Genomic DNA, 57671 nt, shown 5'->3' with positions numbered 1-57671 from the left:
CTGCTGACCAAGATCTACATCTTTTTGAGTTTCCACGGTAATTTGAGTCGCGGTGCGAGTGTTTTCATCAACTGCGTTTACTGATGCTACAAGCTGATCAATAGCAGTAACCACTTGGTACGTTTTTTGTTGTTGAGAATTTAAGCTGAACTCCACACTTGAGGTTTCAGATTTCACCTCATGACTAGCCAATACAACATTATCACTTAATTGCTGGACGTCATGGATCAAAGTTCGAATACTGGCTAGCATCTTGTTGAATGACAACGCGATTTGATAAAACTCATCTTTAGCATCAATTGCTATATCCTCGCTCAAATCACCGCGAGCCATTTGTTCAGTCATTGATTTAATAACTGATACATTCTGCGAAATGGCACAGTATGCCGAGAAGAAAAAGTAAAAGCTTATTGCTATAACGCCTAATATCACTGCGACAACCCAATACATTTGTTGCTGTTGTGATTGTAATTTCGACGACAATTTGATTTCTAGTAATTGCTTAGTTTCATTCGTCAAATGCGCTAGAACTTGCTGCTGATTACTGCTTAATTGAGAAAATTGAGCCAAACTAGTTTCAAAACTATCTGGCTCTACTATTTTTTTATTAATTGTGTTGATGAGTTTCTCTGTATTGCTTTCAACACTACGCACACTTTGTTGCCATGTTGCATCGTCTGCATAATATTCTTCGACTCTATTAGCACTCTTTTTAAATATGAGAAGCAATTCTTTCAAGCGATTATTCGTTGCCACCAGCTGTGTGTAGCTTTGTGGGGTAAATCTTCCCTCTTTCAGGATGCTCAAGGCTTGAGTGCTACTTCTTGAGCTGAATTCACTGACCACAAGTTGCTTAGATAAATAAAACTCCGTGAGATAATAGATTGCAGGATCAGAGTCTAATGACAGCCCACTTTCTTCGGCAACGCTCCCTTTTACTTCACTGGTTACATCCGCTAATTGCTCGAGAGTTTTGGGCGTGAAATTTTTAGATAACGATAAGCTGCGTAATGCAGAAAATTGAGTCGAAGATCTTGGAAACAAGGCAGAATTATTTGACCAAAATGCTAATTGATTAGACAAATCAGTTGAGCTTACTTGGCCGTTTCTTACTTCCATTACCTTAAAAGCAAAATCATTAAAAAGGTCAATAATATGTTTGCCTTCAAGCTTACGCTCACTGATTTTCAAGTTTTCAGTTTGAAATTGGATGTAGCCATAAGCTCCGAAAATTAAAGGCAACAAGGTCACCGAAGCTAACAGCATAAACTTCTTTTTAAACGCTAATCGATTAAAGAGCTTTATCCCTAAAGACAGCAGTCCTGACATCTACCTATTACCTCTATTTTTATTCTACTCATTCCAGCCTTCTTCCTATAAAACTAAGAGAGAAAGCAGTTACAAGACCTTTAAAAACTGGAACTTATTTCACTTTATATCGGCAATAGTTAACAAAATATTAGTGTTTTGATAAAAATTAGCGAAATCACATATAACCAAACGGTATATAAATTAAATTTATTAGGCGATTTTAATATGCTTTACTTATCAAAAATCATACGGAAATAATCTTGAATGATCATTGGAAGCCAAACTAGTCTAAAAGGAATTATGCAACAGCTTGAGCTTGTATCAACTACTGACTCTACGGTATTGATACTAGGTGAGACAGGTACAGGCAAAGAAGTTATTGCACGACATATACATCAACAATCGTCACGTCAGCAACAGCCCTTTATCAGAGTTAACTGCGGTGCAATCTCGTCAGAATTGATTGACTCTGAGTTATTTGGCCATGAAAAGGGCAGCTTTACTGGTGCAACAAGCCAAAAGCGAGGCTGGTTTGAACAAGCTGATGGCGGTACACTATTTTTGGATGAAGTTGCGGAACTAAGCCTAGCGGCACAAGTTAGGTTATTAAGAGTCATCCAAGAAGGCTCTCTTAGACGTGTTGGCAGTGAACAAGAAATAAAGGTAGATGTTCGTGTGATTGCTGCAACCCATAAAAATTTAGCCGAAGAAGTTCAACACAAACGTTTTCGTGAGGACTTATTATTTAGACTTAATGTATTTCCAGTTAATCTCCCCCCATTGAGGCAGAGACTTGAAGACATTTCAGCTTTATCGGAGTACTTTGCAACCACAGCTGCGAGTGTATTATCCCTACCAATTTGTAGACCAACTCAACAGCAAATTCAATATCTTCAACAGCACTCATGGCCGGGTAACGTTCGTGAGTTGCAAGGGGTAATAGAAAGAGCTGCGATTTTAGGCCGAGGACAAAAACTGGCAATTGAAAGTGCACTATTTATAAAGAATAGTGACATCAGATTAATAGAACCTGAAGAAACGAGCTTTGCAGAGAACATTGGAGAAGTTCAGCATCAGGCATCATTTGCCAAATTAGATGAAGTGATCATTCAACATATCAATCAAGCCCTTAGGAAAAGTTACGGCCGCGTTGAAGGCCCTTTCGGGGCAGCAAAGCTCTTAGGAATTAACCCAAGTACTTTGCGTTCTAAGATCAGAAAGTATGGGATTAACCCAGCGCCTGCGACAAATCTGCGATAAGATCTTCTGGCGCTTCCACCCCAATGCTCAAACGTATCAAAGAGTCTGAAATTCCTGCTTCTTGTCGTAATTCAGGTGATACCGCTGCATGAGTGGTGGTTGCAGGGTGACACGCTAAGCTTTCTAAATCTCCTAAGCTCACCGCTTGGGTAAATAACTGAAGATTATCTAAAGTCTTTTGACAGGCAGATTCACCACCAACCAATTCAAAACTCACTAAACCACCAAAGTGACCTACCGATTGGGATGCAATTTGATGATAAGGGCTAGATTTCAAACCTGAGTAATGGACTTTTTCAACTTTAGGATGACTTTCTAAAAACTCAGCGACTTTCATAGCACCTTGTTGATGAGCCTCCATTCGTAAAGGCAAGGTCCTTAAACCTCGTGATAACAAATATGCATCTTGAGGACTAATCGACGCACCAAGATGTTTTAGTCCGATAGTTCTTACTTGATCCATTAATGCGTTTGCACCAGCAACAACTCCAGCAATGATGTCCCCATGACCACTCAAATATTTAGTCGCACTGTGCATCACCAAATCCATTCCATGCTCCAATGGACGGAAAAAATACGGTGAATATAAGGTATTGTCACAAACCGTAATCGCCCCAACCTTTTCAGCCGCTTTTTTTACCTTACGAAAATCATTTATAGCTAATGTTGGGTTTGAAATTGGCTCAAATAAAATAATTTTGGTTTGCGAGTGAATTCGTTCAAGCAAATCATCATCACTAAAGTAGCGATGAACGTTGACGCCAAAGCGAGTTAGTGTTTGGCTAAGCATTGCTGAGCTCCCACCGTATACAGGTTCTACGACAGCGATATGGTCGTCTTGATGACACAAGGCGATAAAAATACTGCTTAGTGCTGCCATGCCGCTGGATACAACCAAAGCCTGCTCTGCACCCTCGATTTGTGCCAGCGTTTGTTCAAGGGCGCTTACAGTAGGGTTCGCCATTCTGCTATAAATAAACCCTTGCTCATCCCCGGAAAATCGAGCTTTTCCTGATTCAAAGTTAGGATACTGGTATGTACTACTTTGATAGATAGGAATATTTAACGCTCCGTGTTGATCTTCAACTTTGTATGAGTGCAATACTTTCGTTTTAAATTTCATTGTTATTCTTTTCACTTTTATGAGTAATACCGTTCGTACCAATTAACTATGTCTTAGTTAAAGCCTTAACTTTGCAACTACATCGTTGCAATTCCTCACCATAGCTAAGGCTATGATTCGTCATTGCGCCTTGTATTTCCTTCGCTAATGCTTCCCTATAACACAGTTAATTGATGTGAACGGTATAATGTAATTCCGCAACATCAGGATGAGAGCGTAATCTCCCCTTCAAAATGTTCTCTCCCACTTGATAAAAAAGTGGATTGTTAGGATCGCTATCAGGACCATGCGCTTGCTTTTTGAGGTGTTCAGGTAGACTTAATAAAGGCACATTTGTATCCAGCTTGGGCCATAAAAAGAATGCACAAGAATAACGGTCTTTGTCTGACTGAGGACTGACTACACGATGAACCGTTGCTTTTAAATAGCCGTCCGATGCCAGCTCTAATAACTCGCCAATATTCACAATTAGCGTACCCGGCTTTGGTGGAACCGCTAACCACCCCTCATCCGTTTCAACTTCTAACCCAGACATTTCGTCTTGAATCAGCAATGTCAGAAAACCAGAATCTTTATGCGCCCCAACGCCTTGGTTCGAGCCATGTGGCTGTTTAGGATAGCGGATCAGTTTGGTATGTTGGTGAGGAAGTTCAGATAAACCAGCATCAAAAACATTGGGATTTTGATCTAATGATTCAGCAAAGGCTTTTAACAACAAAACAGATAATTCCGTCATTTTATCTTGAAAGGCTAGTAGTTGTTGTTTCATGCGGGGCAAGCCAGCAGGCCATTGATTACTACCACGCATCTTCAACCAAATTGGAGACTTACCGTGTACATAAGGTGTCGGCTCCTCTCTCATGAAATCAAATTGTTCCCGTTTATCTTGCTCACCTAGGGTCAACTCACTCCCCACTTTTGAATAACCACGAAAATGAGGAGAGTGCTTCATTTCAATGCTGAGCTTTTCTTCCGCGGGCAATGCAAAAAAAGAATGCATTAATTCAAACGTATTCTTTTGAATTGAGGTATCTAAGCCGTGATCATCCAGATAGAAAAAACCAACCTCTTTACTGGTTTCTCTTAGTGTTTTGAGAAAAGCTTGCTTTTGCTTTCCACCTGCCAAATATTGGCTAAAAGTGAGCGTTGGAAGTGGCTTCATTAACTAACCTCAGTTTATTTACTACTGGAGTATATAAGGCGAAAAGCGTGCCAAAAGTTAATACATTGATATTGAAAATGTTTTCAAAAAAAATATTTAAAGCCGCCAAATCAGGAAGATAAACCGTTATATTTAGCGGTTTTTATTTGAAAAAAGAATTACAGATTTATTTTTATGATATTTAGAACTGCTAACTTTCTAGGGTCCACTCTTGAAAAATATGACAATGTCTTGAACTTAACTGATGTTTTTTTAAGCGTCAACTGTAATAGAATGATAAAGTAACAAAATTGATACCTCTGAAACGCCTTTTCAGAGGGAAATTGAAGCAATAAATATATACCGTACTAAACACGTTATTGGACGAATCCGTGCTAGCTTTCAGGTTAAACTAGCACTTAAAACTACCTTCAGGATTACTTAAGAAATTAAGTTTCTTTTCTTGGTTTTGCTACTGATAGGTACATCCCCGCGATTATCATTCCAAGGCCTGTTACTTGGTATAAAAATAGCTTCGAACTGGTATCAACACCATCAATCAAGATACTCGTGATCATTTGTCCACTTAAAATAAGTAACACTGCTTTGACTGCGCCAACTTTGTGAAAAACAAAGCTATTAATTGCTACATATAACGCACCTATAGCACCGCCAAGATAAATCGAAAAGTCTGCATCAAGATTTAATTCAGTTGGAAAACCAAAAAATAGAAAAATCAGCACAGATAATAGGGCAAAGCCAACGAAATGATTCATTGTCGAGGCGACAAATGCATTTTTCTTCACGCTCAACATACCATTTAATGTTCTGGCCAAAGCGATTAAAGCACCATTTAATAGACCCAGAAGTATCATGGTCATAACGTATCTCCTGAAGCTAGGATAATTAACAAGCTGCCACCAGTGATTAAGAGTAAACTGGCAAAATCTCTTAGACCTATTTTCTTTTTACTTAGTCCAAATAATCCAAAACCATCACTGACTAAGCTGAAAATTATTTGCCCTATAATAGCGAGAGCTAGTGTACCTGAAAGACCTAGATAACTATTTACGGTATAACCAGCAAGTAACACCGTGAATGCACCGGGTATACCACCGAGATAGGCAATAAATGGGGCTTTTTCCATACTTGTCGCACTATTCGATTTTCGTTGAATGAATAGCATCAGTATCAATGCCGTAAAACCACCAACCCCATGAGCAAACCAAGATGCTTCAATTGGTGAATAGGTGAATGCAAGTTGGCTGTTAAAGAAGATCATGAGAGCTAATAGCCCGCCAGCCCCGAGAGTTAAAATTGAAAACCTTAACTGATTACTTTCCATATAAAATACTCTGATAACTACTTGTTGGAGGCGTATTGTAAATAAATTGATTGACGAATAAAGCTCAATTAAGGAAACTTATAGTTGAGAATAAGTTAACAATAAAATAAATGAATAACCTATCTGCTATCCCCATTTTTGTCACCGTTGTAAAACGAGGATCATTTTCAAAGGCTGCAGTTGAATTAAAAATCACAACTTCGGCGGTTAGCAAACGTATTAACCAATTAGAACAAAACCTAGATGCTAGGCTTTTTAATCGAACGACTCGCAGTTTAACTTTGACAGAAATGGGAGAAGTTTATTTTGAATTTGCAAACAAGGCATTCAACCTTACTCAGCAAGGTTCCGAAGCTCTTCAAAATCTGAAACAAAAACCAACAGGAAAATTAAGAATAAATGCACCCATGTCATTTGGGCGGCTTCACCTAGCCAAAGTCATGCCCGAGTTTTTAAATCAACAACCAGATATAGAGGTGGAGTTATCGCTTGATGACAGGATGACCGATTACGTTGATGAAGGTATTGATGTTGGTATCAGGATTGGAAATTTACCCGATAACTCGTTAATTGCTCAGCGTCTTGCACCTTGCAATAGTGTTTTATGTGCTTCTCCAGAGTATGTAAAAAAGTGTGGGTTACCAAGGACGCCAAGTGAATTAGAAAATCATAATTGCTTATTTTATTCTTATTTTCGTGCTGGGTTTGAATGGACATTTATGAAAGACAAAGAAGTATACTCAGTAAAGCCTACAGGCACTTATCAGGTCAATAATAGCGAGGCATTGAAAGAAGCGTTGCTTCAAGATGTAGGTATTGGAAATATGCCACTTTTTATCATCGAAAATGAATTGAAGAACGGTAGCTTGGTATCAGTATTAGATGAATATAGCTTGCCAAAACATACTATTAACGTAGTTTATCCCAACCGTGAACATCTACCTCTTAAAGTGGTCGCATTCATAGAGTTTTTGAAAACAAAATTTAAAACAGATACTCCTGACTGGGGTTAATTTAGCTTATCCAAACTCATACTGAGGCAAAGGCAATCTAGAATGATTCTTTATTACTCTACAACACCAACCTTGAAATAGTCCTTTTCAATCCATAGGTTAACAGCACTTACAAACTTTCCATTTATAAACAACATAGGCACTTTTGCTCGTTCCCAAGGTGGTACTTTAAGCTCCTGCCATAACTTTTTTAATGCTCTTGATTTGTGCCGGAAATGAGGGTGACATTGGGTACTACCAGCTAAGTTGAAGCGAATACTGAGAGGTGCCGATTCAGATAGTTGAACCTGATTCAAAATTTCAGATAATTGCAACACGCGGCCATCAGCTAAGGCTACTTGATAATCTTTCTCGGCTAACTCTGCCTGAGTACCTAGAACTATCGATTGAGGCAATTTGTTATCTAGCTGCGCTGAAGCAAAAGCAAAGACTTGTCCTTGATATCGGCGAATAGTCAAACCAGAGACATTCAGTTCAACACTTGCATCTGATTTTGCATTTAACACTTGGTCAAGAATCTCATCCAGTTGAACTCTGGAAGGAATTGGCAACTTTATAAAAGCAATAAACGCTCGAAAAATCTGGCGCTGCCAAGGCCTCGATAGTTCATTAAACCCGGCTAAGGTTAATACTTTTTCGGCATAAGGAGAGTCAGCTAAATACGAAGTGAGCTTTTCCCCTACCACTTCATCTAACAGAGCCTGTTGCTCTCCACACAGTTCAGCTGTTCTACTTCCAGTTGTCGCTATTGATGTCCAACGTTTTTTTAAAGCTGGGATAATGTTTAAGCGAAGAAAATTACGATCAAAACTGTCGTCTTGATTACTGTCATCTTCAATATGGGAAATTTTGTGTTGCTGAGCCAACTCTTGAATCGCTGATTTACTTAAATTTAGTAGAGGGCGATATTGAATGACTTCTTTCTCGATAACTTGAACAGGGGCCATTCCCGATAATCCCTTTGGCCCTTGTCCACGTTTAAGCGCAAGTAATAAGGTTTCTAGCTGATCATCTTGATGGTGAGCTGTTAGCAATATGTCGCCAGAATGCATTTCTTCTAATAAAGCTTGGTATCGTGCTTTTCTCGCCTCAGCCTCTAAACTCAAACGCGAACCTTGCTTTACCTTTACAGATTTAGCAACAAAAGGAAGCTGATATTGTATTGCCCGTTGCTCACAATGTTTCTGCCAGTCATCTGCAAAACAGCTTAAGCCATGATTTATGTAGACCAATTTTACCGATAACTGCGGCTGACTCTGTTTGAGCTGACTTAACAAAAACGCCAGTACTTCAGAGTCGACACCGCCACTGTAGCCTAAAACAAGTGATCTATTCTCTAACCCAGAAAAAGACTGTAATGTTTGCCAAACTTCTTCAATATAAGTTTTCAAGGCCATTAAAACATCATCCTGACTTTATCGGGCCCTATCATGGTTTGCAGTGACAGTAACAACTCGTCTGTGGGATTTATACGCCAGTTTTCACCCAAGGTTAATTGCCCTTTTGCCTCTGGCAAATGATAGTTAATGACAATCGGCACCTTACCATTCTCCCGCCATGGCGAGAGTGTTTCTTGAAACGATTCAAGTAAAGAATTTGAAATCTCTTCACCTGCCATGTCAATTTCTACCGCTTTTGCATAGTGACTTCTGGCATCACTGATATCGACAACATTACGAGCGGTCATGCGATTACCACCAGAGAAATCATCAACACTGACTTCACCTTCACAGATGAGCACACGGTCTTTTTCAATCAAGTGCTGAAACTTTTCAAAGGCATCGGTGAAAAACATGACTTCCAAGCGACCACTTTTATCATCCAAGGTCACTAAGCCCATTTTTGAGCCACGCTTGGTCATCATCACTCGACTGGCGATCACAAGACCTGCAATCTTCACGGTTTTGCCTCGCCCAGTTGGATGAGTGTCTTTCAATCGACCATTGGTATAGTACTTAAGCTCTTTTAGGTACTGATTGATTGGGTGACCAGTCAAATACAAACCTAACGTATCTCGCTCACCTTCTAGCCAAATTTTATCTGGCCACGGCGTACAATCAACAAACTGCTGTTTAACGTCATCAGGTTCGGTATTAAGTAAACCAAACATATCACCTTGACCGATAGCCGCCGCTTTAGAATGTTGATCAGCGGCCTTTATCGCTTCTGGCAACGTTTCCATCATAGACGCACGATGCGGGCCTAAATTATCTAACGCGCCTGCACAAATCAGTTTTTCAATGACACGGCGATTAAGTTTCTTCAAGTCAATACGAGCACAAAAATCGAATAAATCTTTAAATGGGCCACCTTGCTCACGCGCTTCGATGATGGACTCTACAGGTCCCTCACCCACACCTTTAATGGCACCAATGCCATAAACAATGTTTTGTTCATCATCGACCGTAAACTTGTATAAGCCTTTATTCACATCAGGTGGAAGTAATGGCAGTCCCATGCGTTCACATTCATCCACCAGAGTAACCACTTTATCTGTGTTATCCATATCAGCCGACATTACCGCCGCCATAAACTCTGATGGATAATGAGTTTTTAACCACAAGGTTTGATAAGAAACCAAAGCGTAAGCCGCTGAGTGAGACTTGTTAAATCCATAACCAGCAAATTTTTCCACCAAATCAAAGATTTTCATGGAAAGTTCACCATCTACACCATTATTGATAGCCCCTTCTTTAAAGGTACCGCGCTGCTTTGCCATTTCTTCTGGCTTTTTCTTACCCATTGCACGACGCAACATATCTGCGCCACCTAGGGTATAACCTGCTAGCACCTGCGCGATCTGCATCACTTGCTCTTGGTACAGAATAATGCCGTAAGTTGGTTCTAGAATCGGTTTTAACGATTCATGCTGCCATTGTTGATCGGGGTAAGAAACTTCTTCACGACCATGCTTACGTTCAATAAAGTTATCTACCATGCCCGATTGCAAAGGGCCGGGACGGAACAAGGCTACTAATGCGATCATATCTTCAAAGCAGTCTGGTTGTAGCCGCTTGATCAGATCTTTCATACCGCGGGATTCCAACTGGAATACAGCTGTGGTTTCGTAACGTTGAAGAAGCTTAAATGACTTGGGATCATCAAGAGGGATAGCATCAATATTAACGGGTTCTAACCCATTTTTAGCTTGGCGACGATTCACCATTTCCAATGCCCAATCGACAATGGTTAAGGTTCTTAACCCCAAGAAGTCAAACTTAACCAGCCCAGCAGTTTCAACGTCATTCTTATCAAATTGAGTAACGGGGTTTTTACCCTCAGAATCACAATAAAGAGGTGCGAAATCAGTAATGGTTGTTGGTGAAATAACCACACCACCCGCATGTTTACCCGCATTTCGGGTCACACCTTCAAGCTTGCGACACATATCAATAAGATCGCGTACTTCTTCATCGGCATCATAAGCTTCAGGCAAGCCAGGCTCTACTTCAAAGGCTTTTGCTAACGTCATCCCAGGCTCTGCTGGAACCATTTTTGATATTCGGTCAACGAAACCATACGGATGACCTAGAACACGACCTACATCTCGAATTACCGCTTTAGCCGCCATGGTTCCGAAAGTGATGATCTGCGAAACCGCATCACGACCGTAAAGCTCAGCAACGTGATCAATTACTTCATCTCGTCTATCCATGCAAAAGTCGATATCGAAATCCGGCATAGATACACGTTCAGGGTTCAAGAAACGTTCGAACAGCAAGTCAAATTCAAGAGGGTCAAGGTCAGTAATTTTTAACGCATAAGCCACTAAAGAGCCCGCACCAGAACCTCGACCGGGACCGACTGGAATGCCATGATCTTTCCCCCATTGAATGAATTCCATAACGATAAGGAAGTAACCAGGGAATCCCATTTGGTTTACAACTTTTAGCTCAATATCCAAACGTTCATCGTACTCTTTTCGCTTTTCTTTTCGCTCTTCTTCATCAGGGAATAAAAACTGAAGCCGCTCCTCAAGTCCTTCTTCTGATTTGGCAACTAAGAAGTCTTCAATCGACATATCGCCTGTTGGGAAGTTTGGAAGAAAGTACTCACCAAGACGAACTGTGACATTACAACGCTTGGCAATTTCTACAGAATTTTGAAGCGCTTCTGGAATATCGGCAAACAGCTCACACATTTCATCTTCGGTGCGAAGATATTGCTGCTCACTGTATTTTTTAGGACGTCTTGTATCAGCTAAGGTATAACCGTCATGGATAGCAACTCTGATTTCGTGGGAATCAAAATCATCTTTTTCAAGAAATACCACTTGGTTAGTCGCCACAACAGGTAAATCGACTTGTAATCCAAGCTCAACTGCCATATGCAAATAACGCTCTTCGTCTGGACGACCCGTTCTTAACAGTTCTAGGTAATAACGATTATGAAAATGAGTACGATAAAACTCTATCAACGCTTCAACTTGAGCTTGATTACCTTTAAGCAGAGCTTGACCAACGTCGCCATCTTTACCACCTGATAACAAAATAATACCAGCGTTATATTTCACTAGCCATTCTTGATCTATGACTGTCTTTCCTTTGAACTCTCCACGTAAATAGGCTTGACTGATCAATTGAGTCAGATTCTGGTAACCATCGTTATCCATCGCCAACACTGTAACAGCACATAACTCATCAATATCAGGCACTTGCATCCAAAAATCAGCACCGATTATTGGCTTTATGCCAGCACCATGACAACCGCCATAGAACTTAACTAACCCACACAAGTTGTTTTGGTCTGTTAATGCAATGGCTGGCATTTCCAGCTCATCAGCACGAGCTAGAATAGGTTTAACCTTAGCTACACCATCTGACATTGAAAAATCACTGTGGACACGAAGGTGAACGAAACGAGGCTCTGGCATATATTAATTTCTTATATAGATATAACTTTTAAAAATAATTGAGTGTCAGTTTTATGACATTCGTTGATCTAAGTCACAACAAAAGCGGTTATTGAGAACAATGACTTAGAAAAGAGTTTTCATTCTAAAGTTTTAATTTAGCAGCTATTAACATTTTTATCTTTCTTACTTTTTAACAAACTTAGAGTTTTTACTATTAATTTTTTGATTGCTTATCAATAGCTTACCTGTTTAAATCTTTGTAAATCATTTGAGGGGAAGGCTATGATTTATACTAATTTAACGTGTTTAAACTGTGGCACGCAACAAACAATGTTCAGAGCAAAAAGAAAGCTTCTTGAAAAGCTAATTCATTACAATCAATATCGAGTAGTGTGCAGTTGTTGCAAAGCTCATCACCATATTAATCGTAGCAGCAGAACGTTAACGCTGATTAAGCCTACAGAACAAACTAAGCAATCAATTCCCGCACAGGTTTAAAGCTTCTTCTATGCTCTGGCAACACTCCATGGACGGACAAGGCTTCCATGTGTGCTTTTGTTGGATACCCTTTATGAGCGGCAAATCCATACTCTGGATGCTTTTTGTCTAACTCAAACATTTCTCGGTCGCGAACGACTTTTGCTACGATAGAAGCCGCACTAATTGCTTCAATCAAACCATCGCCTTTTACTATAGCATGCCCTACCATCGGTAATTCAGGCACTCTATTACCATCAATCAACACAGTATCAGGGGTTATTGATAACCCAACTACAGCTCGCTGCATAGCTACCATGGTTGCTTGAAGAATATTGATTTCATCTATCTCTTGAGGCGAAGCTCGACCAACACTTACGGCTAAGGATTTATCCAAGATTTGCTCATAAAGCGCATCACGCTTTTTTTCAGAGAGCTTTTTAGAATCATGTAAGCCTTCGATTGGATTCTTAGGATCGAGTATCACTGCTGCAGTAACGACATCACCCACAAGAGGTCCACGTCCTACTTCGTCAACACCAGCATGTAGACCCTGAGTAAGTTCAAGAAGTTGCTCTTCGGTAATACCTTTAAATACAGTCATTAGATTAGCGCCTCTACAGCATCAGCAGCTCTTTCACTGGCATTACAAGCAATGGACTTATGAATTTCTGTGAACTTATGTTTTAAAGGTGCAAAGTCGCCATCCAATTGTACTGATACCGCTTCAGCAATTTTTTCAGGAGTACAGTCACTTTGGATTAACTCTTTAACCACTTCTTCTGCTGCCAATAAATTAGGTAAAGAATAGTGTTCAATCTGCATCATTCGCTTAGCGATTTTGTAGGTGATAGGGCTGACTCGATAGGCTACAACCATGGGACGTTTCACCAGCATCGCTTCTAAGGTCGCAGTACCAGATGCCAGTAGAATACAGTCTGCCGCCGCCATTACGGTACGAGACTGCCCTTCAACAAGATTAATCTCTAAATCGGGAGCAAATTGCTTTAAAGCATCGATATATTGCTGTTTGCGTTTGTCGTTTACCAAAGGAGTTACAAACTTTAAATCCGGATACTTTTGCTTAAGTAATGCTGCCGCTCTAACAAAAGGCTCAGCTAGCTGCTTAAGCTCCCCTCCTCGGCTTCCAGGTAAAATAGCTAAATATTCAGATTCTGGTTCGAGTCCAAGTTCGGCTCTGGCAGCTAATTTATCGCTTTCAAGAGGAATATCATCGGCTAACGTATGACCCACAAAAGTACATGGCACTTGATGCTTGTCATAAAACGCTTTTTCAAAAGGCAATAAAGAAAGCACCATATCAGTCGCTTTATCAATTTTGAAGATACGCTTAGGACGCCACGCCCACACTGACGGACTAACATAATGAATGGTTTTAATGTCTCGTTGCTTTAACTTTAACTCAAGACCGATATTAAAATCTGGCGCATCAATACCGATAAAACAATCAGGCTGAATTGCTGTAATTTCTTTAATCAATTCACGTCGAACTTTGAGTAAGCGAGGTAAACGTGAGAGCACTTCAACCAGTCCCATTACCGCTAACTCTTCCATAGCAAACAAAGACTCAAAACCAAGAGCTTCCATTCTTGGGCCACCTATACCGACAAAACGGGCATTGGGGTACCGTTGCTGCAGGGATTTAACTAAACCTTCCCCAAGAATATCACCTGAAACCTCACCGACAACAATGGCAAAGGTTGGAGCTTTTTTTTGCGTCATAAATCCATTCTTAACCTAGAAAAAGTGGTTGATGACGTTCATATACGCAGAAAAAATTGTCAGTAGCAAGGCTTGGATTGAAATAGGTAGCTTTCCTACCTATGAAATCTATAACGAAGCTAATGACGATTTTAGCAAGTATATGAATATTTAATATTCAACCAACTCATAAAACCGTAACTTGTTATTTTATATTTAAATATATCAACCAGTTAAATTGAAATTTCGTTCAACTGCTTTTTTTAGGTTCATATAAAAAGGCCTCAAAAGAGGCCTTAATAAGTAAACATTAAACCTTAGCGTATAATGCCACGACTTGAGTTTAAGACAAAATCAATTAAATGCTTCACCTCTGCGCAGTCTTCTGCATCTTGTTGTAAAGATTCAATTGCTTCTTCTACCGTTAAGTTATTACGGTAAAAGGCTTTGTATGCTTGCATTACAGCTTGCTGGCTTTCTTTAGAAAAACCGCGACGTTTTAAGCCTTCACGGTTCAAGCCTCTTGGAATAGCCGGAGAACCAGATGCCATTACAAATGGCGGAACGTCTTGCAAAATCAAGGATGCCCCAGCAGTAAATGCATGAGCGCCAATATGCACAAATTGGTGTACTCCAGTCATACCACCAAGAATTGCCCAATCACCGACATGAACATGTCCTGCAATCATAGCATTACTAGCAAGAATAACGTTGTCTCCAACGACACAGTCGTGAGCGATGTGAACATTGTTCATAAACAAGTTATTAGAACCAATAAGAGTTTCACTATTGTCCTGAACGGTTCCACGGTGAATACTCACAAACTCACGGATGATATTGTTATCACCAATAATCAAACGAGTATCTTCACCTGCAAACTTTTTGTCTTGACAACCCTCACCTACTGATGCAAATTGGAAAATACGATTGCCTTTACCAATGACAGTAGGGCCTTTAACCACAACATGAGAGCTTAACCATGTATCGTCGCCGATTTCGACACCTTCGCCAATATAGCTCCATGGTCCTATGGTGACATTTTTTCCAATTTTTGCATCTGGATGAACGAACGCTAACTTATCAATCACAATTAGATCTCTCTGCGGGCACACATAATTTCAGCTGAACACGCCAACTCGCCATCCACTCTAGCTTCTGCTTGGAAAACGCCAATCCCACGACGCTCTTTAATCATTTTAACGTGATAATTAATTTGATCTCCTGGTTCGACAATACGCTTAAAGCGAACTTTGTCTATACCAGCAAAGTAAAAAAGTACATTATCACCAGGAGGTTCATCGCTCATTGTTTTGAACGCTAATAAACCACAAGCTTGTGCCATACCTTCAAGCAATAATACCCCCGGCATTACTGGCTTTACAGGGAAATGTCCTTGAAAAAAAGGCTCATTTACAGTTACATTTTTTAAACCGTGCAACTCACCGGTGCTATTTTCACCAATCGTGTAATTCAAAACGCGATCTACTAATAAAAATGGATAACGGTGAGGCAAAAACTTAATGATCTCGTGAATATCCATAGTATTCATTTCATTTGACACGAATACGTTTCCTCTAAATTTCTTTTGATTCTGCGGCTTTTTCTAACGTCTTCACTCGCTGGAACAATTCATCCAACTGTCTGAAGCGAACCGTATTTTTACGCCATTGTTTGTTTGGCATCGCAATGGTAGCTGAAGACATGATGCTTCTCTCGCGCACAACACTGGTAATATTTGTACTACCAGTTACATGAGTACCGTCCGCAATAGATAAATGCCCAGCAACAGCACAATTTCCACCAATGATACAATGCTTACCTATGGTGCAGCTTCCTGCTAAAGTTGTATTACCTGCAATTGCAGTATGAGCACCGATTACAGCGTTATGAGCAACTTGAATTTGGTTGTCTAAAATAACACCGTCTTCGATAATCGTGTCATCTAATGCCCCACGGTCAATGGTCGTACTGGCACCAATTTCAACGTTATCACCAATACGAACACTGCCCGTTTGCGGAATCTTAACCCACTTACCGGCATCATTTGCATAGCCGAACCCATCTGATCCGATAATAGTACCAGAATGGATAATACATTGCTGACCAATTGTGATTCTGTGATAAATAGTCACATTTGCCCAAATACGCGTATTTGAACCAATAATAGAACCTTGCCCGACGACGGTTCCAGCCCCAATTTCTACATTATCACCCAGAATAACATTAGCATCGATGACCGCATTAGCACCAACAGTTACCCCTTCACCTAGCTGAGCAGATGCATGAATTTGTGCACTTGGGTGAATGCTATCTGCCGCTTTAGGAGTGGTATCTAACCACTGTGCAACTCGAGCAAAGGCAACATAAGGATCTTTTACAAAAATGGCCGTTCCCGAATATTCACTCTGCATTTTGCTTGATAGCAAGATTGCTTCAGCTTGGGTTGACTCTAGCTGACTGCGATATTTAGGATTGGCTAAAAAAGAAAGCTGGCCTGCTTGCGCTGCTTCAAGGGTTGCAACACTGTTGATTACAGTATCGCCATTTCCTTGAACTTCACCATCAAGACGAGTAGCCAGCTCTTTTAGAGATATGGATTGCATTTATACCAATTCCATTTATTTCATTCCTTTATAACAAGGAACAAAAGATTTTAGAATAAGGCGCAAGTTTACAGAATTATCCGAGTAATTCCAAAACTTGCTGCAATGCTATTACTTACTTTTGCTTACCGCTTCAACAACCTTGCTGCTGATATCAGCTGTTGGCTTCAAATAAATAACAGCGTTACGTGGAAGAACAAGATCATACTTTTCTTTCTTAGCTAAAGCGTCAATGGCTTTTTGAACTTTAGAAAGTAATTTGTTTTGCTCTTCGCCGCTACGACGACGAAAGTCTTCTTGAAGCGCTTTACCTTTTAACTGAAGCTCAGAGCGAATTGACTCCATTTTACGTTGCAGTTCAGTTTGCTGATCTTTGCTCATGATAGCTGCATCACGTTGTTGCTTTTCTAAAAGCCCACGAAGTTCTTGTTGTTTCTTTTTAAGAGCAGCTTCACGATCAGCAAATTCTGATTGCAAGGCTTTTGCGACTTGCTCACGTTGCGGCAACTGTTCAAACACTGCGCCCATATCAACAATTGCAATTTTTTCAGCTTGAGCCATCAAAGGGGCGCCAATTAAGGCTAACGTCAATAACGCCTTAGTTACCGTATTTTTCAAAATTTACTCCTTGTTCTCTCTTAATCATTTGATTTTAAAATTGGTTTGTCGAGTATAAACCTTGTTTTCGATAAAATGCATCATCTTTTTTATTAGCGTTCAGCATTAAACCATTTTATTGATTTGAATGGTTAATGCTAAATCTAACTAGAAAGTTCGGCCAATGTTAAATGAAAACACCTCAGTATCGTCATCTTCATAAGATTTTATTGGTCGAGCTAAGCTAAAAATCATTGGTCCCATTGGTGATAACCACTGAACACTTAAACCATATGATGCACGAAAGCGGCTTGGGTCGCTGTAATCGGCAATTTTCTTAAATTCATCTTCAGGAAGAGTACGGTAAGAATCATAATCAAACTCTGTATCCCAAACACTACCGGCATCCACGAAAAGAGATGAACGAACCGAATTACTATAAGCTTCATCTAGGAATGGAATTGGGAAAATCATTTCCAAACTGGCCGTTGCTATCGCGTTACCACCAATCGAACGCCCATTGGTCACTTGAATTTGGTTAATATCCGTAGGAATACCACAACCACCACCAATCGGACTTGGACAAGGCTCTGTACCGCGTGTCACAACAAATGAGCGAGGACCAACGGTATTGGATTCAAAGCCACGTAATGTGGTATTGCCACCTGAATAATAGTTTTCCCAGAAAGGCAAGATGTTGTCATTCTTTCCAGTTTTACCATAACCATTTCCGTAACCTGCTCGAGCACGAGCAAGGAAGACAAAGTTATGGCTTCTGGTTAGCGGGAAGTAGAAACTGGTATCAAAATCCAATTTGAAATACTGAACATCAGAACCAGGTACAGTCATTTCACCATTTAAGCGTTGCTGAGAACCACTAGTAGGGAACGTACCTCGGTTTAACGTATTTCTAAACCAACCTAAACTCAACTCAAAGTTATCAAAACTTAAGTCGTCGTTATCACCATCACGATAGATGTCGAAGAAGCGCTGAGTTTGCTGATTACTTCTTAACTCAGACAAGGTATTATGACGGTAAGCTGCACCATAGTTGATGCGGTTTACTTCATTAATTGGGAAGCCTGAGTTAAGTGCAACACCATAAGCTTGGTTCTTATAAGCTTCTAGATTTTGACGACCAAAGTCAGTCTTATTCCAGAAAATACTGCCACCTAAACTAATGCCATCTTTTGTCCAATAAGGGTCGGTATATGACAAGCTAATATTCTTTTGGAATTTGTTAGTATTGATGTTAATTCCAGCTTGATTACCCGTCCCCAAAAAGTTATTTTGTTGAACACCAAACTGTAGGCTCACACCTGTTGCAGAACCATAACCTATACCTGCATTAAACGATCCTGATGGCTGTTCTTTTACTTTAAAATCAACATCAACAAGATCATCAGAACCTGGAACTTGCTGAGTATCTACGTCAACTTTTTCAAAGAAACCAAGACGATCAAGGAATACTTTAGATTGGTCAACCGCAGCAGAGTTTAACCAAGCCCCTTCCATTTGACGAAGTTCACGGCGCATTACCTCGTCTTTAGTAACTGTATTTCCAGTGAAATTAATAGAGCGAACATAAACACGTTTACCCGGATTCACACTAATATTTAACGTCACTTCCTTGGTTTTATCATCTATCTCTGGAAAAGTTTTAACCTCGGGATAAGCGTAACCGAAACGGCCAAGATATTTACTATAAAGCTCTTCGGTAAAAGTGACTTCACTGGCATCATAAGTATCACCTGGCTTTATAGGCAACAAGGCTTCAAGTAACTCTTCTCGCCCCATTAGGTCGCCAGTCAGGTTTACTTTTTTAACCTTATATTTAGCACCTTCATCAATATTAACCGTAATATATAAGCCTTTACGATCAGGTGTCATCGCAACCTGCGTAGAGTTTTCTTTAAAACGAATATAACCTTGGTTTTGATAGAAAGCCTTAATGGTTTCGAGGTCAGCTTGCAGCTTCTGCTTTTGATAACGACGTTTACCAAATATGTTCCACCAGGCAACATAGTCTTTAAGTTCTAATCTGTCACGTAAGTCTTCGTCACTAGCAATCGTATTTCCAACAAAGTTGATCTGCTGAATTTCTGCTGCATCGCCCTCAGTAAACTTCAAACGAAGTTCGACACGGTTACGAGGTAAATTTACAATTTCCGCTTTTACTTTTGCACCATATTTACCAACGCTATAGTAGAAATCTTGCAATCCTTTTTCGATCCCAGAAAGCATGGTTCGATCAAGAGACTCGCCGACTTTTACACCTGAGCTATCTAGGCTTTCTTGCAACTGTTCGTCTTTAATGTCTTTGTTGCCGTCAAATGTGATTTCACTAATAGTGGCTCTTTCTTTAACATCAACAATCAAGACTCCCCCATCATGGCTAACCTTGATATTTACAAAGTTTGTTGAAGCATAAAGGGCTTTGATTGCTTGCTGCAATTTAAGTTCGTCAATGGTATCCCCTACCTTCACAGGTAAGTTAAGTAACGCTGCACCTAATGCCACACGTTGTAAGCCATTAACTTGAATGTCGGTTACCTTGAATGGTTCAAAAGCCGCTTGGGCTGTTCCAGAATACGTCGCGCCCACTAATAACATTGAGGCAAAAAGTTTATTTAATCTCATAGACCACTTCTTGTTTTTAAAATCCTTACACCAACTACATTTCTCATTACCAATATTCGTAGTTCAAGCATTGGCAGAGTTTACGCTAGCCGATATCTATGAAAGTCGGGAAAAGTCGTTAAAGAGTGCCACACTCATTAACATCAGCAGTAGCGCTGCCCCGATCCTGAATCCAATATCCTGCACTTTTTCAGGTACAGGCTTCCCAGTTACCGCTTCAATTATGTAATACAATAAGTGTCCACCATCCAGTACCGGTATCGGCAACAAATTAATGATGCCAAGGCTCACACTGATCAATGCGAGGAAACTTAAAAATCTAACTAATCCATACTCAGCACTTCGACCTGCACCTTGAGCAATAGAAATGGGGCCACTTAAACTTTTAACAGACACATCACCTGTGAAAAGTTTTGCAATCGTTTTTAGACTTACGCTGGTTAACTGCCATGTTTTGTCTACAGCATTGGTTAGCGAGCCTACTATGCCATACTCTAATTGAATACGCATGTTTTCCGGCCACTTAGGTAGTTCTGGTGCAACACCTATCTGACCAATTTCTTTACCTTGATTGTTTGTAACAGCCATTGGTACCAAGATTCGTTCAATAAAATGACCATTACGTTCAATCAGAACTTTTAACGATTTATTTGCTGAACTTTGAACCAAATTAACAAACTCTTCCCATGATTTATAAGGCTTTCCATCTACACCAAGGACTTTATCGCCTTTTTGTATACCCGCTTTTTCCGCAGCACTGTTTGGAGTCACTTGGGCTATGATTGGTTCAAATTTAGGTCGATAAATATGTAAACCTAATGAAGTAATTGGAGATTCTTTATCAGGATCAAACTTCCAATTCTCAGTATTTAATTGGTAAGTTCTTCCCTGTTTCATGACAGCTTGTTCATCAGCATTGGATTGAGATTGTGATGAAAGAGGTGACACAGTTATTGGTAGTGTTTTACTGCCTATGGCGCCAACAAGCTCAAGGTTAACTTCTTCCCAATCTCGAACTTTATGACCATTTACAGCAAGGATTTGAGTCGGTTCTTTTGGCTGAATAATTGATGCAGGTGAATTTGGAATAGTACTTTCAAAAATAGGCTTTATCGATGGAACACCGATAAGAAACATAATCCACAGTGCAAAAACAGCAAACAGAAAATTAGCTATTGGCCCTGCAGCAACAACAGCAATGCGCTGCCATACGTTTTTTCGATTAAAAGCTTGATCTAGTAAATGTTCAGGTACAGTTTCTACCCGCTCATCAAGCATTTTGACGTAACCACCAAGGGGGATCATGGCTATCACATATTCGGTGCCATCTTTCCCGTATTTAGACCATAAAGCTTTACCAAAGCCGATTGAGAAACGTTCAACCTTAACGCCACAGCGACGAGCAACCCAAAAATGTCCGTATTCATGAACGGTCACTAGAATACCTATCGCCAAAATAAAAAAGCCTAGATTCCGTATAATTTCCATCATTGAGTAAGTCGTATTCCTATATCAATTTTTGTAATTCGGCGTTGGCTCGGCTTCGAGCTTCCTTATCCAAAGCCACAATATCTTCTATGCTATCAAGCTTAGAGTTAACAACGGCTGACAAACAGCCTTGGTTCACCCTAGCAATATCAGTAAACTTAATTCTACTATTCAAAAATGCTTCTACTGCAACTTCATTAGCCGCGTTCAAAATTGTAGAAGCTTCTTGTCCTTGATGGCATGCCTCGATAGCTAAGCCTAAACAAGGATACCTTTCAAAGTCAGGCTCACAAAAGCTTAATTGTCCGACTTTAAAAAAGTCTAAAGGTTCCACACCAGACGAAATTCTTTGTGGATAGGACATACAGTGAGCAATTGGAGTACGCATATCAGGCTTACCCATTTGAGCAATCACAGAGCCATCTCGGTATTGAACCATAGAATGTATGACACTTTGAGGATGAATCACAACTTTTAGCTGCTCATTTCGAGCATTAAACAACCATTTAGCTTCAATGTACTCTAAGCCTTTATTCATCATGGTGGCAGAATCTACTGAAATTTTGCGCCCCATTGACCAATTCGGGTGATTACATGCTTGCTCCGGAGTGATAGCATCAAAACTATTAATTTCACGGGATAAGAAAGGCCCACCAGATCCAGTAAGCAAGATATGAGAAATGCCCTCAGCTGCTAAATCGCAGTGACCAATATGAGTTTGAATTCGCTCAGGCATACATTGGAAAATAGCATTGTGCTCACTATCAACAGGCAAAATTTTCGCACCTGTTTCTCTAGCTGCTTCAATAAATAAACGCCCAGACATCACTAAAGCTTCTTTATTCGCCAGCAATACTCGCTTACCAGCCTTTACCGCTTCAAAGGTAGGTAGTAATCCCGCTGCACCGACAATGGCTGCCATTACGGTGTCTACTGAGTCATGTTTAACTAACTCAAGTAAAACATCTGCGCCAGTAGTAACTTCAACATTAAGCTCATTAGGAAGACGTTGTTGCAATAAAGAAGCGGCTTCTGGATTCACCATGTGTGCAATGCCTGGCCTATGCTGTAAACATAGCTCTAGCATCTTATCTACATTTTGATGAGCCACTAGCGCATAGGCCTGATATAAATCTGGATTACGGGCGATGACATCAAGTGTATTGGTACCTATCGATCCTGTTGCACCAAGAACCACAATTTTCTGCATAAATTACATCCAGAAGCTTAAATAGATAATGGTAAAGACGGGAAGCGCCGCAGTAAGACTATCAATGCGGTCTAGCACACCACCATGACCAGGAAGAATATTGCCTGAATCTTTGATTCCAGCAATACGTTTAAACATACTTTCCACTAAATCACCCAGTGCTGAACTTAACGCGACAACAAGCGTAACAGCAGCAACTAAGCCCAGCTCTTGTTCCGGTGAAATGGTCATTACAATCCAAACCACAATCATGGTTGTAGCCAAGCCACCTAATAAACCTTCAATCGTTTTAGCAGGACTCACTTTTGGTAGCAATTTATGCTTACCAAACGCTTTACCTACAAAATAAGCTCCGGTATCTGCTGCCCATACAACCAACATCACCATTAGCACTAAAACCGCACCAAGATGAGGAGTACCTATGGTTCCTAATGACTTCAAGGTTACAATAGCAGCGTAACAAGGAAGCAAAATCAATTGTCCGTAAGCAGTTTGGAGTATGGAATTGTTTAAAATCTTTGTGCTTTTTGGGTAAGTACAAACCAGTAGCAAAGTAAGAAGCCACCAAGTAGCTCCTATAGCGATAATCATCCAATAAAGTGGGTGTAAATGTCCGCCAAACCAAATTTGATTCGTTGGTATTAATAAATTTAATACCACAAGGATCAGAGTAAAACTCAAGGTAAAGCTCAACTGATTGGCTTTAGAGTCTGGGGACATAATCTTGCCCCACTCGTGTGCTGCAATAGCAAAAATAGCAACCAAGGCCCAAGCAAATACATCAATAGGCGCATAAAACAAGCCCCCTAAAACTATGGGGATTAAACATGCTGCTGTTATTATTCGTTGTTTTAACAAAAAACTATCCTCTCAACCTCAAGATGACTCTTGAAGCTCGTCGATTTGTTGTCCCGTCAAACCAAAGCGACGTTGACGGCGGGTAAAACTAAGAAGGGCTCGATGAAAAACATCTTCATCAAAGTCGGGCCAAAGAGTGTCAATGAACTCTAACTCCGCATACGCAGCTTGCCATAAGATAAAGTTACTGATGCGATAATCGCCTCCGGTGCGGATCATTAAATCCACTTCAGGCTGATCTGACATGCTCAACAAATCAAACATATCCGTTTCAGTGATTTCGTCTGCAGTCATCTCACCGCTAGCAACCTTTTTAGAAAGGGCTTGGGTAGCTTGCAAGATATCCCAACGTCCGCCGTAGTTGGCAGCAACATTGAGTATGAGAGCGTTATTGTCAGCGGTTTTTTCTTCGGCTTTTTTTATCTGTTTTTGCAAGCGTTCAGCGAATCGTGACGTATCACCAATGATATTAAGTCTTACGCCATTTTTATGCAGCAATTTGATTTCTCGCTGCAATACCGTAATAAACAATTCCATTAATAAGCCAACTTCTTGCTCTGGGCGACGCCAGTTTTCACTAGAAAAAGCAAACAAAGTTAGGGATTTTATTCCCATTTCTCTAGCAGTGCTAACGGCTCGTCGAACGGCTTTTACACCAGCTCTGTGCCCCATCACTCGAGGTTGACCTTTAGCCTGTGCCCAGCGACCATTTCCATCCATAATGATGGCAACATGCTGAGGAGCAGCCTGCTTGATCAACTCAACAATTTGCTGCGGTAAGGCTCCCGACTCCCGGTTACTTTTATCAACAACAGCATCCTCCGATTCGAAATCCTTGATGGACGACATTAATTGCAACCCCATAAAAAAACAAACGCCGTGTAGTATACCCCTACACGGCGTTTAATCTCTACAAATTATCTTGTGAAACCTAAAAACATCAATTGAATGCTTTAAAAATGATTAACCCATCTCGTCTTTCACCCAAAGAGTGAACCCAGCCAACTATATATTATTAGGTCAAACCCAAAAACGGTTATACACTTAACAATTCAATGGTCGATTAAACTTCCATCAACTCGGCTTCTTTAGCCGTTAAGATTTCTTCGATTTGCTTGATATGTGCATCGGTTAGCTTTTGAATGTCATCTTCACCACGACGAACATCATCTTCCGTGCAGCCTTTTTCTTTCTCAAGCGCTTTGAATTCAGAATTAGCATCACGACGAACGTTACGAACAGCGACACGACCATTTTCAGCTTCTGCACGAACCACTTTAACTAAGTCACGACGACGTTCTTCTGTTAATGGAGGCAATGGAATACGAATAATTGTGCCAGCTGACATAGGGTTTAGACCTAAATCAGAAGACATAATTGCTTTTTCAACCGCTTGAATCATGCTTGTATCATACAAGGTTACAGCAAGAGTACGAGCGTCTTCGATACTCACGTTACCCACTTGGTTAAGTGGTGTCATAGAACCATAGTAAGAAACCTGAATCGCATCAAGAATGCTTGGGTGAGCACGTCCACTGCGAACTTTTGCCATTTGACTTTTAGTAGATTCTACTGATTTCGCCATGCGCTCTTTAGCGCTAGATTTAATCTCTTCAATCACAATAAGATTCCTTTATTTAATAAGACTTAATGTTGAAATTCTTAAGCTTTACTGTGGATTAATGTGCCTTCTTCTTCGCCCATGATAACACGTCTTAGTGCACCCGGCTTATTCATGTTGAAGACTAAAATAGGTAAGTCATGATCACGTGCCAAAGTAAAGGCAGCAAGATCCATCACTTTTAATTCTTTTTCTAAAACTTCGCTGTAGTTTAACTCATCATATTTAACAGCATCAGCATCTTTCATCGGATCGGCAGAATATACGCCATCAACTTTAGTACCTTTTAGGACTACTTCAGCTTCAATTTCAATGCCACGAAGACAAGCTGCTGAATCAGTCGTAAAGAATGGATTACCTGTACCAGCAGAGAAAATAACCACACGGCCTGATTTAAGCAAACTGATAGCTTCAGCCCAGTTATAATCATCACATACGCCATTTAGTGGGATGGCAGACATTACACGAGCATTCACATAGGCACGATGTAAGGCATCACGCATCGCAAGGCCATTCATTACTGTAGCAAGCATCCCCATATGGTCGCCCACAACGCGGTTCATGCCTGCTTGAGCTAAACCTTCACCACGGAACAAGTTACCGCCACCAATAACAACACCAACTTGTAAGCCAAGCTCCACTAATTCTTTGATTTCTTGGGCCATACGGTCTAGTACTTTTGGATCGATACCGAAGCCTTCATCGCCCATTAGGGCTTCACCACTCAGTTTTAAAAGAATACGTCTAAATGCAGGTTTTGGGTTGGTGCTCATAATTCTTATCCTTTTATACCCATCTAAAGGTATTGTAGCTGCGTTAAGATTTGACTTGTAGATATTGAATCTTAAAAACAAATCAAATATTAACACAAATAATTGTGTGGATATAACAAGACCGCAGCATGGCCACGGTCTTAATTTTGGCTATAAGTTAGCCACAAGCTTGAGAATTAAGCTTTAGAAGCTTCGATTTGTGCAGCAACTTCTGCAGCAAAATCTTCTTCTTTCTTCTCAATACCTTCACCTACTTCTAGGCGAACGAATGCAGAAACAGAAGCATTTTTCTCTTTAAGGAAATCACCAACAGATTTCTTAGGCTCCATGATGAAAGCTTGACCAGTAAGAGAGATCTCACCAGTAAACTTCTTCATACGACCAACAACCATCTTCTCTGCGATTTCAGCTGGCTTACCTTCGTTCATTGCGATTTCAACTTGTAGATTTTTCTCTTTTTCTACAACATCAGCAGGAACGTCACTTGGGTTAACAAACTCAGGCTTAGAAGCAGCAACGTGCATAGCAACATGCTTAAGAGTTTCTTCGTCAGCTTCACCAGCAACAACTACACCAATGCGCTCACCGTGACGGTAAGAAGCAAGCTTAGCACCTTCGATGTACTCAACGCGACGGATGTTCATGTTCTCGCCGATTTTAGCTACTAGAGCAACACGAGTTTCTTCGAACTTAGCTTTTAGAGCTTCGATGTCTAGCTTTTCAGCTAGTGCAGCATCAGCGACTTCGTTAGCGAAAGCAACGAAGCTTCCATCTTTAGCAACGAAGTCAGTTTGACAGTTAACTTCAACTAGCGCAGCAAAACCTTCACCTTGCTTGATGATGATAGTACCTTCTGCAGCGATGTTACCCGCTTTCTTAGCTGCTTTAGCAGCACCACTTTTACGCATGTTTTCGATCGCTAGATCGATATCACCGTTAGTTTCAGTAAGCGCCTTCTTACAATCCATCATACCAGCGCCAGTACGATCACGCAGTTCTTTAACTAGGGCAGCAGTAATTGCCATTGTTAAATCCTCTATAGAAAATTCGACCAGTGTTGTTGCACACTCATTCTTGAGTACAACAGGTATAGAACAGGGGCTCATCGGCCCCTGAAACCAATTTAATCAATTGGTTAGCGCATCATAATAAACAAGCATTATGACACTTCGAGAAAATCTCGATTAAGCTTCAACGAAACCGTCTTGCTCAGCTTGCTCAGCGATGTCTTGACCGCGACCAGCTTTAGCAGCTTCAGAAGCAGCTTCAGTGTAAAGACGGATTGCACGCATCGCATCGTCGTTACCAGGAACGATGTAGTTAACACCATCTGGAGCAGAGTTAGTATCAACAACAGCAACAACTGGGATACCTAGGTTGTTAGCTTCTTTGATAGCGATGTGTTCATGGTCAGCACCGATAACGAAAAGAACGTCAGGTAGGCCCCCCATGTTTTTGATACCACCAAGAGATTTCTCTAGCTTTTCTAGCTCACGAGTACGCATTAGCGCTTCTTTCTTGGTTAGCTTGTCAAAAGTACCGTCAACTGATTGAGTTTCAAGTTCTTTAAGACGCTTGATAGATTGACGAACTGTTTTCCAGTTAGTCAACATACCGCCTAACCAGCGGTGGTCAACGTAGAATTGATCACAAGCAACTGCAGCTTCTTTGATAGCTTCGCTTGCAGCACGCTTAGTACCAACGAATAGTACTTTACCTTTCTTAGCAGCGATGTTGCTAATGAAAGCAAGTGCTTCGTTGAACATTGGCACAGTATGCTCTAGGTTGATGATGTGTACACCGTTGCGAGCACCGAAGATGAATGGCTTCATCTTAGGGTTCCAGTAACGGGTTTGGTGACCGAAGTGTACACCGGCCTTTAGCATATCGCGCATTGAAACTTGTTTCATTGTAATACCTTAAATTGTAAAGGGGTTGAGTGTTTGCCAAACGACAATCGTTTTCAAACACGCCTCCACGCACCCCATTTATTCGACCCAAAATTTGATTCCAGGCACCCCGAAAAATGTGACGATACGTGTGTGATTTAGTAGTTAATTTACCTTTACTTAACTTAGATTCATCTTCGTTGAGTATAAGTATCTTTGCCATGTATAATGGCGGCCACATCTATGCTCGACAGCTAAGAATCATTGAAAATTATCGAGTAACTTTCTACCCAAGCTGTCAGAATAAACGTAACGGCGCGCTTTATACCATAATTACGGTGTACAATGCAATTTATCACGCCCTAAATTTACAATATGAGAATCATTGAATGAGTATCACAATCAAGACTGCTGAAGAAATTGAAAAAATGCGCGCCGCGGGTAAACTGGCAGCACAAGTCCTTGAAATGATTGAGCCACACGTCAAAGCAGGCGTAACAACTAACGAACTTAATGACATTTGTGCGAAATATACTGAAGAACAAAATGCCATTTCAGCACCTTTAGACTACCATGGGTTTCCAAAATCAATCTGTACATCTGTCAATGAAGTCATATGCCACGGCATTCCAAATGATACCCCTTTAAAAGACGGCGACATTGTTAACCTAGACATCACTGTAATTCTCGACGGTTATCATGGTGACACTTCGAAAATGTTCTTAATCGGCGATGTAACCCCTAAGAACAAACGTTTATGTCGTATCGCTCAAGAAAGCTTATATCTTGCTATTCGTAAAGTTCGCCCGGGCATGAAACTGGGTGAAATTGGAACGACTATCGAGAAGTTCATCAAAGCCAGCAAAACTGGGCTTGAGAAATATTCAATTGTTCAAGACTATTGTGGTCATGGTATTGGTGCGGTATTTCACGAAGAACCTCAAGTAGTACATTACAAGAATAATGATAAGACAGTAATTCGTCCCGGTATGTGTTTCACCATCGAGCCAATGATTAATGCAGGTCGTAATACTTCTGTGCTTGATGCTGAAGATAAATGGACAGTTCGTACCGCTGACGGTAAAAACTCAGCACAATGGGAACACACTTTATTAGTTACTGAAACAGGTGTCGAAGTATTGACGCTTCGTGAAGAAGAAGACTTTCCTCGTGTAATCAATCATAAGTAATGATCATTAAGGGCTCTTTTCCAAAAAGAGCCCTGTTATTAGCTATAACAACAAGTTATTTAAACTTCTCTCTTTATTACTCCACATTAAACAACTATGTTGAATCAATGAGTTGTGCTTATGTGCGGGATCTTAGCAACCTTTTCTTTAACTCGTTCCATCTCTGAATCTCAAGTATTAACAGCTTTATCAGCTTTAAATCATCGTGGACCAGATGAAACCGGCATTTGGCAAGAAAAAGGAACCTCGGTATTTCTAGGTCATACCCGTTTGAGTATCATTGATCTCAAAGGTGGGCATCAACCGATGCTAAGTGAAGATAAAAGCATAGTCGCAATCGTTAATGGCGAGTTTTACGATTACCAAAAAATCACTCAAGAATTACAGCAACAGGGTTACACCTTCAAAACCCATTGTGATAGCGAAATTTTAATTAATCTGTATTTGCACTATGGCACAGCTTGCCTAGAACATTTACGGGGTGAGTTTGCATTTGTCATCTGGGATAGACAAAAAAATCGTGTCTTTGCTGGGAGAGACCGTTTTGGCATTAAACCGCTTTTTTATTATCAAGATGAAGTAAATATCTATTTTGCTTCTGAAATAAAAGCATTTAAAGCTCTTGGCTTACCACTTAAGTGGGACAAAGATACTTTCTTTTCTGAAATTACAATGTTTCATACCCCTGATGCCACCTTGTTTGAGCAAGTTAAAGAAGTTAAGCCTGCTCATTACCTACTAAAACCGTTACATTCATACTCTATCGATTTGATTTCGTATTGGGATTTTTATTATCCCACGCAAGGTCATAACCTAAACATCAGTGAGCAAGAAGCTGTCGAAGCCGTTACAGAACAATTTCAAGAAGCAGTTAAACTTAGATTGATGGCCGATGTTCCAGTCGCTTGTTATCTCAGTGGCGGTATCGATTCATGCTCAATATTGGGTATGGCTCAACATCTTTCAAAAAAACAAATAACCGCGCTTACCCTGAGTTTTGATCATAAGGATTACGATGAGTTTCCTTACGCTAAGGAAATGGCAGAGCATACAAATAGCCGATTCGTTCCCATTCCGGTTACCGCAGATGACATTGCAGATAACTTTGCCGACTCCGTTTATAACTCTGAAAAAGCGGTGCTTAATGGCCATGGCGTATCCAAATACATCCTTAGTAGAGAAACTCAAAAACAAGGCTTCAAAGTTGTTCTAACCGGTGAAGGTGCAGATGAGTTCTTAGCCGGTTATCCCAGCTTTCGGCAGGACTATTTGAAATATCATAGCGATGAATTAAGTGAAGACGAAAAAGCAGAAATTGAAGCGCACCTTAAGCAATCTAATGCCGTCAGTAAAGGCATAGTCATGGCTGAAGATGAAATCAGCTTACCTTTATTACAAAACCAACTTGGTTTTACCCCTAGCTGGGTAGCCGCATTCATTCATGGCCCCAGCTTCTTCAGAGATATCTTAAAAAAAGATTATCTTGCACACATTGGCAAGAGAAATCCTTGCGAAGACTTCATAGAAAAGCTTAACTTTAACTCTGCAATCAAAGGGAGAAGCAAACTCAATCAAAGCTTGTACACATGGACTAGAACCTTACTTCCTCATTATTTACTTACAAATTTGGGCGACAGAATGGAAATGGCACATTCAATTGAAGCTCGCTTACCTTTTTTGGATCATAAACTCGTAGAGTTACTGGTTCAGCTGCCTGAGAATTTAAAAATCCGAGGATTAAAAGAAAAATATCTTTTGCGTGAAGCCATGAAACCATGGCTTACGAATACAATGTACAAACGAAACAAGCACCCTTTCCTTGCGCCACCAGCGGTAAAATCCCAAAACCCCAGACTACTTGAATTCTTTTTAGACACAATACACAGTGACAAAATTCATTCAGTGCCATTTTTCGATGCCGCCAAACTTCAAAAGGCTTGTGCGAACCTAACTAAAAAAACACCATCACAATTAGGTCAGCTCGACATACAAATGCATATTGCCGTTAGTACAATCATCATTGGTGATAAATTTAATTTATCGAATTAGGAATTCATTAGAGGCCGTATATGGCCTCTAAACTCAGATTGTAAAGATAACCAATTTATCGCTGCAAAAATAAGCACGCAAGATCAACACGCCCTCACTACTTTTTCTAAGTTTAACTCTATGTTAACGTAAGATAAGCCTGAACACTCTGTACTCCCATGAACAAAACCATAGTAGAACTAAAGCAATCACTCATAGATCATAATCAAAGTTTACTTTCTCAATTCGAACAACAACTGCCAATTGAAGACCTAGTTCAACAACGCTGTCAGCAAATTGACCGTGTTTTAAAGCAAGTTTGGAACGATAAAAAATTACAAAAAGAAAATATTGCCTTAGTTGCTGTTGGTGGTTATGGTCGCGCCACTTTGCACCCTCAATCGGATATTGACTTATTATTTCTGGTAGCTGAAGCTCCAAACAAAGCGCAATTTAACGCAATCAGTGATGTGTTAACGCTAATGTGGGATATTGGCCTTGAAATTGGACACAGTGTTCGAACCGTTGAAGAAAGTACAGAACTGGGACGAGGTGATGTCACTATTGCAACGTCACTATTAGAAGCACGATTGATATGTGGTGAAGCTGTACTCTTTTATCAGCTTCAGCAAGCCATACATCAAGATGACTTTTGGCCCGAACATCAATTCTACCAAGCTAAGTATCAAGAACAAAAAGACAGACACGATAAAAACAATGCTTTTGACTTGGAGCCTAACTTAAAAAGTTGCCCCGGTGGACTCAGAGATATTCAGAATATCACTTGGGTTGCTATGCGTCATTTTAAAGCCAGCAGTACTGAAGAGCTTGTTGCTCGTGGCTTTTTAGAGCCTGATGAACTCAGCGAACTCCTTGAATGTCGCGACTACCTCTGGCAATTGCGCTTTGCTCTTCACATGCTTACAGGACGAGATGAGAACCGGCTTTTGTTCGATTACCAAAAAGACGTCGCTGAAATGATGGGTTTTAAAAACAACGAAAATCAGCTCGCCGTTGAACAAATGATGAAACGCTTCTATTGCTCCGTACGCAGAGTAATGGAACTTAATGAATTACTACTGCAGTTGTTTTATCAAGCAACATTAGGGCATGCATCGAAATTACCAATTAAGCGCATCAATGATGACTATCAGCGTCGTGGTAGCTATATTGATGCCCTACCTCATGTTGACTTGCATGTGCCACAAAACATCATGCTAATGCTGGTAACTGCGCTTAATTACCCAAGTATTAAAGGCATTTATGCCACCACCTCAAGAAGAATGCGTGAAGGACTCAACGCTCTCAATCGACCTCTAGTCGATTTTGTTGAATGTCGGCAATTATTTGTAGCCATTCTGAAGCACGAGCGAGGTATCGCAGCCCTCTCATTTATGCATAAGCACGGGGTGTTGAGTAGCTACTTGCCTGAATGGCAACAAATAGAAGGTCAAATGCAGTTTGACCTATTTCATGCTTATACCGTTGATGAACATACGCATCGATTATTAAAAAACATCAATCGCTTTTTCTTGGCAGAGCATGAAGAAGAACTTTCTTTAGCTTCAAAGATATCACGTCATTTACCCAAACGAGGTTTATTAGTATTAGCTGCTATTTTTCATGACATTGGAAAGGGTCGTGGTGGTGATCACAGTAAGCTAGGCGCAGTAGATGCATTAGCGTTTTGTAAGCATCACAACATGAATGATCATGACGGTCGCCTAGTCAGCTGGTTAGTCGAAAATCATTTATTAATGTCTATGATCGCTCAACGCCGAGATATTTCGGATCCCGATGTCATCTTAGATTTTGCCGAAAAAGTACGAGATAATAATCGCCTTAATTATCTCTACTGCCTTACTGTTGCAGACATCAGAGCGACCAACGATAACTTGTGGAATGGTTGGAAAGACTCTTTACTAAAAGAGCTTTATTTTGCTACTCAGCGAATGTTATCTCGTGGCCAAGAACAAACTACCGACATAAGAGCCAGAGTAAGAGAGCACCAAGCGAAAGCTAAAAAAAGTTTGATTGAAAATAACTTTGATTCAGCTCAAGCTGATGAGTTTTGGCAATCTATGCCAGCGGATTACTTTTTAAGACACACCCCTGAGCAAGTTGTATGGCACACCCAGTCTATTATTCAGCATGACAGCGAAGATCCACTAGTATTGGTCTCTAAAAAAGCAACTCGTGGTGGCACGGAAGTATTTGTACACTGCCTGAATCGCCCTAAATTATTTGCCACAGTAATGGCAGTGCTGGATAACAAAAACCTCACGGTACACGATGCAAGTATTCTGACGACTAAGTCTAACTACGCTATGGATACCTTTATTATTCTTGAACAAAACGGAAAAACGGTGTCAGGCGCATCACGTATTCAATCAATTCAAAAGGCATTGGTAAAATCAATTAAAGCGAGTGACGATAAATTACCGAACTTTAAAAAGCTCTCTCGAAAAATGCGCCCGTTTCAAGTTGATACTCAGGTCTCATTTTTACCCAGTAAGCGAAACGCCACCACAATGATGGAATTAGTCGCGTTAGATGCGCCGGGATTACTTGCAAAAGTGGGCGAGATATTTTATCAATGCAACATAACCTTAGTTGGAGCCAAAATTACCACCATAGGCGAACGAGCTGAAGACTTTTTCCGCATTCAAACCCATGATGGCAAAGCGCTTGACGATGACCAAAAACAACTTTTAAAAGAAACGTTAGTTTCTCGATTAAATTCAAAATCATAAATGATAGGAGTATTCAATGGAGGCTTTACGCCAACGAATTGAAGCCGCGTTTGAAGAACGCGACACAATAACCCCGAGCACAGTAAGCGCAGAGTTAAAGCTGGATATTGAAAACGCAATTGCAATGCTGGATAGCGGTGAAGCCCGCGTTGCCGAAAAAATCAATGGTGAGTGGGTCGTTAATCAATGGCTAAAAAAAGCCGTGCTGTTATCTTTCCGCATTTTTGATAACGAAGTTGTAGATGGTTGCGAAACTAAGTATTACGACAAAGTACCTCTAAAGTTTGCGGATTATGACGAAGCTCGTTTTAAAGCTGAAGGAATGCGAGTCGTGCCACCTGCCACAGTTCGTAAAGGGTCATTTATCGGTAAAAACACGGTATTGATGCCGTCTTACGTCAACTTAGGGGCTTATGTTGATGAAGGCACTATGGTTGACACTTGGGCAACTGTTGGCTCATGTGCACAAATTGGTAAAAACGTTCATTTATCTGGTGGTGTGGGTATCGGAGGAGTATTAGAACCATTACAAGCAGGCCCAACCATTATTGAAGACAACTGCTTTATCGGCGCCAGATCAGAAGTTGTAGAAGGTGTTGTAGTTGAAGAGGGCTCTGTAATTTCAATGGGGGTTTACCTTGGACAAAGCACCCGCATCTATGACCGTGAAACTGGTGAAATTCACTATGGTCGAGTACCAGCTGGCTCAGTAGTTGTTTCAGGTACACTGCCGTCCAAGTGTGGAAACTACAACTTATACGCTGCAATTATCGTTAAAAAGGTCGATGCTAAAACTCGTAGCAAGGTCGGAATAAACGAATTATTAAGAAGCGCTGAATAATCTCTCCTAGGTTGGTGTATAAGCACCAACCTCTCCTTACACTCGAATTAAACATATTTAACATGCTTGTTTCCTCAAAGAGGCCTAATATCTTGTTTTAGTGGCTGTTATTTTTGAGGTTATCAATGTCATTAGGTTCAATTCCTCCCCAACGAACTGAAATTATACTTGCTACAGGCCAAAATCAATTACAGTTCCAAGAACAGGTCAAGCCCTACCCTGCATCGTTCTGCGAACTTGAAGCGAAGTTATTAACTAATGACAAAGCCAAATTTACTCAGCAAGTTAGCAAGCTGTTTGCTCAAGATCTCCCACCTCTAGAACGCATGTCGGCATATCTACAATTGAAACGATTAATGCCTAAAGAGGATGCCTCCAAACTCAATTTGTCCACAAACTATTTTGCGGAACAGAATATATGGAGTTTTTCCATTACCTATGATGATGAAGCTATATTCATTCAAAATGAAATTCCTGCTAAAAGTACTGGTGATTTAGCTTGTTTCCATGAGTTCTGTAGGTTGAATAGCCGGCAGTGGTTTGTCGATAACTGTGCAGGGCAGCCTCAGGCCGAAATCGAAGAGTTATTTAAGGAAGTAACCCAACCACAGAGAAACCCAGCGCACTCGTACGTCTTAGCTGCAAAGCGGTTAATCGAGTTGCTCCCTGAAGAATTACAGTCACAGTTCAAAATTGTTAAGCATGAAAAAGAAGGCGATTGGTATTTCGAAGTCCAACGTTATCAACCACTTAAAAGCGCAGATGGTTCCCCTTTACTTCCCAACGTTTGTATTATGGCTTACTCCCCTAAATTCAAAGGGGATGAACATGATGACCTTCAACGGCTAAACCGCATTGAGCAGATAGAATACCTACTTTGCAGGTGTAAACCAGATGACAGACCTGAAGTTCAATATTTACTGGCAAAACTTGAACGTGAGCAGAGCCTTGTAGAGCATCTGCAAACATTTCAAGACATACAGAAGTTGTGCATAGAACAACACGATACCAAACTTACTGCCGAAATAGTTGAGATTGAAAGCGCAAATATCAAATTTCTCACTTTAAGCTTCAACGGTACTCATCTATTTTGCTCCAAACCCATCGCAATCTTGGTAGATGATTCGGTAGTTGTTGGAACGACTAAAGCAAATATTGAAGACATCTACCCTCTCGTAAATACCATTAATCAAGAGACAGTACAAAGCCAAGTAAATACAGAAATCGAACACATACTTCTAACTTTGACGGACATTGAATTTAATGATGACGCCCCAGAAAGCATCACTACTTTACTTAATAATGTTGAGGAATTAATTCCTAGAAGTCACGTACAAGAAAAGCACCAACAGCAATTAACCCAAATAAAGGCCGAACTGGATAAGAAACAAGCTGGATATAACCTATGGATGGAGCTGAAAAAGTCTTGTGACGAAGGCTGTAGTGACGCCGCTTATCAAACATTTAAGACTATATTTAACATTCAGTCTCAAATACCGATGGAAATGAGCGAAACAGAATTAACAAACGCTTTATTGCCCCATTTAAGGGAATTGAGAAAAAGCATCAAATCAGAAGCTAAACCACTACTGACTGTTAGCCAAAAAATGCATTCTAACAACTCAATACAGTTGCAGGTCTGCTTTAATGAGCAAATCTTGCTTGCTTCAGATTCATACCCAAAAACATCAAAACAGGCTAAAACGATAAACCAAGTCACTTCTTATTTAGAACTTGAATTTACAGCCACAATTTCATTTGAAAACTTCAGAACCAAAATAGACAGTTGGCGTCGTCCTGGAACTGAAGGCTTCCATGATGCATATATAACTCTGCTTAATGCATTAGGGAATGATGAACTATATGAATTTCCTATAAACCCACAAACAAAACTCGATGCTTTTTATCTTTTAAGAAACTTTCTTATTCCTGAAGTCGTTCCCCTCTTTAATGTTAGCTTCGAATCTATATACGAAAATGGCTCCTACTATTTGCACTTAAGAGTTGGGAATGCAGAATTAAACAAAGAAATAAAAGAAATCGGTTCAACCAGCATAGAGAACATTAAAAGTTTTCTTGGCTACCCTGAAAAACCAAGATTACCTAACGTTGTTCATACAACAAAAGGACTTATTGAAGCCCATAAACGCGCTAGAAGAATATGGTTAAAAATACCTAACTACAGTATTTCGACTGCTAGTGAAACGAAAAGTCCACGACAACCAACGTTCCACTGTTCTTACCTTAAAACGGATACGGACGTGACAAAAGGTGTTGCACTAGAACTTCCCTTGCCTACTCCTGAGCCACTAACCGCTGAAGAACTGGCAAAAGAAATGGTCTCAAATGTCACAAAATACAGCAATGTCAGTGGTATGTTGGAATACTTAAAGAGCAATGACTTTCAAAGCAAAAAGCACGTATTGCCTGCTAATTGCTGGAATGACTCAACACTAGTGCCGATTTGGGGAGCAGAGCTTATTTCATACGATGTTAAAGCTGGAGGTAACGGTGCAAAGATGTCGTTAAAAGACGCACTAGAGTCCTATGGCCACCAATATTTGTGACAAAAAAAGATAAGCTGATTTTTTTATAGACTTTCTGTTAGTATTCAAAACAATACAAATAACAATAATGGAAACAGAACACTATGGAAATTAGCCTACCCATAATTATCACATTTAGTGGCTATCTTATTGCCATGCTAGCCATTGGATTTTGGGCCTACAAATCAACAGATAGCCTTGATGATTATATTTTAGGTGGCCGAAAAATGGGACCTGCCGTTACCGCATTGAGTGTTGGAGCTTCTGACATGTCAGGCTGGTTATTGCTAGGGCTTCCCGGTGCCGTATATTTAACAGGATTGAGTTCCGCCTGGATTGGTATCGGCCTTATTTTTGGTGCTTGGCTTAACTGGCTTTTTGTTGCCAAACGTCTTCGAATTTATACTGAGCAAGCTGATAACGCTTTAACCTTGCCAGACTTCTTTGAAAAGCGCTTTCATGATAAACAAGGCATATTGAAGCTGATATCTGCGGCCACAATTTTAATTTTCTTCACTTTTTATACCTCATCAGGCATGGTGGGCGGAGCCATTTTATTCCAAAAGGTCTTTGGTCTTGATTACACAATAGCCCTGCTAGTAGGTAGTGTGATTATTGTTTCATACACCTTTTTAGGTGGTTTTTTTGCCGTGTGCTGGACTGACTTTGTCCAAGGCTGCTTAATGTTAGTCGCCTTATTACTGGTTCCAACTATCGTCTTTATGGCACCAGAACATCAACACCAACTCGAAGCACTCGATCCGAGTATGCTAAGTATGTTCAATGATAAAACCACCGTCATTGGCTTACTTTCTCTGTTAGCTTGGGGACTTGGTTATTTTGGGCAACCTCATATTTTGTCACGATTTATGGCAATTGGAGATCATAATGATCTTAAAACTTCCCGCCGCATCAGTATGAGCTGGATGGTTTTATCTTTAATTGGTGCTTTAGGTACAGGTCTCGCAGGCGCTATTTACTTCTCAAGTGAACCATTAGAAAACCCAGAAACCGTATTTATTCATTTAACCCAAGTTGCTTTTTCTCCTTGGATTGGCGGTCTGCTGGTTGCAGCCATTTTATCTGCCATTATGAGTACCATTGACTCTCAGTTGTTGGTTTGCTCAAGTGTGATCACTGAAGATTTTTATAAACGTTGGATAAAAAAGAAAGCCAGCAGTAAAGAATTGATGTTTATCAGTCGCTTCAGCGTTATTGCAATTTCATTAATTGCTGGATTTATCGCATTAGATCCAAAAAGCAGCGTCCTCTCATTGGTCAGCTACGCTTGGGCTGGGTTTGGTGCCGCCTTTGGGCCTGTTATAGTGTTATCTCTGTTCTGGTCGAAGTACAGCAAACTTGGTGCTATCAGCACTATCATTACGGGTGCCCTTACTGTCATCATCTGGAAACAGCTTACTGGCGGTATTTTCGATTTATATGAAATTTTACCAGGGTTCGCCTTTGCAACTATTGCTGGTGTGATTGCCAGCTACGCAGCACCAGCAAACGAACAAGTACATGCTGAATTTAGCGAGTTTGAATCTAAGCTATAACTTAGTTCAGTTTTCTGAATATGGCGCTTAAAGGCACTTTGAGCGTCATCGAGCAAAGATTAATCATAATTAATTCGCATCAGCTTTTTAGCTCAGTTCGTTTCCAATGTTGAAATTATCTTTATAAATCACTAGGATGAGTTTATGTGTTAAAAAAGCACATAAACATTTGTGGGGCTGCGAGGGGGAATTTCGAGCAAGAAAACACCGGCCATTACTGGTCAGACTTGCTACAATAAAACCAGTTCCATCATAATATTACAACCTAATACTAATCAAACTAATTAAATATGTGCATTAGGGAGCATTAGCGAAGACAAAACAAGGCGCTGTAACGAGTCATAGCTATGGCAAGGAACAGCAGCTAAGTAATGGCTAAGCTAAGGATTCATTTATAGCAGGTTTAATTGGTACGATTGGTATTTTCATAAATACTAATTACAAAAATCACTATACCGTGGGTGAGAAGTTGTCTGTTCCTCACATGTATTTCAGGCCACAGCCTGAATCCTACGACATCAGTGCATTGGATAATAATATGACCAACTTAAAAAAATTAAGTTTCGCAATAGCAACCACATTACTTTCTACACAAACTTTTGCCGCAGGCTTTCAAGTTAATGCCCAATCTGCTAATGGTATTGGCCGTGCTTGGTCCGGTGATGCCGCCATTGCAGATAATGCTGCCGTGCTAGCAAGAAACCCTGCTGCCATGTCTATGTTTAAAAAGCGTGCTTTTTCAGGCGGTATTACATACGCAGCAACAGATGTTGAAGTAAGGGATGTAGCATGGAAGACTGCTCCTGTAAGTTTTGGCCACAATGACAGTGCCGCTGAAAGCAAGGCTATTCCAAATCTATTTTATATCCATCCATACAGCGATAAAATTGCTTTCGGTGTAGGTTTGTTCAGTAACTTTGGTACAGGTACAGATAACAAGGTTATCTTAGAACAAAACCCAGACAGAGTAATGCCTACTGATTTGTTAGGTAATACAGAGGTTACTACCATTAATTTGAACGGTAGTATTTCATACAAAATTAATGAGCATGTTTCCCTTGGTTTTGGTTTAGATATTATTCGAGGTGGTGGTAAATTAAGCCGTAAGACAACAGATCCTAGACAATTCCCAGTGTGCATAAAAAACACACCTAACGGGGATTGCCAAAATGTTGATTTAGTAAATGTCGATGCTACTGGCTGGGGCATAGGCGGTATTGTTGGTGCTTTATTCCAACTTAATGAAAATAATCGCTGGGGTATCAGTTATCGTGTAAGCCCTGAGTTTAAAGCAAAAGGTGACTTAGATTTATTTGCTGGGGGTCTCACACCAGCTTCGTTCGATGAGCTCATTTTACCTCTTCCGAACATTTTCCAAGTTGCAGGTTTTCATCAGGTTAACGACAAATTCGCAGTGCACTATACCGCTAAATTGACTCAATGGAGTCGTTTCGATCAAATTACTCTTAAAGGTGGTAAATTGGGTAAAAACCCAGTGCCGGATCGCCCTTTAAAAGTTTATGAATGGAAAGATTCTTGGCTTTACTCAGTAGGCGGTACTTACACCATCAACGATACTTGGAAAGTCAGAGCTGGTTACATGTTTGATAACTCAGTTATCGATAAGATTACTTCTATTTCTCTACCAGACTCAGATCGTAATTGGTACACCGCAGGCGTGAGCTATAAATTAAATGAAAGTTCAACTATCGATTTTGGCTATGCTAACGTTCGAGGTAAGTACACTAAAGTTGATGAATATAGTAAGCCCGCAAACGCTAATGCAATTGCATTTACCAAAGGCAGTGCAAATTACTTCTCAGTACAGTACAGCAGAGAGTTCTAATACCGCTTGACCAATCGAAATCATAACGAACCGCAGCCAGTCTGCGGTTTTTTTTGCCGAAAAATCAACAAAGTTAAGAAAGCTTAACTTCTCTTTGCCTTAATTAATTTGGTATACCTATTATCAGCTCAAATAATAACAATCAGTAGAAGCAACGCTAAATCGCCAATAAATGAGGTTTTACCATGACACGTTTAAGCAGATACAAGATGCCTTTACTCATCTTGATACCCTTATTAAGCCAAGCGCCTGCCATTGCAGGCCCCCTAATGGCAAGTAATAAAGCGAACACAAACCAAATTACAACTTCACAATACATTATTAAATTTAAAGACAAAGCTCAGTCGCAAAATCTCAATTCATCTAAGTCTGTGGGCTTATCAAGTGAACAGTTAGCTGCAAATATTATCCATCAGCTAAATATCACCTCAGCAAGCCCACTCGGTGAAGGAAACGCTTATACTAGCAAACTATCTGAACGCCAACTCAAAGAGCTAAAAAATAATCCCAACGTTGAATACATCGAACCTGATTACCCAAAGTACCTATATTCTCAACACCTTGGACAGCCTACGGACAGAAGTAAAAGCAGGCCTACCGATGTCAATTGGGAACCTGTGTTACTTCATTCAAATGACATATTGGATTCCGACACAGGCAATCGCACAGTGTGTATTATCGATAGTGGCTATGCTATCAATCATCCATCTTTGATAAGCAATAATGTGACTGGTAAAGATATCACTGGCACGGGAAGCTGGGATAACCCAAGCATTTCACATGGCACTCATGTGGCGGGCATTATTGCAGCAATGCAGCCCAATGACCCCGAAAGTGATATTGGGATGCGAGGGATAATGCCTAATGGCAAAGTTAATATCTTCGCTGTTAAAGTGGTAGGAGCTAATGGCAGTATTATGACTTCTGATGTCATCAAAGCAGTAAATGTTTGTAAGGACAACCACGCCAATGTAATTTCAATGAGCCTAGGGGGCTTTAAATCGAGTAAACTAGAGGAACAAACATATAAAGAAGCTCAAAAAGCGGGCATATTGCTCGTCGCTGCAGCTGGAAATAATGGTGGCACAGACAATTCTTATCCAGCTTCTTATCCCGAGGTCATGTCAGTTGCTTCCGTAGATAGCAAAATGGCACACTCCGCGTTTTCTCAAAGCAATGCTCAGATTGAAATATCAGCGCCAGGTGAAGCCGTTCTTTCATCTGTAATCCCAAAAGAAGGTCGAATCGCTGAGCTATTAGTCAATCAGCAATCATACTTTCCAAAAGGAGTTGTACCAACAGAGCGTTATGTACCAAATGATAAAGGTTCTTATAATGAAAAGAACATTAACGATTTTTATGCGGGTAAACTTTTATCATGTCAGATCACTGACGGAAAATATAACTGTCGTAATATGACTGATGACGTGTGCTTGATTCAACGCCTTAAAGATCAGCAACGAGCTCCTAATCCAGAGAGCATGGAAGAACGATACCCGGAAATTAACCCTATAATGGCTTGCCAAAACGCTGGGGCGAAAGCTGCAATTATTTATAGCAGTGATGCATATCCTGGGCTACAAAATCCATTTCTTATAGATAGCAAGGAAACCGTTAACATCCCAACCGTGTCAGTTTCCAAAGATACAGGTGACGAGCTTTTGGCTAATCTCGGTCAATGGGTTACCGTGAATATCAAACCTCAACAAGACTTCCAATATGAAAATGGCACCTCTATGGCGACACCTTATGTAGCTGCTGTCAGTGCATTAGTTTGGAGTAAGCACCCTGAATGTACAGCAGCTGAAGTGAGGAAAGCGATTGACGCTTCGGCCACTCATTTAGGGGCAAATGGACGCAATCATGTATTTGGATTTGGCCTTATAAATGGGCAAAACCTCGATAAACTTCTCGGGCAGTCTTGCGGGGTGAACTAAAGACTCTCTAGCAATTAACATATATTTAGATTTATTTACAACTGCCTTGCTACGAGATAATGTCGGTAATGATTGCGAAATAACAGTAGGTTTTAACGAGCAGTCATTGCCGAAGGAAGCTCTTATCGCTAAATCAATATAAAATTCCAAAAATCATTGGCGCCAACAGTTCGTCGCTTTTTTGAAGGCAGTAAATCATTATGGCAACAGCTAAAGTCAGCTCAAGTTCTTTACCACAACGTGTTTTTCGTAATGACCGTGTACAAGCCTATTCAGCACATGAAAGCCTTAAAGACCCTGCCAAAAGAGCCAAAACTTTCTTTAATCGTTTATTATTCAAATTTTTTAATCCAATATGCCATCCTGAAGCGCGCCTAGTATTTATTGAATTAATTCAAGAGTCCGACCCCAAACGAGCAATTTGGTATTTTCTTAGGTTGCAGCAACTGGCTGACAACAATGCACAATACTTATCATTTGAGCCAGCTAATGACCCGAATGACTCAACATCCGTTTCAGATTCATTATCTTCCCATACTGACCATATGATTAGCTGTGTATTTCATGTAAAACCCAACCCACAATTTACAGGAGAGAAATTCTTTACTGTTAACGCCCAATTTGATCATAATTTTCAAGATCAAGTTCAAGAAGTATTTGCAGAGATGGAAGCAGAATTATGCGTATCTAAATCTTATGATTCCATCCCTAAAGGCTTAAAAATAACAGACCAAACGAAATTAACAGCACTGTTAACGGATCTATACAAAGCTACAACCCCTCATGAAGTTATACGAGTACTGCGCAATCTCAATGAAGTCATAGAACATTTCCAATTTGAAATAATCTTACTTTCAAGTTCAAAACCCTCCGGCAAAGCTCAGTGGCAACTTAAGGGTGTTGACCGAACACCAGATAAAAAAAGAGAAAATAAATCTTATTTTGAGATACTGCCTTTTATGGATGCTCCGGAAGCAGTATGGAAAAAAGAGCAAAAAGTGTCCGAATTTATTACTAACTTGAAGCAAGCAAGAATCATCTATCCCAACAAACATTCTGATGTCGTGACTATGATCAGGAGCTTTACTTTTACTAGTGACTTACAACAAAAACTATGGTTAAAACCAAAACTGGTAAGAGCGCTTTCTGGAATAGAAGGTGCAAACTTTAGGGTACTCCCTCACCCTTTACTAACAACTCCAGAGGGAAAAACTATTCAAGATCAACCAATGACGCTTTGCATTGGTGAATATCAGCTCACTTCAGATCATGAAACCGCTGTATTAGCAGAGAAACATGTCCCACAGATGTTTGATTCATCAATCAGTAAAGCTAACTCACCACAACTAATACGAGAAAACCCAGCTATTGAAAAGGTAGACTTAGCATTAAAAAACAAGCGAATAGCGATTAGAGGTATCAGTAGCGTTATGGGATACCTAGAAACGCTTACTTCACCAGATGAAGACATCTCAATGTTAGTAATCGCTAAAGACGGCTTAAATAGTTATTTAAAGTCTAGAGATGTAGAGCCAGCTTTTAGCAGTAGAGTCATTACAAAAAACAACATTCCACATACGGTATATGAATGCTGTATTGAGGGTACTGACCCGATTGAATTAGTCTGTTGTAAAGGAACAGAAGAAGATCACCTACAACGAATACAAGCGCAAGAAAAAGCTGAAAAAGAAAAGGCTCTGCAAATAACAAAGCGTGCACAGTTTATCGATGACTGCATCAATAAATTGCAAGATGCTGCAATTGCTTTTCATCAATCTTCGCCCAAAGCAGGTCACCCTCTGAGTCTGTTGGAAAAAGAAAAAATTAAAGAGCAATGTATTAGGAGGATTAAAGAAGAAGGAGCCGCAGCTGAACAAAAAGCTTACCTTCAAAGTTTGGCTAAGCTTGTTGTTTATAATCCACAAAAACTAACAAACCATGCCTTACAAGCCATAGGTGAATTCACTCAGTGTCAACACCATTCAATCCATCGGCTTCGTACTTTGGAAAAGCAAATCGAGCTTCCCGCAGAATGTATTTTTCAATCTGATGCAGAAGTTGAAGCAATGTTCGAGAACAAAGATGGCGTCCTAAGAAATTTATATGATGTGGGAGCTCAAGCTGCTATTAAAGTTTTATGCAGCTCAGCTAGTTCAATGGAACAAAGATTAGAAAGTATAAATAGTATACAAACAGGAAAACAACAATTATCAAGAAAACCTGAAGATATTACGGTTGTACTGACCCCTAAGTGTCATATATTGCCCGAAACTGAACATAGTCCTGAATGTAAACAACTTTTCATCGTTATCGAAGTCATTGCACATACTTTGGGCTTATGTACGCCTTTATGCATAATACCTGTTTTGCCCGATTCAGCTGAGCACTCATGGTTAACGACAAATCATCCTGAATTAGCACAGCATGCAAGACTTAGTCAAACCGTTGAAAAGATATATAGCGCTCAGCAGCAGCTAGCAAAAATACAATCAGAAATAAAACATATTGAACACACTTTATCTCACCAAGAAGCAGAACTGAAATTAAAACAAAATGCATGGAAGCTTGCCAATCATGATCAGATCAAGGCCTCTGAGTTAACCTCAAAACAACTTTCTGAATACTGGCCAAAGTATCAAGACCAACTCACAGAAATAAAAGATTCTCAACTAACTGTAGAGCCAATTTGCGATGCAATAGTCGCCAAAGCAAATCAACGCCATCAAGAAATATTTGCCCCATTAGCAAATTTAAATATTGATGAATTAAAGCAAGAAAACTTCTATCAATTAAAACAAATGGCTGAAGAACACATTGAGCAGCTAAGGCAAACTAGAGCATTACGGATTGCCACTCTAAAAGAACAAGGGGTAGACTTAAAACAACTAACAGTACAGTGGATGTCAACAACCGAGAAAGCACTTCTCGTAAAATTATCACGTGTAAAAATACAGCTTGATAAAGCTGAAGCACAAGATTCATCTGAAGCTACCTTGAATGCTATTAAAGCTTTATATCAACAATTAGTTATTGCAGAATCAAAAAGCAATCAAGTTCCAAAAGTCATTGAAGAATTTAAACAATTATTCAATAGTACAACGCAAGAACTACAACAGATCTCATGGATTACAGCGGAAAGTCTTATCTCTCAAATTACAAATACCAATGATGCAACGTTACCTACGACATACCTTGACCTGACTGAACGCTTTAAACAATTTAAATTTATGGCTCAACTCCTTTCACATATAGAAATACTTCATAGATGTATGAAACTTGGAGAAGAAAAGCTCGTGCTTCCTCAGCCTTGGCATAATCTAAAGCAATTGCACCTGCAAATACTGGGAACGGTATTGAATATAACAAAGTTAATGAAAAGGCATCGAGAAGCGGTTGAGCAAGATGCAAGATTAAGCACAATAGAAACAGATTCACTAGCCCAGAAGAAAACTCAATTAGAAAAAGAAAAAGAATATCAAATAGAACAAATAGAGCTACTTAAGCTTCAAGCCGAAAGTGAAGCCGTAAAACAAAATCAAAGCAATACTGAACAACTTGTGCGACTACGTAATGTACTAAACCAAAAAGTGGATAAAGCCGTAGGACACGACCTCGAGTTTACCCCTAGTGATTTTTACAAACAGCTTGGGCAAGAATACGACCCAATTTTGGCTCCAGCTTATGTTGTATAGTTAAATCAACATAAAATGATGCACTAAGCTGGAGTTAAAACGGCTCATTACCACACTGCCAACATATTTCAAATGTTGCTTCATTAGGCTCACCACAATCGCGGCACACCCAAGGTGAGCCTTGTTGCTGAGTTGATTCTAAAACTTCTTTTCCTTTAGCAAGGTTTTCTGCTTCCACCCATAGCTCAACCAAGGCAACATCAGCAGCGAGTTCCCCCATCGCTCCAAGTAATGCTTCACCTCTTACTTCAGCATCAATCCCTTGAGTTTGCAATAATCCTTTTAAGGCATGTATGGCCAAGCTGTTGTCTTTACATAATAAGTGCATATTCGACATATTCAATCACCCAATAAAAAAGCCACCTCAAGGTGGCTTTACAGTATCAAGTTTTCACTATTGATAAAAGCAATTAAGGCATCATCGAAGGCTGATCTGCACCTTCTTTTTCAATCTCAACTGGCATCATGTGGTCACGGCTAATACCCAAACGGATAGCCAAGTAACTTGCCACATAAATCGACGAGTAAGTACCCACCATGATACCCATTAGCAAGGCTGTTGCGAAACCGTGGATCATGCTACCGCCTTTAAGGAACAAGGCAACAACCGTGATCAAGGTCGTCAACGTGGTGATAATGGTACGGCTCATGGTTTGAGTAATCGACGCATTCACGATATCGCTTGGTGAACCCTTACGCATTTTAAGGAAGTTCTCACGAATACGATCATACACAACGATGGTATCGTTAAGTGAGTAACCGACAACCGTCAGCAGACCAGCAAGCACTGTTAGGTCAAACTCAAGTTGTAATATAGAGAACACACCCAGCGTTACGATAACATCGTGCGCCAATGCGGCTACAGAGCCCATTGCTAAGCGCCACTCAAATCGGAACGACACATACACAAGGATACAAATTAACGCCACTAGAACCGCTAATCCGCCCTGCTCTGCCAGTTCTTTACCGACTTGAGGACCAACAAACTCAACACGCTTTTGCACTACGTCTTTGTCAACTTGACGCGCAGCATCCATCACTAGATTTACTTGATCGTCACTTTTAACGCCTTCTTTTACTTGAAGACGAATAAGTACGTCACGAGTCGAACCAAAGTTCTGAATAACCGCACCAGATAAACTGTCGTGATCTAAATCAGCACGTAAGCTTTCAAGGTTTGGTGCATGTTCGAACTCAAGTTCAACAACCGTACCTCCAGTGAAGTCTAATCCCCAGTTAATACCTTTAGTCGCTAAAGAGGCAAGTGAACCCAGCACCAGTACCATAGAAAGAATACTGATAGGTACAGCGTGACGTAAGAAATTGACTGTGCCTTTAAATGATAAAATCTGAAACATAATCAATCTCTCCCTAGATAGACAACTTCTTGATGCGCTTGCCGCCCCAAAGAGCGTTCACAATCGCACGAGTACCAACAATCGAGGTAAACATAGAAGTTGCAATACCTATCATCAGCGTTACCGCAAAGCCTTTAACCGCACCAGTACCGATAGCAAATAGGATAAGCGCCGTAATAAAGGTGGTAATGTTCGCATCGGCAATGGTTGAGAATGCGTTACCATAACCTTCATGAATCGCCTGCTGAACACTACGACCCGCTCGTAACTCTTCGCGAATACGTTCATAAATCAGCACGTTGCCGTCTACCGCCATACCAACAGTCAGCACCATACCGGCAATACCCGGTAGCGTCAGTACCGCACTTAGCATCGACATAACCGCCACAACCATGATGAGGTTGAAGCTCAAGGCTAGGTTAGCGATAAAGCCGAAAGCACGGTAATAAATCAGCATGAACACCAATACGATAGCCATACCGTAAATCATCGCACTTAAACCGTTTTGAATATTCTCAGCACCAAGACTAGGGCCAATGGTACGTTCTTCAACAATCGAAACTGGGGCAATCAAAGCACCAGCACGAAGAAGTAAAGCAAGCTCTTGTGACTCAACCTGAGTTAAGCCGTTGATCACAAAGTTACGGCCAAGGCGCTGCTGAATTGTCGCCACAGAAATCACTTCTGCGGTTTTATCCAACTTCACGCTACCATCAGGATTACGCTTACCTTTATCCTTGTATTCGATAAATAGGGTCGCCATTGGCTTACCGACATTATCTTTGGTGGCATTTGAGAATATATTACCGCCTTTTGCATCTAAGCCGATACTCACTTGTGGACGAGAATATTCATCAAAGCTTGGTTGTGCGTCAGTAATATAGTTACCGGTTAGGATAACCTTTTTCTTAAGCACAACTGGCTCACCACTACGGCGGTAGTAAAGCACAGAACCAGCTGGAACATGACCGCGAACCGCACGACCAACGTCAGCGTTTTGGTCAACCATATGAAGCTCGATAGACGCCGTAGCACCAAGGATTTCCTTAGCACGAGCGGTATCTTGAACACCCGGTAACTCAACGATGATGCGATCTGCACCTTGACGTTGTACCACTGGCTCAGCAACACCTAGTTGGTTAACACGGTTACGAATGGTGGTCATGTTTTGAGAAACCGCATCATTCTTAACTTGCTTGATGTACTCCTCGCTCATTACCGCTAAAAGCATTTGCTGAGAATCAGTTGATACATCAGTAAATACCATTTCGTTATTAGTGCGTTTTAATAGGAATTCAGCTTTAGAAAGGGCTTCTTCATTGCGGAATTTGATTTCAATGCCACGAGACTTGATTTTGATACCAGAGTAACGAATACGCTCTTTACGAAGTTGGCTACGGAAGTCGGCCACCTTGGCTTCTTCCATCTTGCGGATCGCTTCGCTCATATCCACTTCCATTAAGAAGTGAACACCACCACGTAAATCCAAACCCAGCTTCATCGGTGCACCGCCTAAATCGGCTAACCAATCAGGGGTTGCAGGAGCAAGGTTTAACGCTACGGTATATTTGTCGCCAAGCTGGCTAGAAATTAACTCTTTGGCTTTGAGCTGATCGTCGGCATGAGCCAAACGGAACAGTAATTGATCATTGGCAAGCTCAGACTTTTTGACATCAATGCCATTGGAGGCAAGTAAGTCGTTTAACTGAGTTTGAGTTGATACATTCACCTCAGCAAAGCGACTACCCGCCACTTGAACAGCAGGGTCTTCACCAAAGATGTTAGGTAAAGCATAGAAGCCCCCGATGATGAGTACAATCACCACCATCAGGTTCTTCCAAATTGGATACTTGTTTAACACGTTAAGCCTCCAGGCTTACAGCGATTCAATCGAGCCTTTTGGCAATACTGCTGTAATGTAGTCCTTTTTAATAGTGATTTGTGTAGACTGGTTCAAATCAAGTAGAACATAGTCGTTTTCATCACTGATTTTTGCAATCTTACCTAGCACACCACCATTAGTAAGGACTTCATCACCTTTAGATAGTGAAGACATTAGGCTTTTGTGCTCTTTTACACGCTTGCTTTGTGGACGGAAGATCATGAAGTAGAAGATCAAACCAAAAACAACCAGCATGAATACCAGTTCCATGGTTCCACCTTGTTGAGCGCCTGGAGCACCAGCTGCATATGCATTTGAAATAAACATAGTTCTCTCTTTTAGTTATTTAATAATTTGCTAAAACAATAGCTTGCTAAATCTCGCCATATCTATCGCAATAAACATGGCGCTTAGCTCTATTTAATCTCAGTCTTTCAGCTCAGGCACTTCTTTGCCTTGAGCGGTATAGAACTCGTGAACGAAGTCATCTAATGTACCCGCATCAATAGCATCACGCAAACCTTCCATTAACATTTGATAGTAACGTAGGTTGTGAATGGTGTTTAAACGAGCACCTAAGATTTCTCCACACTTATCTAAATGATATAGATATGCACGAGAATAATTTTTACAAGTGTAACAGTCACATTTTTCATCTAATGGCGACGTATCTTCACGATGTTTTGCGTTACGGATCTTAATGACACCTGTACTGGTGAACAAATGACCGTTACGAGCATTACGGGTTGGCATTACGCAGTCGAACATATCAACACCACGACGAACGCCTTCAACCAAATCTTCTGGCTTACCAACGCCCATTAAGTAACGTGGCTTGTCTTCAGGGATTTGTGGGCAAACGTGCTCAAGAATGCGGTGCATATCTGGCTTAGGCTCACCAACGGCAAGACCACCAATGGCGTAACCATCAAAGCCAATATCAACCAAGCCTTTTAATGACTCATCACGCAAGTCTTCGTAAACACTGCCTTGGATAATACCAAATAGGTTATTTGGGTTTTCTAGACGATCAAACTCATCACGTGAACGCTGTGCCCAACGCAGAGACATCTGCATCGACTTACGCGCTTCATCGTGAGTGGCTGGATATGGTGTACATTCATCGAAAATCATTACGACATCTGAGCCCAATGAATACTGGATTTGCATCGATTTTTCAGCATCCATAAAGATCTTGCTGCCATCGATTGGAGAGCGGAAATGCACGCCCTCTTCAGTGATTTTACGAATATCACCCAAGCTGAATACTTGGAAACCGCCTGAATCGGTAAGAATTGGACGCTGCCAGTTCATAAAATCATGTAAGTCACCATGCTTACGCATGATTTCTTCACCCGGACGAAGCCATAAGTGGAAAGTGTTACCCAACAGAATATCGGCACCTGTCGCACGTACTTCTTCTGGAGTCATACCTTTAACCGTACCGTAAGTACCTACTGGCATGAATGCTGGTGTTTCAACGGTTCCGCGTTCAAATTTCAAACGACCGCGACGTGCGCGACCAACTGTTTTATCTAATTCAAATTTCATTATTACCTCATGCCAGAAAAACAGTCTGGCGGTTTTGTTTGGATAACTGCCTTATGCAGTTATCGTATGATTTTTTAAAGCAAAACTTCTTCGAAGTTTAAAAAGTCGTGGTATGGCATACCACACCGCCAAAAGGGGATGCCTCCAGCTGCCTCCCCTTTTGAATCCCCTGAGCCGCCCCAACAAGGCTAAGCGTTTCAGGTCTTATTGAATAAATGTCTAACGATTTCGATGGGCATCCATGCCCCCGAAATCTAGCCTGACATCCTTGTCAGGCTCACGTCATTTTATATTCAAACGACCTTCAACAGCTTTGAAGGGGGTACGGTTCCATCTTCGATTCAACAGTTTTTTGCTTCACTGTATGTAAACTTTCTATAACTGGAAAAAGCTAAATAACTAACTACTTTCCTTTTCTCGTAATAAACATCGCATCACCATAGCTAAAGAATCGGTATTTTTCTTCGATAGCATGTTGGTATGCGCTCATCACTGGTTGCTTACCTGCAAACGCGCTGATCAACATGATTAGCGTTGACTCAGGTAAGTGAAAGTTGGTGACCATAGCATCAACCACAAAGAACTCATATCCCGGATAGATGAAAATGTCGGTGTCAGCACTAAACGGTGCTATCTCGCCTTCATTGGCTTTAGCAGCACTTTCTAGTGAACGTACTGAAGTCGTACCAACCGCAATCACTCGCTTACCCGCAGCTTTGGTTTGCTTAATTTGTTCAACCACATCAGAGGGTACATTCGCCCACTCTGAGTGCATAACATGATCTTCAATGTCATCAACTCGCACAGGCTGGAAGGTGCCTGCGCCCACATGCAAAGTGACAAATGCAGTATTGACACCTTTGGCTTTTAGCTTTGCTAGCGTTTCATCATCAAAATGCAAACCTGCTGTAGGCGCTGCAACCGCCCCCGGATTTTCGTTATAAACGGTTTGATAGCGCTCTTTATCTGAATCTTCATCGGGTCTATCAATGTAGGGAGGAAGTGGCATGTGGCCGATTTCTTCCAACACTTCTAATACTGTTCGATCAGATAAAAGCTCTAGTTCGAATAAAGCTTCCTGTCTTGCCAACATTTTCATTTGATAATCGTTATCCAAATGAATAATGGCATCCACTTTTGGCGATTTAGAACTGCGAACGTGGGCTAGAATGCGTTTGTCATCCAACATACGCTCAACCAAGATTTCTAGCTTGCCACCTGTAGCCTTTTGACCAAACAAACGTGCAGGGATAACTCGAGTATTGTTAAATACCATCAAGTCACCAGCTTCGATAAAGTCAATCAGATCGGTAAAGCACTTATCATGTACTTCACCTGAATTGCCATCTAAAGTAAGTAACCTTGAAGCCGTACGCTCTTTGGTTGGGTAACGAGCTATAAGCTCATCAGGAAGATCAAAAGAAAAATCAGCTACACGCATCAAACAGCCTCTAAAAAGCCAAGCCAAATAAGGGCGCGTATTATACGCTAACCGAGGTTAGAACTGAAACATCTACAGAAAGGCTTTTTAAATTTACAAAGAAAAGATAGTGATCATCTATTTCTTTTTACATTGATCGTAGGGCTTTTGGATATGATCGCGAAAATTAGGGTTCACGTTTAATTGAGAATAATCAAAAGGAGCAAGTTTGATCTCTTCAATAGGGATTTCAACGTACATTTTTATACGCTCAGGCTGCTTTTCTTTCTTTTTAAAAAGGCGTTTAAACCAATCGAACATGTTAGAATTCCATTTTTACTTTATTATTATAAGGTTACTGATACAGCCTAAATCAGCATATTTTCATGAGCGCTATAATACCTTTGCATTACAATATTGCAACAATTTGTTTCAATCTGTATCTACAGATTAATTTTGAAATAGGAATTAAATGAAGTTGGTCTTATGAAAAAAAGCCATGGTACATTTTTTATGAATCTTAAACGCATTCCATTTATTTCCGCTAGCTCCAGTTCATTCTCTTGGAAAAAAGCTGTTCGAGATGTTGTCATACTTTCAGCAATAGTCTTGGGAGTCAGTTACTACTTACATTCAGATATGGCTCCAGGTGAAGCGCCTATACTCTCAGGTATCACCACTCAAGGAAAAACCATTTCATTAGCCGATAAGCCCAAAGAACCGACACTGGTTTATTTTTGGGGAACTTGGTGTGGTTACTGCTCTTTTACTTCACCAATGGTAGAAAATGTTGCCAAAGATCACCCTGTTATTTCAGTGGCAATCGCTTCTGGTACTAACTTGGAAATTAATCAACATATGCAAGATAAAGGGCTAGCGTTTCCAGTAATCAATGACTCCACCAGCCACATTACTAACCGCTGGGGAGCTTCAGGTGTTCCCGCTATATTTATCATTGATACAGATGGCAACATAGCAGCAAAAACCACAGGACCGACTTCAGAGTGGGGACTTAGACTCAGATTATGGTGGGCAAGCTTATAGTGACTTTTGCTCCGTTATCTGAGTTCGAAAAATCAAGTTTTCCATTATGGAGCTCAATAATTTGTCGACAAAAGAACAATCCTAATCCTTGACCATCTTTTTTAGTGGTATACAAAGGTACAGAAAGATTATCGATGTTGCTAAATCCAATACCATCATCAGCTAACTCGATGATCTGCAAAGAACCTTGACTCAGAATGTTAATTTGGAGCTTTTGAGCTTGAGCCTGTTTAGCATTTTTCATCAGATTTTCTAACACTTGCTCAAATAAGATTGGATCAGCAAAGATACTGGCGTTTCCAGCCGTATGACAGTCAATGCCCTGCTCTATCGATAATTGCTGACAAACATTCTGAACATCAAACCACGATGGTTTGATCTGTTGAGTTTTATTTAACCGAGTGTAAGTACCGATAAACTCTAATAAACTCTCGCTTCTACTTTTAACTCTTTGCAGAACTTCTCTCGCAAGGGACTCAGAAAAAGAGTCACTACTTAGTAATGTATCGGCCATCGAAGCCATTGGAGTCAGCGAGTTATTGAGTTCATGGGATAAGATTCGAATGGTGTCTGTTTGAGTTTTAAGCTTTTGATTTTTTAATGACTGCTCAATATCGTGAAATAGAATTAAATCTTGTTGCTTAAACCTTACATTTTGAAGCGACCAATGAGCTGCCAGCTGCTCATTATTGTACTGCCCCTGACGTTTATAAAAACTTAAGTCACTGATTTTCATTCCTATCAGTATTGGAGAAGAAAATAACTGTAGTAACGCCTGATTGAAAAATACTATTTTTTCCTGTTTATCGAACATTAACACTGGATATTGCCATTCACTCAGAATACTTTGTAAAACATCACCTTCTGGAGTTTGAGCCGAATAGAGGTCTTGTTGTAACAGCTGAGACACCTCAGCGAAGGGAGAATTTGGATTGTCAAAATTCAGAGTAATATTTTGCTTTTCTTGTTTTCGTAATTGAATAAATGACTTGAGCTGTTCGAAAGGTTCGACATTTTTTTTATAAAAATGAAAGCTCAAGTAAGCACACACAAAACACGCCGCCATTGCGCTCGTTAAGGTTAGCAATAAATCTTGTTTAAGTAAGTAAATCGGCCAACAAAGTAGCGCCGTAATCAAACAAGAGACCAAAGCTAGCCCTAACTTCCACTGCTGCTGATAACTCATTCTATTCCCGCCAAATCATGCTTTTCTAAACGGCGATACAAGGCATTTCTGGAGATTCCCAATGATTTAGCAGCCACAGAGATTTGCCCTTGATGCTGTTCAAGCGCATTAATGATTCTTTGTTTTTCTAGTTCATCTAGAGATAAATTAGGCACCTCTTCTGTACTTTGTTTGCTAACTTTAACTAATTGCAAATGCTCAGGGTTAATATCTGCCCCCATAGATAATAACAAGGCTCTTTCCATCGCATGACTTAACTCCCTCACATTACCTTGCCAATCATGTTGAAGCAGTATTTGTTTTGTTGATGGAGAAAGCAAAGGTATTTCTTTTTGATATTTATCCGCAAATTTAGCTAACAGGCTATTGGCTAAAGGTAAGATATCGTCTTTTCTGTCCCTTAAAGGTGGAATGGTAATGGTGAAGGTATTAATTCGATAATACAGATCTTGTCTAAACTGCCCTTGTTCTATGGCATCAGCTAAATCTTGATTAGTGGCTGATATCAAGCGAACGTTAGCTTGCAGATTTTGCTCTGCGCCTAATTGAGTAAAGCTTCCATTTTCTAAAACTTGCAGCAATTTCGGCTGTAAGTGGAATGGCAATGTACCAATTTCATCTAAAAACAAAGTGCCCTTTTCTGCTCGTAAAAACGCCCCTTTTCTATCTTGCTTAGCATCGGTGAATGCGCCTTTTTTATGTCCAAATAGCTCACTTTCAAACAAGGTTTCGGGTATTGCTGCCATATTTAAGGCTTCAAAAGCTTGAGCATTTCTTTGGCTTAACTCATGTATTCGTTTTGCGAGTAATGACTTTCCTGTTCCATTCTCACCCAGAATTAAAATATTGGCGTCAGTCATTGCTAAGTTTTGAATGAGCTGTTCGATATGCTGCATTGGCTCAGATTCGGCAACCCAATCTAACGATTGCGAACGATCAGACTGAACGTAAATATGCTGATTTATCTTGTTAAGCAATCCAGCTTTTTTCCAAGGTTTCTCGATAAAATTAACAGCACCTAATTGTAACCCTTGAACCACCAACTCTGTATTTGCCCAAGCCGTCATTAATATCACTTTTCGCCCAAGTGGAACTAATTGCTTGAGTAAAGCAATTCCTTCTTTACCAGAAGTAGTGTCTTGAGTGAAATTAAGATCGAGCAAAATTAAATCAGGGCTGACACGTTCGAGTAACTGCAAGCATTGTTTAGGCGAGTCAGCCTCAAAAACTTGGCAACCAGTTTGTGAAAGTAGTAATGACAATGCAAAGCGAATATCGGCATCATCATCAACAATTAATATTTTCTTTTGCATCATGCGATTTTTCTATTTCCATGCCCTAATTTTTTAGAGGTTAATCAAAGAGCAATAGTGTGGACGTCAACAGAAGCGCACGTCTGATAGGCAGGACGCCTGAATACCGTGAAGCACATGGATGTGCGAGAACGGCCATGTGCTCACGACCGTGACATCCTGTTACGGACGGTTGACTTATCACACTATTGCTCTTATCTATATCCTGTCATTTATCAAGGACTATACTAACTCTTATTACAATTCCCTTAGTGCCTGCATGGGTTCAGCATTAATAACTCGCCAAACTACCCAGCATACAGCTGTCATCACAATACTAACTAAAATCATTGAAAAGAACACTAAGGCATCCCAAGAAAATTCAGGCAATACATTGACTTGCCGTTGGATCAGAAAATAAATCAACGCAGAAACAATAATAGAAAATGCGAATGTCACGACAAGTAAGCCACTGAACTCTGATAGTGTCTTTTTAAGCAAACTCTTTCTGGTTGCTCCCGTCGCCATTCGTATCGCTAATTCAAAACGTTTAATTTCGGCAAAACTGAACGCCATACCACTACTGCCAAATGCAGCTAACGCTAGGGTTAAACAAGATAGAGCAATAATGAAGTAATACTGCAGACGTTTATCTAACGTTGCTTTGTAATATTCTTGTTGAACATCAAAAGACTTAACTTTTTCAATATCTGGATGACCGTTATTGATGATTTTTTCGAGTTCAGCGACATCAAAACTTTTTCCATCAGATATTCGCATGACAAAACTGATATCAGAAGAGTTAATATCATCCACAGAGTACAAGACACCGAAATCACCATCAGGTGCATCTCTAGAATAAGTATTCGCCACGACACCAACAATAATATTACTATTTACTCTGCGTCCTAATACCTCATCTAGAGGTTTACCCTTAGCCAATAATCTTGCAGCTGTTTCATTGATAACAGCACTATTCGCTTGAGTATTGTATTCATCTTCAGTAATACTTCGTCCAGCGAGTAATGGGATCTTAAAATCATCAAAGTATGTATCAGAAAAATCTAGCCTTTTAAATGAGTGGCTTTGATTAGATTCTGAATCCATAGAAATTACATAAGAATAGCTTTGAAAACTGTATGGCGTATTGTTGGTTTTTAATATTTGAATATTTGGATATTTTTCTTTTATTTGAGTAGATAATTCTCGCCAAATTTGACGGTTTTGAACTACTAAGCCTTTTTCCATCTCAAATCGTTTTTGTGCTGTATCTTGCTCCATTGGCGGTAATACTCGGCTATCTTCATAAAAACTGGCTCTAACAATATGAAGATTTCCAGCTTCAAAACCTAAATCGCGATACAAATCTTGGTAAGCCGCTTTAGCTAACATAGCCGATGCCATTAACACGATTGCTGCAGAAGCTAGCTGCAAAACAAAACTTGCTTTATTTAGCCAAGTTAATTTTACAGCAGCGACGCCTTTATTTCCTGACTATAAAGGAACTCGGCCGCAAGCAACCGAGTTTTATTTGAACAGTCCAAGCTGATCTGCACTTTTCTCTTTTTTGTCTAACTCTGCCAACTGTTCTTGAACATACTTTCTGATCACATCTTCAGTTGC

44 protein-coding genes (1 of these 44 running past the window's edge) are annotated in these 57671 nt (G+C 40.4%); 12 read left to right on the top strand and 32 right to left on the bottom strand.

From position 1 onward, the window contains the following. Positions 1-1329, bottom strand: the 5' portion of a protein-coding gene (locus D5018_RS10210; protein WP_121838903.1) for a methyl-accepting chemotaxis protein. 627 nt of this gene lie to the left of the window's left edge; 1329 of the gene's 1956 nt are visible here — the first part of the coding sequence; it begins with the start codon at positions 1327-1329; the stop codon falls past the left edge of the window. A gap of 246 nt (positions 1330-1575) precedes the next feature. On the opposite strand from D5018_RS10210, the gene D5018_RS10205 reads away from it, so the two are divergent. Further along, on the top strand, positions 1576-2571 hold the full coding sequence (locus D5018_RS10205; RefSeq protein WP_121838902.1) for a sigma-54 interaction domain-containing protein: 996 nt from the start codon (positions 1576-1578) through the stop codon (positions 2569-2571). Here D5018_RS10205 and D5018_RS10200 read toward each other — a convergent pair. From D5018_RS10200 to D5018_RS10185, 4 genes are all read right to left on the bottom strand, one after another. Further along, positions 2540-3694 (bottom strand): trans-sulfuration enzyme family protein, encoded by a 1155-nt coding sequence (locus D5018_RS10200; RefSeq protein ID WP_121838901.1) that lies wholly within the window; start codon positions 3692-3694, stop codon positions 2540-2542. The genes D5018_RS10205 and D5018_RS10200 overlap by 32 nt on opposite strands. A 166-nt stretch (positions 3695-3860) precedes the next feature. Then, on the bottom strand, positions 3861-4856 hold the full coding sequence (locus D5018_RS10195; protein ID WP_121838900.1) for an isopenicillin N synthase family dioxygenase: 996 nt from the start codon (positions 4854-4856) through the stop codon (positions 3861-3863). A 428-nt stretch (positions 4857-5284) separates the two neighbouring features. Beyond that, positions 5285-5716: a DMT family transporter gene (locus D5018_RS10190; RefSeq protein WP_121838899.1), complete on the bottom strand. Its 432-nt coding sequence runs from the start codon at positions 5714-5716 to the stop codon at positions 5285-5287. Beyond that, positions 5713-6180 (bottom strand): DMT family transporter, encoded by a 468-nt coding sequence (locus tag D5018_RS10185; protein ID WP_121838898.1) that lies wholly within the window; start codon positions 6178-6180, stop codon positions 5713-5715. The genes D5018_RS10190 and D5018_RS10185 overlap by 4 nt, the downstream gene beginning before the upstream one ends. Before the next feature lie 110 nt (positions 6181-6290). Between D5018_RS10185 and D5018_RS10180 the strand changes: the two genes are divergently transcribed. Next, positions 6291-7193: a LysR family transcriptional regulator gene (locus D5018_RS10180; RefSeq protein WP_121838897.1), complete on the top strand. Its 903-nt coding sequence runs from the start codon at positions 6291-6293 to the stop codon at positions 7191-7193. Positions 7194-7246: 53 nt separating this feature from the next. Here the strand turns inward: D5018_RS10180 and tilS are convergent, their stop codons facing one another. From tilS to rpsB, 17 genes are all read right to left on the bottom strand, one after another. Beyond that, positions 7247-8590 carry a tRNA lysidine(34) synthetase TilS gene (gene tilS, locus D5018_RS10175; RefSeq protein WP_121838896.1) on the bottom strand — a complete coding sequence of 448 codons (1344 nt, stop codon included), beginning with the start codon at positions 8588-8590 and terminating at the stop codon, positions 7247-7249. After that, positions 8590-12066 carry a DNA polymerase III subunit alpha gene (dnaE, locus tag D5018_RS10170; RefSeq protein WP_121838895.1) on the bottom strand — a complete coding sequence of 1159 codons (3477 nt, stop codon included), beginning with the start codon at positions 12064-12066 and terminating at the stop codon, positions 8590-8592. The genes tilS and dnaE overlap by 1 nt, the downstream gene beginning before the upstream one ends. A gap of 451 nt (positions 12067-12517) precedes the next feature. Further along, entirely contained in the window at positions 12518-13129 is a 612-nt protein-coding gene (gene rnhB / locus D5018_RS10165; protein WP_121838894.1) for a ribonuclease HII, read from the bottom strand. After that, positions 13129-14268: a lipid-A-disaccharide synthase gene (gene lpxB, locus D5018_RS10160; RefSeq protein ID WP_121838893.1), complete on the bottom strand. Its 1140-nt coding sequence runs from the start codon at positions 14266-14268 to the stop codon at positions 13129-13131. Before lpxB ends, rnhB begins: the two co-directional genes overlap by 1 nt. Positions 14269-14564: 296 nt before the next feature. Then, a complete protein-coding gene (gene lpxA, locus D5018_RS10155; protein WP_121838892.1) occupies positions 14565-15335 on the bottom strand; it encodes an acyl-ACP--UDP-N-acetylglucosamine O-acyltransferase in 771 nt (256 codons plus the stop codon). A 2-nt stretch (positions 15336-15337) separates the two neighbouring features. Then, complete coding sequence (fabZ, locus tag D5018_RS10150; protein WP_121838891.1) at positions 15338-15808, bottom strand: 3-hydroxyacyl-ACP dehydratase FabZ; 471 nt, start codon at positions 15806-15808, stop codon at positions 15338-15340. A gap of 13 nt (positions 15809-15821) precedes the next feature. Next, the gene (gene lpxD / locus D5018_RS10145; protein ID WP_121838890.1) at positions 15822-16850 is read right to left on the bottom strand and encodes a UDP-3-O-(3-hydroxymyristoyl)glucosamine N-acyltransferase; all 1029 of its coding nucleotides are present in this window, start codon (positions 16848-16850) and stop codon (positions 15822-15824) included. Positions 16851-16961: 111 nt separating this feature from the next. Next, positions 16962-17411 carry an OmpH/Skp family outer membrane protein gene (locus tag D5018_RS10140; protein WP_165905040.1) on the bottom strand — a complete coding sequence of 150 codons (450 nt, stop codon included), beginning with the start codon at positions 17409-17411 and terminating at the stop codon, positions 16962-16964. Positions 17412-17615: 204 nt separating this feature from the next. After that, a complete protein-coding gene (bamA, locus tag D5018_RS10135) occupies positions 17616-20087 on the bottom strand; it encodes an outer membrane protein assembly factor BamA (RefSeq protein ID WP_121838888.1) in 2472 nt (823 codons plus the stop codon). 96 nt (positions 20088-20183) lie between these two features. Further along, a complete protein-coding gene (gene rseP, locus D5018_RS10130; RefSeq protein WP_121838887.1) occupies positions 20184-21578 on the bottom strand; it encodes a sigma E protease regulator RseP in 1395 nt (464 codons plus the stop codon). 16 nt (positions 21579-21594) lie between these two features. Next, positions 21595-22785, bottom strand: a complete 1191-nt coding sequence (gene ispC / locus D5018_RS10125) for a 1-deoxy-D-xylulose-5-phosphate reductoisomerase (protein WP_121838886.1) — start codon at positions 22783-22785, stop codon at positions 21595-21597. Positions 22786-22788: 3 nt separating this feature from the next. After that, complete coding sequence (locus D5018_RS10120) at positions 22789-23643, bottom strand: phosphatidate cytidylyltransferase (protein WP_121838885.1); 855 nt, start codon at positions 23641-23643, stop codon at positions 22789-22791. Positions 23644-23661: 18 nt separating this feature from the next. After that, positions 23662-24492: a polyprenyl diphosphate synthase gene (gene uppS / locus D5018_RS10115; RefSeq protein WP_121838911.1), complete on the bottom strand. Its 831-nt coding sequence runs from the start codon at positions 24490-24492 to the stop codon at positions 23662-23664. A gap of 214 nt (positions 24493-24706) precedes the next feature. Next, on the bottom strand, positions 24707-25264 hold the full coding sequence (gene frr, locus D5018_RS10110; RefSeq protein WP_121838884.1) for a ribosome recycling factor: 558 nt from the start codon (positions 25262-25264) through the stop codon (positions 24707-24709). 41 nt (positions 25265-25305) lie between these two features. After that, positions 25306-26037, bottom strand: coding sequence for a UMP kinase (gene pyrH, locus D5018_RS10105; RefSeq protein WP_121838883.1), 732 nt, complete (start codon positions 26035-26037; stop codon positions 25306-25308). Positions 26038-26213: 176 nt separating this feature from the next. Further along, entirely contained in the window at positions 26214-27062 is an 849-nt protein-coding gene (gene tsf / locus D5018_RS10100) for a translation elongation factor Ts (RefSeq protein ID WP_121838882.1), read from the bottom strand. Positions 27063-27221: 159 nt separating this feature from the next. Next, complete coding sequence (gene rpsB, locus D5018_RS10095; RefSeq protein ID WP_121838881.1) at positions 27222-27947, bottom strand: 30S ribosomal protein S2; 726 nt, start codon at positions 27945-27947, stop codon at positions 27222-27224. Between the two features lie 368 nt (positions 27948-28315). On the opposite strand from rpsB, the gene map reads away from it, so the two are divergent. The 9 genes from map (at position 28316) to D5018_RS10050 (ending at position 46315) form a co-directional block, all read left to right on the top strand. After that, on the top strand, positions 28316-29116 hold the full coding sequence (gene map / locus D5018_RS10090; RefSeq protein WP_121838880.1) for a type I methionyl aminopeptidase: 801 nt from the start codon (positions 28316-28318) through the stop codon (positions 29114-29116). Between the two features lie 120 nt (positions 29117-29236). Further along, positions 29237-31165 (top strand): asparagine synthase (glutamine-hydrolyzing), encoded by a 1929-nt coding sequence (gene asnB, locus D5018_RS10085; protein ID WP_121838879.1) that lies wholly within the window; start codon positions 29237-29239, stop codon positions 31163-31165. Positions 31166-31323: 158 nt separating this feature from the next. Beyond that, positions 31324-33897 (top strand): [protein-PII] uridylyltransferase, encoded by a 2574-nt coding sequence (gene glnD / locus D5018_RS10080; RefSeq protein ID WP_121838878.1) that lies wholly within the window; start codon positions 31324-31326, stop codon positions 33895-33897. Between the two features lie 16 nt (positions 33898-33913). Further along, the gene (gene dapD / locus D5018_RS10075; RefSeq protein ID WP_121838877.1) at positions 33914-34738 is read left to right on the top strand and encodes a 2,3,4,5-tetrahydropyridine-2,6-dicarboxylate N-succinyltransferase; all 825 of its coding nucleotides are present in this window, start codon (positions 33914-33916) and stop codon (positions 34736-34738) included. A 125-nt stretch (positions 34739-34863) separates the two neighbouring features. Continuing rightward, the gene (locus tag D5018_RS10070; RefSeq protein ID WP_121838876.1) at positions 34864-37305 is read left to right on the top strand and encodes a hypothetical protein; all 2442 of its coding nucleotides are present in this window, start codon (positions 34864-34866) and stop codon (positions 37303-37305) included. Between the two features lie 83 nt (positions 37306-37388). Further along, positions 37389-38840, top strand: a complete 1452-nt coding sequence (gene putP, locus D5018_RS10065) for a sodium/proline symporter PutP (RefSeq protein WP_121838875.1) — start codon at positions 37389-37391, stop codon at positions 38838-38840. Between the two features lie 538 nt (positions 38841-39378). After that, positions 39379-40686, top strand: coding sequence for an OmpP1/FadL family transporter (locus D5018_RS10060; RefSeq protein ID WP_121838874.1), 1308 nt, complete (start codon positions 39379-39381; stop codon positions 40684-40686). Positions 40687-40871: 185 nt separating this feature from the next. Beyond that, a complete protein-coding gene (locus D5018_RS10055; protein WP_121838873.1) occupies positions 40872-42623 on the top strand; it encodes a S8 family serine peptidase in 1752 nt (583 codons plus the stop codon). 200 nt (positions 42624-42823) lie between these two features. Continuing rightward, positions 42824-46315: a hypothetical protein gene (locus D5018_RS10050; RefSeq protein WP_121838872.1), complete on the top strand. Its 3492-nt coding sequence runs from the start codon at positions 42824-42826 to the stop codon at positions 46313-46315. Positions 46316-46349: 34 nt separating this feature from the next. Here the strand turns inward: D5018_RS10050 and D5018_RS10045 are convergent, their stop codons facing one another. The 7 genes from D5018_RS10045 to D5018_RS10015 form a co-directional block, all read right to left on the bottom strand. Next, positions 46350-46652, bottom strand: coding sequence for a putative signal transducing protein (locus D5018_RS10045; protein ID WP_121838871.1), 303 nt, complete (start codon positions 46650-46652; stop codon positions 46350-46352). 73 nt (positions 46653-46725) lie between these two features. Continuing rightward, positions 46726-47673: a protein translocase subunit SecF gene (secF, locus tag D5018_RS10040; protein WP_121838870.1), complete on the bottom strand. Its 948-nt coding sequence runs from the start codon at positions 47671-47673 to the stop codon at positions 46726-46728. Between the two features lie 13 nt (positions 47674-47686). Continuing rightward, positions 47687-49534, bottom strand: a complete 1848-nt coding sequence (secD, locus tag D5018_RS10035; protein WP_121838869.1) for a protein translocase subunit SecD — start codon at positions 49532-49534, stop codon at positions 47687-47689. A gap of 15 nt (positions 49535-49549) precedes the next feature. After that, entirely contained in the window at positions 49550-49882 is a 333-nt protein-coding gene (yajC, locus tag D5018_RS10030) for a preprotein translocase subunit YajC (protein WP_121838868.1), read from the bottom strand. A 99-nt stretch (positions 49883-49981) separates the two neighbouring features. Next, positions 49982-51106: a tRNA guanosine(34) transglycosylase Tgt gene (tgt, locus tag D5018_RS10025; protein ID WP_121838867.1), complete on the bottom strand. Its 1125-nt coding sequence runs from the start codon at positions 51104-51106 to the stop codon at positions 49982-49984. Positions 51107-51509: 403 nt separating this feature from the next. Continuing rightward, the gene (queA, locus tag D5018_RS10020; protein WP_121838866.1) at positions 51510-52547 is read right to left on the bottom strand and encodes a tRNA preQ1(34) S-adenosylmethionine ribosyltransferase-isomerase QueA; all 1038 of its coding nucleotides are present in this window, start codon (positions 52545-52547) and stop codon (positions 51510-51512) included. 117 nt (positions 52548-52664) lie between these two features. Continuing rightward, positions 52665-52847, bottom strand: a complete 183-nt coding sequence (locus D5018_RS10015; RefSeq protein ID WP_121838865.1) for a hypothetical protein — start codon at positions 52845-52847, stop codon at positions 52665-52667. Positions 52848-53039: 192 nt separating this feature from the next. Here D5018_RS10015 and D5018_RS10010 point away from each other — a divergent pair, with 192 nt between their 5' ends. Beyond that, positions 53040-53570 (top strand): protein disulfide oxidoreductase, encoded by a 531-nt coding sequence (locus D5018_RS10010; protein WP_165905039.1) that lies wholly within the window; start codon positions 53040-53042, stop codon positions 53568-53570. Here the strand turns inward: D5018_RS10010 and D5018_RS10005 are convergent. From D5018_RS10005 to D5018_RS09995, 3 genes are all read right to left on the bottom strand, one after another. Further along, positions 53545-54756 carry a sensor histidine kinase gene (locus D5018_RS10005; protein ID WP_121838863.1) on the bottom strand — a complete coding sequence of 404 codons (1212 nt, stop codon included), beginning with the start codon at positions 54754-54756 and terminating at the stop codon, positions 53545-53547. The two genes, D5018_RS10010 and D5018_RS10005, sit on opposite strands and share 26 nt — an antisense overlap. Then, positions 54753-56072 carry a sigma-54-dependent transcriptional regulator gene (locus D5018_RS10000; RefSeq protein WP_243637420.1) on the bottom strand — a complete coding sequence of 440 codons (1320 nt, stop codon included), beginning with the start codon at positions 56070-56072 and terminating at the stop codon, positions 54753-54755. Before D5018_RS10000 ends, D5018_RS10005 begins: the two co-directional genes overlap by 4 nt. Before the next feature lie 234 nt (positions 56073-56306). Next, a complete protein-coding gene (locus D5018_RS09995; RefSeq protein ID WP_121838862.1) occupies positions 56307-57482 on the bottom strand; it encodes an ABC transporter permease in 1176 nt (391 codons plus the stop codon). Between the last annotated feature and the right edge of the window lie 189 nt (positions 57483-57671).

The organism is Parashewanella curva, from assembly GCF_003675895.1.
GTDB classification, from domain to species: domain Bacteria; phylum Pseudomonadota; class Gammaproteobacteria; order Enterobacterales; family Shewanellaceae; genus Parashewanella; species Parashewanella curva.
Note: the sequence above shows the minus strand (reverse complement) of the source record. Positions and strands in the feature narration are given on the sequence as shown.

Coding starts and splice junctions, on each gene's coding strand:
- D5018_RS10205 (WP_121838902.1), top strand. CDS start 1,576: ATGATCATTGGAAGCCAAACTAGTCTAAAAGGAATTATGCAACAGCTT.
- map (WP_121838880.1), top strand. CDS start 28,316: ATGAGTATCACAATCAAGACTGCTGAAGAAATTGAAAAAATGCGCGCC.
- tsf (WP_121838882.1), bottom strand. CDS start 27,062: ATGGCAATTACTGCTGCCCTAGTTAAAGAACTGCGTGATCGTACTGGC.
- D5018_RS10060 (WP_121838874.1), top strand. CDS start 39,379: ATGACCAACTTAAAAAAATTAAGTTTCGCAATAGCAACCACATTACTT.
- putP (WP_121838875.1), top strand. CDS start 37,389: ATGGAAATTAGCCTACCCATAATTATCACATTTAGTGGCTATCTTATT.
- D5018_RS10070 (WP_121838876.1), top strand. CDS start 34,864: ATGTCATTAGGTTCAATTCCTCCCCAACGAACTGAAATTATACTTGCT.
- D5018_RS10180 (WP_121838897.1), top strand. CDS start 6,291: ATGAATAACCTATCTGCTATCCCCATTTTTGTCACCGTTGTAAAACGA.
- D5018_RS10055 (WP_121838873.1), top strand. CDS start 40,872: ATGACACGTTTAAGCAGATACAAGATGCCTTTACTCATCTTGATACCC.
- dapD (WP_121838877.1), top strand. CDS start 33,914: ATGGAGGCTTTACGCCAACGAATTGAAGCCGCGTTTGAAGAACGCGAC.
- lpxD (WP_121838890.1), bottom strand. CDS start 16,850: ATGCAATCCATATCTCTAAAAGAGCTGGCTACTCGTCTTGATGGTGAA.
- secF (WP_121838870.1), bottom strand. CDS start 47,673: ATGTTTCAGATTTTATCATTTAAAGGCACAGTCAATTTCTTACGTCAC.
- queA (WP_121838866.1), bottom strand. CDS start 52,547: ATGCGTGTAGCTGATTTTTCTTTTGATCTTCCTGATGAGCTTATAGCT.
- tilS (WP_121838896.1), bottom strand. CDS start 8,590: ATGGCCTTGAAAACTTATATTGAAGAAGTTTGGCAAACATTACAGTCT.
- ispC (WP_121838886.1), bottom strand. CDS start 22,785: ATGCAGAAAATTGTGGTTCTTGGTGCAACAGGATCGATAGGTACCAAT.
- D5018_RS10000 (WP_243637420.1), bottom strand. CDS start 56,072: ATGATGCAAAAGAAAATATTAATTGTTGATGATGATGCCGATATTCGC.
- rseP (WP_121838887.1), bottom strand. CDS start 21,578: ATGATGGAAATTATACGGAATCTAGGCTTTTTTATTTTGGCGATAGGT.
- D5018_RS10045 (WP_121838871.1), bottom strand. CDS start 46,652: ATGTCGAATATGCACTTATTATGTAAAGACAACAGCTTGGCCATACAT.
- rnhB (WP_121838894.1), bottom strand. CDS start 13,129: ATGACTGTATTTAAAGGTATTACCGAAGAGCAACTTCTTGAACTTACT.
- uppS (WP_121838911.1), bottom strand. CDS start 24,492: ATGTCGTCCATCAAGGATTTCGAATCGGAGGATGCTGTTGTTGATAAA.
- bamA (WP_121838888.1), bottom strand. CDS start 20,087: ATGAGATTAAATAAACTTTTTGCCTCAATGTTATTAGTGGGCGCGACG.
- dnaE (WP_121838895.1), bottom strand. CDS start 12,066: ATGCCAGAGCCTCGTTTCGTTCACCTTCGTGTCCACAGTGATTTTTCA.
- tgt (WP_121838867.1), bottom strand. CDS start 51,106: ATGAAATTTGAATTAGATAAAACAGTTGGTCGCGCACGTCGCGGTCGT.
- glnD (WP_121838878.1), top strand. CDS start 31,324: ATGAACAAAACCATAGTAGAACTAAAGCAATCACTCATAGATCATAAT.
- D5018_RS10185 (WP_121838898.1), bottom strand. CDS start 6,180: ATGGAAAGTAATCAGTTAAGGTTTTCAATTTTAACTCTCGGGGCTGGC.
- D5018_RS10005 (WP_121838863.1), bottom strand. CDS start 54,756: ATGAGTTATCAGCAGCAGTGGAAGTTAGGGCTAGCTTTGGTCTCTTGT.
- D5018_RS10200 (WP_121838901.1), bottom strand. CDS start 3,694: ATGAAATTTAAAACGAAAGTATTGCACTCATACAAAGTTGAAGATCAA.
- D5018_RS10140 (WP_165905040.1), bottom strand. CDS start 17,411: ATGGCTCAAGCTGAAAAAATTGCAATTGTTGATATGGGCGCAGTGTTT.
- D5018_RS10195 (WP_121838900.1), bottom strand. CDS start 4,856: ATGAAGCCACTTCCAACGCTCACTTTTAGCCAATATTTGGCAGGTGGA.
- lpxB (WP_121838893.1), bottom strand. CDS start 14,268: ATGACGCAAAAAAAAGCTCCAACCTTTGCCATTGTTGTCGGTGAGGTT.
- D5018_RS10050 (WP_121838872.1), top strand. CDS start 42,824: ATGGCAACAGCTAAAGTCAGCTCAAGTTCTTTACCACAACGTGTTTTT.
- pyrH (WP_121838883.1), bottom strand. CDS start 26,037: ATGAGCACCAACCCAAAACCTGCATTTAGACGTATTCTTTTAAAACTG.
- rpsB (WP_121838881.1), bottom strand. CDS start 27,947: ATGAAACAAGTTTCAATGCGCGATATGCTAAAGGCCGGTGTACACTTC.
- asnB (WP_121838879.1), top strand. CDS start 29,237: ATGTGCGGGATCTTAGCAACCTTTTCTTTAACTCGTTCCATCTCTGAA.
- yajC (WP_121838868.1), bottom strand. CDS start 49,882: ATGTTTATTTCAAATGCATATGCAGCTGGTGCTCCAGGCGCTCAACAA.
- D5018_RS10010 (WP_165905039.1), top strand. CDS start 53,040: ATGAATCTTAAACGCATTCCATTTATTTCCGCTAGCTCCAGTTCATTC.
- D5018_RS10190 (WP_121838899.1), bottom strand. CDS start 5,716: ATGACCATGATACTTCTGGGTCTATTAAATGGTGCTTTAATCGCTTTG.
- D5018_RS10015 (WP_121838865.1), bottom strand. CDS start 52,847: ATGTTCGATTGGTTTAAACGCCTTTTTAAAAAGAAAGAAAAGCAGCCT.